Consider the following 57,671-nt stretch of genomic DNA (forward strand, 5'->3'; position numbering starts at 1 on the left):
AACGGTGACAACATTGTTGATGCTGTTCTGACGTCTGATGACGGGTCGATCTGGACACGTCTTGGCGATGGCCAGGGCGGGTTCGGTGCGGCTGAGGCCCAGGGGCGTGACTTTGCATCGAACGTGCTTGAGAAGACGGGTGGAACGCACACGCACTGGGACCGCGGCGCATATTCTCAAGAGAGTTTCACTGGCGCGGGTGCGCTGACCGTTACGGCTACTAATCCGCATAAAACTGTGCAGTTTGGCCTGTCCTCGAACAGTCAGGCGAACAGTGGCACAGACATGGACTATGCTATTCGTCAGACCGGGCTAGAGATTAGTGTTTACGAGAATAATGCCTATGTAGGAACATTTGGAACCTACACAGTTGGCGATGAACTGGTGATCGAACGTCTTGCCGACGGAACGGTTCATTACTATCAAAACGGGTCGGTTTTCTACACAAGTACTGTTCTTTCGGACCCATCGGTTGAACTGCGAGCCGACGTCAGCCTCCCTCATTTCGGTTCACGTGTCGGGGAGGCGGTCCTTGCGATTGGTAACGAGCCAGCAAAGCTCGTCACCTGGGTCAAGGACTCAGGCGTCATTGACGTCAATGCTGACTTGTCAGTGTCTGCGACATACGAAGATCTGAACGGTGACAACATTGTCGATGTCATCCTGGCGGCTCAAGATGGGTCGATCTGGACACGCCTCGGCGATGGCCAGGGCGGGTTCGGCGCGGCTCAGGCCCAGGGGCGTGACCTTGCGACAAATGTGCTTGAAAAGGTTGGGGGCAGCTCTGCTTTGTGGGACCGCGGTGCCTACGCCGAAGATGGGTTTGTTGGGGCAGGTTCCCTCTCAACAACTGCGCATCAAACGAACAAGTCGCTTGTTGTAGGTCTTTCTGCTTCTCCCGGTGATCTTGATCGCAACTCAATTGAGTTCGGAATTTATCTTCGTTCAGACAAGAAGCTGTTTGTATTTGAATCTGGATCAGATAAGGGGACCTTCGGCACCTATGCGATCGGTGACGTTCTGACTGTTGAACGTCTCGCTGATGGTAGCATCCAATATTTGAAAAATGGAATTGTGTTTTACACGAGTGCGGCGTCGTCTGATCCGGCCAGCACGCTTCGTGCCGATGCAAGCCTCTATCACATAGGCACACGTGTCGGAGAAACGGTTCTTCAAGAGGGTAATTCGACCCCAGAGCACGTTGCTTGGGTCCACAACCGAGACATCGTGAAAATCGGGACAGACGGTGCTGTTTCCACAACCTATGAAGATCTGAATGGAGACAACATTGTTGATGCTGTTCTGACGTCAGAGGATGGATCGATCTGGACACGCCTCGGCGATGGTCAGGGCGGGTTCGGTGCGGCTGAGGCCCAGGGGCGTGACTTTGCATCGAACGTGCTTGAGAAGACGGGTGGAACGCACACGCACTGGGATCGTGGCGCATATTCTCAAGAGAGCTTCACTGGCGCGGGTGCGCTGACCGTTACGGCTACTAATCCGCATAAAACTGTGCAGTTTGGCCTGTCCTCGAACAGTCAGGCGAACAGCGGCACAGGCATGGACTATGCTATTCGTCAGACCGGGCTAGAGTTTAGTGTTTACGAGAATAACGCCTATGTTGGAACATTTGGATCCTACACAGTTGACGATGAACTGACGATTGAACGTCAAGCAGACGGAACAGTCCATTACTACCGAAACGGTTTGGTTTTCTACACAAGTACTGTTCTTTCGGACCCATCGGTTGAACTGCGAGCCGATGTCAGCCTCCCTCATTTCGGTTCACGTGTCGGGGAGGCGGCCCTCACGATTGGTATCGAGCCAGCAAAGCTCGTCACCTGGGTCAAGGACTCAGGCGTCATTGACGTCAATGCTGACTTGTCAGTGTCTGCGACATACGAAGATCTGAACGGTGACAACATTGTCGATGTCATCCTGGCGGCTCAAGATGGGTCTATCTGGACACGCCTCGGCGATGGTCAGGGCGGGTTCGGCGCGGCTCAGGCCCAGGGGCGTGACCTTGCGACAAATGTGCTTGAAAAGGTTGGGGGCAGCTCTGCTTTGTGGGACCGCGGTGCCTACGCCGAAGATGGGTTTGTTGGGGCAGGTTCCCTCTCAACAACTGCGCATCAAACGAACAAGTCGCTTGTTGTCGGTCTTTCTGCTTCTCCCGGTGATCTTGATCGCAACTCAATTGAGTTCGGAATTTATCTTCGTTCAGACAAGAAGCTGTTTGTATTTGAATCTGGATCAGATAAGGGGACCTTCGGCACCTATGCTATCGGTGACGTTCTGACTGTTGAACGTCTCGCTGATGGTAGCATCCAATATTTGAAAAATGGAATTGTGTTTTACACGAGTGCGGCGTCGTCAGATCCGGCCAGCACGCTTCTTGCCGATGCAAGCCTCTATCACATAGGCACACGTGTCGGAGAAACGGTTCTTCAAGAGGGTAATTCGCCCCCAGAGCACGTTGCTTGGGTCCACAACCGAGACATCGTGAAAATCGGGACAGACGGTGCTGTTTCCACAACCTATGAAGATCTGAATGGAGACAACATTGTTGATGCTGTTCTGACGTCAGAGGATGGATCGATCTGGACACGCCTCGGCGATGGTCAGGGCGGGTTCGGTGCGGCTGAGGCCCAGGGGCGTGACTTTGCATCGAACGTGCTTGAGAAGACGGGTGGAACGCACACGCATTGGGACCGCGGCGCATATTCTCAAGAGAGCTTCACTGGCGCGGGTGCGCTGACCGTTACGGCGACCGGTCTCAATACACATGTACAGTTTGGTTTGTCGCTGGATAGTCCAAGCAGCAGTGGGACCAACATGGACTATGCAATTCGCCAGGATGTTACCGAACTGCGCGTCTACGAAAAGAATGTCCATGTTGGCACGTTTGGAGGCTTTGCGAACGGAGATGAGCTGACGATCGAGCGCCTTGCCGACGGGACGGTTCAGTATCTTCGCAATGGTGATGTTTTCTATACAAGCACTACTCTCTCCGATCCGACTGCTAGTCTGCGAGCGGATGTGAGCCTGCGCAACACTCGAGAACGCCTTGGTGAAGCGGTTCTGAAGATCGGCGACGAGGCGGAAAAGCTTGTCACTTGGGTCAAGGACACGGGTGTCAGTGATGTCAATGCTGATTTGTCAGTGTCTGCGACATACGTAGACCTGAACGGCGACAATCTGGTCGATGTCATCCTGGCGGCTGAAGACGGGTCCATCTGGACACGGCTCGGTGACGGTCAAGGTGGTTTCGATGAGGCAAACCTGCTTCAACGACCGGAAGGCAATGAGACACTTAGTGTTGTGAAGGGCACTGACAATAACGACGCTCTAAACGGTTCCAGCGCCGCAGAATTTCTGATCGGTGGAAGCGGGGATGACACACTCAATGGTGACGGTGGAAACGATGTTTTGGTCGGAGGTAGCGGTTCTGACACATTCGTCTTCACAAGCTTCGGCGCGGCTGCTGTTGCGGTTACGGATTTTGATACGAGTGGAGCGACCGGTGATTTGCTCCAATTTGAGAGTTCCGTGTTCGCAGACTTCAACGCAGTGCTGCTTGCTGTAACTGACGACGGAAGCGACACCACAATTACGCTCGATGCGGACAGCCTCGTCGTGCTGAAAAGTGTTCTTGTTCCAGATCTTCAAAGTGATGATTTCAGTTTTGTTTAGGAAGCAACAGTGATCTTGCAAACTTCGATAGTGTTTCATGCGGTTTTCGAACATCGGTATTATGGTGTGAGCAGTAGCGAATGAGACCGCAGCATCTGGAGTGGCGCAAAAGTTGGAAATTATGACCAGACCCAGATCTAGACCATAGAAAAAACTACCTCCAAACAATGAGGTGGGCAAGTTTTCAATCTATAGGACTGTGTTTGGGTGAGCAATTCCGGTGCTGAGAGTGGCCGTCGAACAATGATCTATTTCGAGTCGAACGCTCAAAAGTAAAGTTGTTTCTGAGCTCAAAAAATAGGAGCGGAACTCGGCATGTTGCGCCACCGTTCTAACCTAGGCAGAGAGGCGAGCGTTCACTGCACGTCAAAGATGATCAATGTTAGAGCAAATGTGGAATTTGCTACGATCAATATGTTCGATTGCTTTGCACGCCACCACGGACATTCGAAAGTTTGGAATCAGGCCTTGAAAGCGGTTATTCCTGCTCTGCATCCGCTCTTTCTCTCAGAACCTCGTGCGCAAAACGTCTATTAAAAGCGATCTATTTCTCGGGTTTTAGAGCACTAGGTGATGGACTCATAAAATCGCATCCAGATGCGAGCTGACCCGCCATTCGTTCTTGGCGTTGCTCACATCAGCGTTAAAGATCAGGATATCTTCATGAAACTCACTCTGTTCGTCGGCCCCGTCCCAGGTCCCGATAATCGCGTGTTCCGCTTCTTCGGCAGTTTCATCAATCACGGCCAGCGCGGTTTTGATGATGTCGTCCGCTCCGAAGTACCAATCTTCCAAACACCGCATGTGTTTTTTGTCGTTTTTCGACGAAATTAGGCCAGCCATCGCGACGGAAGTATGGATATACAAGTCTTGTGACTTCTGTTCCCACGTCAGGAATTCAGCACTTTTGAATGTTTCCGCATCTGCAGCATGTGGATAAAACATCATAAAAATCAAGAAGATCGTTGAAACACATACCCGGTTTCCGGCTAACATAAGGGAACCGTTATGAAGAGATATTCAATACCAATATCATGTGAAATGAAAAGTCAGAAAATGGCAGAATCCTGCTGTTTTTATAGGATTCGAGTCCGCTCAATACAACTGAGAAAGGTGCTTCCAAATGGGTTGCCTTATGAAACAGCAAGGAGGCACGCCTGATGCTTTCATCACAATTGCAGGACTCAGGCCGCAAGATCGGCCGTGCGCGGGTCTCAACCGATGAGCAAACGCTCTACCAACATCAAGATGCATTGAAGCGAGCCGGGTGGAAAACACAGAACATCTTTTATGACGATGCCACCAGGGCCACCGCGAAGAACCGTGAGGGTCTATCAAAGGCAATGGCAGCGCTTAAGCCCGGTGATGTTTTTGTCGTTGTCGCAATTGACCGCGCATTCCGTTCATCACTTGACGGCCTCAAATTCCTCGAAGGGCTGGATAAAGAAGGAATTACTTTCCATTCTATCTATCAACAGATCGACACCGGAACACCAGAGGGTCGAAAGTGGTTTGCCTATCAACTGGCCGATGCCGAATACGAGCTGGCCGTCATCTCCCGCCGGACAAAAGAAAAGATGGCAGCCGCCAAAGCGCGGGGGCAGCATCTGGGACGGCCCTTCAAGCTCAGCAAACGCAGCATCTACCGCGCCCATATGCTAGTGACGGAAAAGGGACGAGACATTGATATGGTCACCAAGACCTACAGCGTTGCACCCATCACCCTAAAACGCGCATTTGAGCGTTTGGGACTGGAGGCCGCTTAGCCTTATGCCAAAAACTGAAAGCAATGAAATTGATCGCCTTATCGGAATACGCCTCAAAGAACGCCGGATTGAATTGGGAATGACACACAAGCAACTTGGCGCCGCCCTGGGCATGTCCTTCCAGCAAGTCCAGAAATATGAGGCAGGCAAGAATTCGATTGCCGTTGCAACCCTTTTGGAAGCCTGCACGGTTTTAGACGTGCCGGTGACTTACTTCCTTTCAGACAATCCGATTCCTCCCGCTCCCTGTGTGACGACCTTTCCTTTTGCCTACAAATCCGCGGGCGGATTTCATTTCACTACAGCAAACTTTCCAGGCGCCGATAGGTCAGTGCCGACGCTCGTCCTGTTTCAATGGCGGGGGTTGGTTTACCAAAGCCAGTTTTGGTTTACCGGGAAAACCCGGTTCGTTTTAAAACGCGCAAGGTGTTCGTTGGTAAACCAACGACCTTGCCGAACACGCCAACAAAGGCGTCGTTAGGGGAGGGGGCGTGCCGCCCCCGGTTCACCCCCTGCTATTTGGCACTCATCATGCCTTGACACATTGTGCACCATTCACTGCTTGCCGATTTTGGGATGAGTCTTATCCGAATTCCAGCAATCCATACGAATGACAAGAATGGCGCCCAAGTGTCGTCACTCCGATGCTAGCTCCCTCAGCCTCTGATGGAGTTCGGCAATGTCAGATCTCGTCGGCCAATACCGATAGACACTGGGATCAATGCCGACCAGCGCAGAAGCTCGTCGTTATGCATATCCCCTGGTTTGGATTACCCAGCTCGTGGCGCTTCTCCTTTAGTCGGCTAGTTGAGGCTTTTTTCCAAGTATTTCGCCAAGCGTCTACACAAAAATCATCGACACCGAGAGCTGCTTCTACAATTTGCCTTCTGTTCCTTCCGCAACTTCAGCCGTTTGGCCTCAGACACTTCCATGCAACCGTGCTTTTAGAGGCACTTGAAAAACGTTGCATCGGTTTCATCAGATTTGCGGTAAAGCTCCACCCCCCTGAGCCGATACCCAGGAAAACCCGTCCGAGGTCAGTCAAAACGGAGAAGGCCTCAAAACGCTGATACGTTGAGGTAGCAGGTAATCCTTCCTTATTTTGCAAATTTGTAACTTCCAATTAAATCGGCCCAGTCTGAATAACTCCATTCTCTATGTCTTTGGCTAAATTTTTTGGACCTCAAATCGGGTGGCACTACCGACACTCCACCGCACGTATAGTGAACTTCACCAGCTTTCCCTTCAACAAGGTCTCCACAGTGCATTGCGTGCAGCCCGTATTTAGAGGCGAGAGTTCGAATCTCGTTTCCCACCTCAGGATCTACGGCTGTTAATATCTGCCAATCTCCCCACGCGAGCGCGCAGGTTCTGTAATCGACCCCTAATTCGCTCGCCATTTGAATCGCCCAAGCGTTTGCTTCTAAACGCAGAATTTCTACATTTGCGGCACAACCAGCTGTGTTTGCAATCGATCCAATGGCAGACATCAAGCCATCTGAGGCGTCTGTGGCCGTTGTCGTAAGACCTGATCGTTGAAGCGCCATTCCGAACGCAGTCTTTGCCATCGGCTTCAACAGCGCGCTGGTGACGTTTTGGGAATTCGAATTTTCATTAAAGCCGTGCCGAAGACAGAGTATCACAGAAAGCCAAAAGTGGGCTGTTTGTCCAACTGCCCAGATTGCATTTCCGATTTTACCTCCACCGCGCCGCAACGGCTCCCCACTAGGAACCGCGCCAATCATTGTCCCAGTTAACCTTACCCGGTCTGCGTCACGGAGATTGCCGCCGGCAACGCGAACCCCCATCGCATCGGCGCCAGCAGCAACGCCTTCTAACATGCGGTCAAAATCGAAAACTGACATTTGTTCGGGCGCTTCAACAGACAGCAACATCTGCTCTGGTTTTGCTCCCATCGAGGCAATGTCGCTAGCGTTAACTGTGACAGTCATCCAACCAAAATGAAAATAGTCCGGGTCGAAAAGATCAAAAACGACAGGTGTGGGGCCAGGGTCTGTGGTATGCACCAATATTGAAGACTTAGAGGCTCTCCTCAGCAATGCGCAATCATCTGCTCCATAGCGGCTATCTGATACGCTCGGAAATTTTGGGAGGATCAATTCACGGGTGATGCGATCTTCACCAAGGTCAATGAGCTTTTTCAAGTTACAGCTTTCAACTGTTCAATAAACCTCACCGACTCCATCAAACGGCGCGGAAGTTCTTCCAAGTCCTGTTGCAAGCGATCTCTCCACGGGCGACATACTCCAACCGCTGCAACCTCTAACGCGGAGCGCGCGCTCTCTGCAGAACTGAACCCACTAACACAGCGAACCTGTTCATCCAGGAAAACCTGCAAATAGTTCGTGTTGCTTGGCAAGCCGGTCGCAAAGCTCGACACCACCGCGTCCACCAAACCCATCCTAGCGTTCGGGATTGGTAAGCAATGTACATGTGCATGGCTCACACACTTGCGCGCAGACTTACCGCCATCACAATGCTCAAATGCAAGAATCCCTAAGCCATTGCGCTCAAAAAGATTCCTGAAGTAACTTAGCTGTTTTTGCAAATCACACCGCTCTTCGTCGCGCAAATCGCTCAAACGTTCAACGTGACGGATGGGCGTTAGGAGTAAATGGCCGACAACTAACGGCGCGATGTCCACGGCCGCAAGAAAATAATTGGAGCGCCTAATGAGTGTTTCCTCTGAAGGCAAGTCGAGTTGCTCGTTCAGCACAAAGCGGTCATTCGAGCACAGCCAACAACTATATGTCATTCGGAGCTTTCTCAAAATTTGATGAACCCATGCTTTATTTGCCTATTATATTGAATCATTAGGCCTTGCAACGCCCAGAGCATCAGTATTCTATAGAAGCACAACTTTCTTAACGATTAGCAATTTCTCGCAACCGCCGATAAAAATTTGTAAAAGTAGAAGTAGATGCAGATATGGGTACACCAAAGAAAATAGCTGCCTTATTCGGTAATCAGATCTACAACACTGAACAATCCAAGCTAAAATTCGTTCCGCATGATGTCGTCACGATGGCAAATATCCTTGAGCTTAATTCATGGGAACTTGCAAGCATATTGCTAAACTACGATCAGGCGGCGGGGGGTGAGGCTATAGACGAGCTGCAAAACTATATTAGCACTAGCTCGGAAAATTTGGACGTACTTATTTACTACGCAGGCCATGGCAAAGCAGACGGTCAAGGATATTGGACACCCTCTAAACGTAGCGATAGCGACCAGCACTTTGACATCATCAATCACGCAGTGAAATTGGTATGCAAGCCCAGGGTGCAGCGCTTAACGCTCATTTTGGATGCATGCGAAAGTGCTAGGATCAGCGCCGAAAAGGTGACTGCGAAAATTGGATTGGAAGCCGAAAAAAGTTCCGAAGCGGGTGAACTCATAATTCTTGCAGCCAATTGGAATGAGGCACATGAAAGTTCTCACACTAAAGGTGGCTATTTCACTCTCGCTCTTTCAGACTTTTTGAAAACGGCGGACAATTTTCCTTCGAACTGGGCAGTGCTTCGAGATTACCTGCAGCAGTCACCCCCCCTAGAAAAGTGCTCGTTGCTAGCGTTTCCGGCGGAATCCCTCGAAAAACCTATACCATTCTCACCAGCAGGGCAGTTGTGGCCCGGGTCACCCGGTAAGCAATTGCATTTTTTGCTAAAAAATGCGGACCCGTTCATGGCATTTGGTGCGTTGTTTGGAGCAAGCCGTATGGACAAAGCACTTCGTGAAGAGGTCCATATTGCCCCAAAGAAGGTCTTAGCAACAGCCGAAAAGTTCTCGTTGTCCAACAGATTCCTCGAAGCGAACGAAGGAAAGATCGACTGGAGTTACTTGGATAGGATGACACTAGCAGTAGCGTCGCCTTTCCATGCAGTTACCGATCTTAGTGATGACGTTTCCGCAGCTCTGACCGTGGCTCTTGCGAAGTTGCTTTACCTTGATCTGAACGACGAAACGCCCACGGAAGAAGCTAAAGCAGCAGCTGAAAGCATAGATCACCTTAAGGCCCAAAAGATAGCTTCTATGTATGAAGTCACTGTCGAAGAATTCTCACGGCTCAGCAACAGAGTGCGCGTACTGATTGTACACACTAAGCTCAAACGAAAAGACACTAACGAAGTCAAAGCGTTCGCCTTTCGATTCCTAAGGATCGGTGAAAACATTGAAGTCCATAATGGGCCTGCGGCCTCATCGCGATTTGAACGCGCCGCCAAAGAACTAAACGGAATTGAGGTGGCCAAGTTCTTTAGCTGCATAGGAAACTATACGGCAATTGATTCGGAACAGCACAAGCATGCTATTGGAGTTGCCTACGAACTGCTAATTAATGGCACTCGAGCGCAATCTCTTACTCCGTTCCTGACCGAATGCTTTGCTGACCCAGAGCCGGAAAAACTCAAGACGGCCGCGAAAACTATTCAAAAGATTCTCACTGAACTTTTCGGTAAGCTCGGCACTAAGCCTTCATCGTGGAAATTCAGCGACGGAAAAGCGATGCCAGGCAAGCTTGCTAGTTTCGATACTGGATCTGAACTGAGCAACATTCTTGATGCTTTGCAGAATATGGGAAACACTAAGTTTTCCGGCGAATTAAAAACGAATAGCCTTCAGACTGAACTGAGATTTATTGAGCATTTCTTGCGTAACATTGACTTTGAAGCAACGACCGAAGGGGTTAAGACAATATGCGGTATTGTCCACGGTGACATGCACCAAAAAAACATTGTTGTCCAACGCCACAGCGTAGATAGCGACCAAGATCAATCTGACACAAATAATCAAACAAGAAAAGAAACCAAAAATCTAAGCGATGTTGTGTCGCTAATTGATTTCGAGAACTCTAGCAAATCTGACCTCGCGTTTCTAGACATGGCGTCTTTAGAAGTGTCCTTGGTCGTATTTTTTCTTGAGGATTACGTTGGATTTGACAAAATCACGCGAATAATCACTAGGATTGAAAGTGAGTGGCTTTCGGAAGATATCAAGCTTGAGTCTGCGGCCAACGATGGGCCGCGTGTGGTCGATGAAATAATTCTGAACGCTTCGGTGCAACCAGACTTGGGTGCGTATTCTGAGAAGAGAGTTTTTCCAGACTATAACGCTTACGAAGGCGTCGCCCATTCTGTAATTGGCGCGATGAGACTTTTGCTACGGGCAGCAATTTATAAGTTTTACAATAGTAATAGCGGCGACATAGAGCTAACAGATCAAAGATTAAAAGCTCACCTTCGTCAGTATTATGTGCTGCTGTTCCTTAGCACTGTTCGTTTGATTACCGTCGCGAGTGCGCCGAAGGCGGTAGTTATCAACTATGCATTTTGGTTGGCAAATCAGTTACGGACCGACAGTGATCTTGTCTTCGAAATGAAGGAAAGCGAGGAGAAAACAGGCTAGAATGTCAAGATTATTGGGTTTGACAGAGCGAGAGATCTTTTCTCTGATTACAACTGGCGACAAACCATTGCTGGAGCGCAAGTATTTTGACGATGCGGCTGTGATTCCAACACAGAACTCTGGGTCGCTTGTCATCGCGTCAGATTTTATTCGAGGACCACACTTCAACCTTGCCGAAGCTGGCCACCTAAGCTTTTTCGATCTTGCACACTACCTTGTCGCCGCTAACGTATCTGACATCGCTGCTATGGGCGTAAAGCCTTTCGGGCTCCTAGACATATTTAGATATCCGAAAGACACTCCAGCACACATCAAGGAAGAGTTTTTCGCCGGCTTGGCCGACGCTGCCAAACGTTTTGACGTTCGCATCGTCGGTGGGGATACGGGCGGATATGTTAGTTTTGTTATAAGCGCTACATGTTTTGGCTTCGCTCAAGGAGGGCGCATACTGAAAAGAAACGCTGCTGCCCCAGGGCAAATATTGTGCCTAGCTGGTTCGGCGGGTCGATGCAGAGCAGCACAGAAAGCGCTGCTAGGGGTAGGCAGTCGTCCCGTTTCTTCCGATATTGCTGAGCGCTTGCTTGGCAGTTGGCGCCGACCATCTCCACCGATTGATTTCAGCGTATGGTTAGCCACAAACTCGTTGGCGTATGCAGGGCAAGATACGAGTGACGGACTAGGAAATGCCATCGCAGATATCTGTGAACACAGCGGTTTACAGATCCGACTCGAGGATATTGATCACTTGGTGGACGATGATGTTCGACATGTCGCGGAGTGTTTCGAAGTCTCTGCGCTCGAATTGGCGATGTCTGTGTCTCCAGATTTCGGACTCTTGTTTTCTGCGAATGAAGAAGACTTAGACTCAATTCGAGCGAATCCCTTCGAGCAGGCTGTGACCGAACTTGGCAAGTTTCAGAAAGGTGACGGTGCCTACCTGTTAAGCGACGCGCTTGGGACAAGAAAACTTCCACTTGAGTCCTACGATCATTTACATAACCTGAAGAGTTGACGCACATTGCAGGCTAACGATTGCGTGGTCCCTTATCAGAATGTCTCATTGACTTGTTTCATTTGTACTTTTGCTTACCACTTGTTTCAATGAGACTCACTTCAGCGCTTTGTATATCACTCCAGCGATTTGAGGTTGGCTTAGATAACGTTGCACGGAATGTGCGTCTTCTTGACCGTTGTTGAGCTTTGAATAGTTTGTAATTTCGGCGGGTCCAAAGGTCTGGGCGTCGAGTTTTGGATGTAACGCAACGAAGTCCTCGGGGTCTGCACCGTTTGTCCAATTCTTGACTATCTCTGGCTTGATAAACGGAGGCCCGATACGTTTCCGGACAATCTTAATTCCCAACGGAGATCCGAGCGTCACGAATTGAGATATCTTCTCTTCACTGTTAATGGCACGCAATAGTGAATACATGACGACCGTGCCTAGCGAGTGACCGACCACTACTGTATTGTTAAGGTTTGAAAAATCTTGCAAAACCTGATCTTCCACAAGTGCGTTTATTTTTTCATACAGACCTGGCTTGTTCAGATAGGCAGCCGCTTGCTCAAGGAATATCCCCGCAAGACCATGGCCAGCAGACGGAACTAACTTCTCAAGCGCTCGAGTGATTGCTTTGAGCCACTTTTTGTGAACGCCGACTGCCATTCGTCGTGCGAACTTCGGCTCATCGCTGTCATCTAACTCCAGTGAGACAGTGTTGTCATCGATTTCGTAGGTGCTTTGTAATTCTAGGTAGAGTTCGGCGATGCTATCTTCGACATAGTCAGCATCCGGCGCGTCGGCCCCCATCCTAACACCAGCAGATTCGGCTTTCCCCCAAGCGTCAGTCTCTCTTGCAAGTACATCCGCATAGTAGGCGGTCCTTACTTCAACATTGTCCCACAAATCGTTAGCCCTATCGCCTATGCCAGAGTGCAAAGCGTTTTTCCAATCTGTTTCAATCTGCTCGGGCGTAAAGTCTTCGTTGTTTATGCCATGTACAAAAACTAGCCGACGCATTCTATTTTTCCCTCGCAACGTTAGTTGTGAATCGCATAGTCGAAATGATCAGAGATGATATTTATTGCATTCTTGCGAAGTACAACCCCAGCATAACCGAGAGCCATTTCAGAGATTTGATTAATAGCCTTTGGAACACTCGCGCCAGAAAGCTCTTGCATGCGCAGCCATCCTTGCCGATATACTGGGAACAATGTGTTGGCAACTACGCGGTCGCTCGCGTCCATTGCAATTGTTGCGTACCTTGGACGCTCAGGGTCGTCGTATTCTTCGACCGCTGGCAAGTCGACTTGTAACTGCCATCCAAACTCACCCTGCGTCCAAGTTGGCTGCTGGCCCGCCAAAAGCGCTAGGTCGCAACTCAAGAACCCGGCTTTGACCATAAAATGCGCTGTCCGTATGATATTGTCCTGGTCACCTACCATCCGATAAATGTATGCAGCGATATCTGCGCGTTGCGGCTGGATTTCTTTGCCGGATCTTATCATATCGGCGTAACTGAGAGCGTCCGAAATGCGAGGAACTCTACGACTACCGCCAAACATGCCAGTTGTAAGCGAGGTATCCCACTCACTTTCACCTGAGTAGACGAGAATATCGCCTGAGTTTCTCGACAACAACAAACTAATGCTGTTGGGATACATAGGTGCAAGAGTCCAAACCTCCCCTTGGCAGACAATTGGTTGAGGCGTAATCTTTTGCGGCTGAGGTTCAAAACGCCATACACCATACCTTTCTATTAGAGATCCTGAGCCGGCCTGTGTTGGTATAGCTACATTGAGTTCTCCCTCGACTACGACTGATCCTTTCGATTTCTGTTTTGCATCACTTTGCTCAAATAACTTGTATGCATGCTCAAGACTACGGTCAGGCGCAAGATTGGATCTTGCTCTCCGTATAACTCGCCTCGCACGAGCTCGGCGTTTCTTTGAAGACGTTGGTGAACTAGTGCCCTCGTCCGAGGCACTTTTTGTGCCTACAGATGCATCCGTGTTTGATTGCTCTTCGGGATTTTTCTCCTTTTCATCCAGGATATCGTAGTAGTGATTATATATCCGAAGTGCCGGATTCATATCGGGCGTCATATCCTCATTCAACTCTAGGGCGCGTTTCTTTACCTCGTCTTCCAAGTAATCTGCCAGCAATTGATTGTGAATAACGGTGCCTAAACCGCTCACCTCATCGAGAACTTCGCTAACTCGTCCCTCGAGTGCTTCGCAAAGTGCATCTGAGAAAATACAATATGGCTCTCCTCCATCAACTGCATTCGATTGAAACGAATATTCCCCAAGGGTAGTTGATAAGTTCAGTTCGACTTCAAGTTTAGATGTTGGCCCATTCCTGGTTAGAATCGGGTCACCTACAAAGCTGATTGTATGGTTAGAAGAGTTCCGACAAGCATCAGCAACTACAATGAGCTGCCCCCTTTTCATTTCCTTGTTTGTCGAGGCAAGACCATAACGGCTAACGCCCTCAACAAAGCGGGGGAAATCGATGCCCTCTCTTAAGTCGTCGGATGCTCCGGTCAGCAGCCAAAACTGATCCGATCCTGATCGAGCGATACCGTGGCCAGCAAAATAGACAAAAAGTCTATCAATGCCGCGGCTTTCAAGAAATTTCGGTATTTCATGGCGAAGCCGGTCGACAGTGACATCTTGACCATCGGCGTCGTTAATTTCAAGAACTTCGTAGCCCCTACCAGGGGTATCTACTTTCGCCCACTCTACGAGGCGAGCCGCACTAGTGAGCACACCGGGCAGATTCTGGTACGCTCCTCGGTACTTTGAAACAGCAATAACTATCATTGCTTTCTTCATTTTCGACGCAGCTAACATCTTTAAACCGCTCTTGAATCGCCAAGTTTTTCAATCGAAGTGAGTATGGAGCACGCCAATCAATTTAACCTTGAGAAACCGAAAGAATTGCATTCACGACTGTAAGAAAGTCAGCATTTGACCGAAAGTGTGAACATTTTTTCCAGCAAGTTCTTCAAATTGTTTCAGCATGAGTTCAGCGGTCAGTTTTGTGTCCACAAGTGCGTTGTGAAGTTTTTCTTCATCCACATCCAACCCGTAGTGCTTCGCTGACGTTGCAAGGTTGTGGCTATCGATATCGGGATGAAGCTTTCTCATCAATTTAATCGTGTCGATGTAGTAGTCGGTTTGCAGCTCTACACGGTGTCGTTCTTCAGCTTTTCGCATAAACCTCAAATCAAAAGAAGCAATGTTGTGGCCAGCAACAAATTTTTCTCCGATGCGTTTATCGAACTCGACTACTACTTCAGCCATTGAGGGCTGCCCTTTTAGGTCTTTTTCATCAATTTTGGTAATCCGCTTCACAGTATCTGTGAGAGGGAGGTGGTCTTCGCCCGGATGCACAAATTGGTTCCACCCGCCACCTAGTATCCTTCCATTGACAACCTGCACGATAGCCACCTGGATCACTCGGTTCTTTGAGGAATTAAGCCCGGTAGTCTCCAAATCAAACACGGCTATTTCTGCCTCATCTAGACGGGCATCGAAAATTGGATGTAGGGAAGTCGGCATAGTCATTCTCCCAAAAAAATTGGTCTTATCGATTGAGTTTTACGTCGACAAAGACCGGGCAATGATCACTGATTTGTGGATCGCTAAAATCAAACTTTGGTGTTGGAGGAACGGTCACATACGCCCAAAGGGGCTCATTGATGATGACATAGTCGATCGACGTTCGGGCGCTTGGGTTGAACGCTGTACAAGGCAGCTGTTGTCTATGAGGAACTTTAAACATATCAACGGGCTTGCCGTCGTCGAGATCTTTGCGGACAACATCATTTGCACGATCAATTTGTCTATTGAAGTCGCCGAGTAACGCTACTTTCTGCTCGGCCTCAGATTTTCTATCTAACCAATCTTCCAATAGGGGAATTTGCTTGGCAAGCGTCCGACAAGTGCCGCTGGAGTTCAGGTTATTGTCAGAAAAACAGCCTGACTTGAGATGAATTGAGGCCACCCAAATTTCTTCTCCATCAACCTCCAGAAGAACCGCGGTACCCTCGCGAAGCCTATCTTTCTTGCCGCCTAGATTGTTGAGCGCGATACGTTCAGTACCAACGATTTTAGCGGCGTCGCGGCGCACGACAACGGCGGTGTAAATGTCACGCTCTGTGTCGGTGTCTAATTGGTCGGGGTTATCGTTGAGATCGTCATCAAGTCTCTTGGAGAAAACCATATCCCAGTCTGTGCTTGGGAACAGAAGTCTTACACCTGCTGGTGCTCCGATCTCTTGCAGACCAATTACATCGGCATCCAAGTCTTCGATAACCTGGCGTATTGCTTTGTAGTCTTCGCCATAGCGCGTTGTGCCTTGGCTACCGTCCCTATTCGGTCGTAGGTGCTCTCCTTCTACGTGCCAAAAGTTTTCTATGTTCCAGGTCGCAAGCCGCAATTCACCTGTTGCGGACATCGCAGTCGACGTTGTAGGCGCAGCCAACGCAATTGACGAGATCGCCGATGTAGCCGACGGAGTTAAAGCTACGCCGCAATTTGTACCAAATAGCAGTGTTGCCAGTTCCGGTTGATCAACAAAAATATTACGGTTGTCCTGAATCTGCTCAATAGCCTCATTAACACGGCGCTCCTCTGCATCAGGCGGGTCTGCCAGGTGCCAATCGAGCAAAGTGCACAGGTCTCCTAAAGTTGTGCCCTTTCCAGTCAGTTGATCTACGAGCACCAAGTCGGGTTCGGTGCCCGTGCCCTCATAGCGCACATCTATATAAAACATTGCGCGGGCTACATCGCCCTTTATGGCGTCTCTCGGTTCGAAACTGTCATGATCCTTGAACGTGTCCGGTGCTTCGCCTTCAGGAGAGCCACCGTCATCAAAATCCAGGCTTCCGCGGCGACTATTGACTGTAGCATCGGTGTGACGCAGATGATGAAGGTCACTCTTTACGGGTTTTTGTTTCGCACCATGGGATTGCGGCCACAAATGTTCGCGGTTCCAGCCGTTTTGGTTGTCTTGATTTACCCTTCGAGACTTTTTTTGGGAGCGATTGGTATAAAAGAGGATCAGGTTTTCGGGATTTGCTGGGTCTTCGAAAATCTGTTCGAGGGCGTCATAAGCGTGAGTGTAGCTAATCCTCGAATGACCTTGCTTTAGTGTCGCGTGAATGTTTGCTCTCAATTGAGTTTCGTCAAATGTTTGCGCTGCGACGCTGGCAAGAAAGGTAATCACCGATATCAAAGTTATCACCGTAGCCGTGAGAAAATTCATTTCCATGCCTCAAATAAGAGATGAAAAAAATCTGCTACAATCAAGAATGAAAATACGCGTAGAGGTTGTCAAGTTACATGTTACTAAGGGTAACGCTTTCTATGATTGCTTTATTGGGGGGCAAATCTTGATCCTTCGAGCAACCTGATAACCAACTGGAATTTTATGATCAACTTAACGATTCCCAACGACTTAAAAATTTGGTTGCCGCGCTTAAAATTGTCGCGCTATGATTGATTATTAAATCTAAGCATCGAGGTGCAAATGAAACTTGATGAAATTGAAAAGCAATGCGAAGAAGTAAGTAAATGGTGGCGAATTTACTATCATTTACTTATTTCGACCCATATTGTGCTAGGCGTTGTTGGTGTCGCGATCGGCGCTGTAATCGCTGCCGACATTAGCGTTTTTTCTCTGGAAACAAAGTACCTTGGCGTAGTTTCCTCTGTCATAGTTGGAATTGTTTCTTTCGTTCAACCTGGGCGTATGGCGAGTGTTTTCTACAGTGCTTTCTGGCGCCTAAAGGTTGCTATATTGCAGTCGAAATTATCGAACGATAATGCTGAACTTCTGTTGATTGCGTTGTCAGAAGGTTATGAGCGAATATCGGCAGTTCAGCCAGAGGAATTGAGAAAGCAAAAACAAAAAGAGGGCTAGTGAATTTTTTTTTGATAGAACTAAGAACTTAATAATAGGAGAAATTACTTAGACGATAGGTTCGATAAATTTAGTGAGACTGATTTGAGCGTTAATTTACAAAAAATATTGTTTTGCTCAGTTGTGGTGCCATCGGACTCCGTCGGACAATCCAACAACTATGGTAGACAGAGACTAAACAAGTAACCCTTGTAGCTGTAGCGTCTCTTGGCCCAACCAAATATATTGGAGCGGAAAGATGAATCAATATCAACAGCACCCGTTGGATCTATTTGACCCTCATCGTAAGGGCTATAAAGCTGTAAATGGATGGGCAATGGCTTGGGCTTCGAATTTAGCTTACAAATCTGAAGCGCAGATCAGGGGCGCGTTCGATGGTTTCTCTCAAATAGATGATTGTAAGATTAAGTACTTTGAGGATAAGCGCAGTGGCGCGGAGGCCTACGCTATATCTACTCGAACCTTTGTACTAATTGCCATACGCGGTACAAATGACCTAACGGATATTCGATACGACACCAGGGCTTGGTTGCAAAAATTCGAAGGTGGTGGGAGTGTCCACCATGGATTTCTTGAGCAACTAGACGCTATTTGGGAGAAGTTAGCGTGTTTCGTTCACAGAGAAACCGATCGAGTAGCAAACAAAAAACTTTGGATTACTGGCCACAGTCTCGGCGGTGCTATTGCCGTATTGGCCGCCACGCGATTCCTGGATGACAAAAGTTGCAGCTTCAATGACCAGTTTGAATTTGGTCACCTATATACGTTTGGGCAACCACGTGTTGGAAACAAGGAATTTGTAAACTATGCGAAACCACTGCTGAAGGGAAAGTACCATCGGGGAACCAAGGCGAATGACATGGTGGCTAACGCGTTGCCACCCAATATTGTTTATAAGCATTTCGGGGCGGAATGGTATGTAAAGCGCTCTGGCAAAATCAATCCATCAGTGCGCTTAACTACAAAATCTTGGGATAGACGTGCTGGTCAACTGGCTTTCGTTATCAACTTACTGCCAAACTTGATGTTTAAGAGGGTATTTGCATTGTTTTACGACCATAGGCTAGACAAATACGAGCGACATTTCTTTGACAGTTACCAAAATGCTCTGAAAAGGCAAGGCCGAAGAACGCATGCAAAAGATTAGGGGCTCGGTGACACACGCAAGTGCACCTTATAGATGATGTCCTGGCCACGATAACGCTGCACATCCGTTTGTATGCTATCATTGAAGACGGCATCAGGGTAACTGCCTGGAAAGCAGCCGTAGTTCTTGTTTAGAATTTAAGTTTAATACCTGCAGTAAATAGTTCACGCTCCTTGCCCGTACGGTAATCTTCGCCGTTCTCGTATCCTAGGCTCAGAGCAGTATTTCCCTTATCGTCAATGTTGTAGTTGAGACTTGATGAAAACATCCAAGCCTCTTGGCCGGTGTTCAAATCGCGATGGTAGGGAAAAGTTAGCTTTGCGAATAGTTTTCGTTCTAGTTTTTCCGGATAAAGCCAAATTGTTGCGTCAAGAGCGCCGCCGACCCACCAATATCCAGAGTTATCTTCCAAGTTGGTTTTTCCTGCGCGGTCGACTTGTTGAAATAAAGTGTCGGCTTGAGCCAACCAAGTGAAACCAATGGGTAGGTTCGGAACCGACTTGTAACTTCCTAGCGCAATCGGAGTGATGTAAGGCTGCCAACTTGCTTCAGCGCCGTAGATTCGTCCCTCAAACTCGAAATCGGTTTGAAAGCTTGGACTAAAGTTGAAAACTTGGATACCTTTCGTGAAACCGCCAAAAACCTCAACTTGGTTGTCGAGGCCGAAGATTAGTTTGTCTCGTTCAGCGTCGGGGCTGCCAGTGCTTTCAAGATAGTCAAAGTCTGCCCAAACGGCAGATGCCAATCCCGAAACAAAAAGATCGTTCGCAGCTTGTCCCCTTGGACGCTCAACCCTTGTGTTGCGATATAGTACGAAAGACGCAACTCCCTTTGCTTGGAATTGGTTATCGTTTGCAGTTTCGTTACGAACAATACTGAATTCCGCTCCGTCTGCCGCAGAAGTTGCTATGGATTTATTGTAAACAGAAATGTTCAAACGGTTGTTTCGTAGAAAGAACCTTTGATCCGATCGCTTTTCGTCTTGTGACGTCTCGTCGGGATCTGCCAAATCGGTAACTTGTCGTGATGGGCCGAAATTTAAGTCAGATAGTACTTCGTCTACTTCTGTCTCGGAATAGGTTCTACCCAACTTAACGTCTCTGTCCTTCTCAATATTTGCAACTTCATTTGGATCCAATCGTCCATTTACGGGATCGGAGTCATACTTACGCAGAACACGGTTCTGCAGATGCAGTATGTAGACTGACTGCTCGTCTCCCACATCAATTCTACCGTTTTCATTGAAATCGTATTTTCTGAGTTGTTCAATGGGCAGTCCGAAAGCAGTGTTTTCAAATCCACCGATCGCCAAAATGAAAACAGATCCGTATAGACCAAGGGCTCTCCCAAAAGATATAAATTTATCAGGGAGTAAGCGTGTAACCATTGTTGCGATACCACTGCTTGATCGCATCGTTGTATTCTCCGACTGTGCTTGTGTGGCGTACATCATCGGGATGCATCGATACCCCGTCGTCTGCGAATGGTTGTGCCTCGTGAACCTCGTAAAGGAATGCCGCCCTGGCTGGGCCACCTCCTGGTAGATATAAATCGAGAGAGTCGGACACCCGAACTAATATCCAATCACCGGTATTGTTAAAACGCTTTTGAGCTAGAAGTCTCTTTAGCGATATCAATATTATTTGTCGGCTTTGTTGGGTCATGTCTAAATTCTTGACGCTGAGTTAATTTATTCAATTGAAATTTAACGATTTAGTCAACTGGAATTAGGTGTATTTTTTACATATCCAACAAGATAGATACTCTCAAGTTATCCATAATGACAGCATAAAAAAGGTTTTCATCCAAAGTTACAATATCTTAGGATGAGGAAGTTTTGTTTGCAACTAAACGAAATTTACCCGTTCGACAAAAGAAAGCGGTTCAATCTGGATCCGTAACGTAGGGCGTCAATAAATTCGAAATGCCGAACTGAGATTTGCTCCAACTCCGCCCACCTTCGATTGGGGCAAACGAATTTGCGCTCCATCGAATGCGTTAGTTGGCTAGAAACGACCTACAGCACAACTGACCAGTCCGAGCTTGAATGCGATGCTATTGCATTATTGCGATTGAGCCAGACTATGGCGCTCTCCTCTTGGCCACGTTCTTCCCAATCTGATAGCAGTGCAACGCGCAAGGGAAGTGACGGATTGTGATACCTTCGATTACGGTCTCTCGTGTCAGCGTCTTAGTCGTCGCACCAATCGGCGACTTGGTGTCGGCGTTCCTTTTCGCAAGCTCGATCAGTCCGAGCAGTTCTCCTGATTGGTTGCCGGCATACCGATCCGACCACTTGATCTCATATGCCCAGGCCGGCTTGAGCCTGGCAGGATCGACGCGCACCAAGTCGACTTCGAGATGTTGGCGTCCTTTTTTCCATCTCGCATAGAAAATGTCTTTCATGCGGTCCGAATGGAACCATTGACTGAAGATCGCCGTCTCAGCCATGGCACCCATCGGCTCGTCGCCATCACTGACCGGCGCGAACAGAGCAGAGCGCATTGAAGGGTTTGTGAGATAAACCTTGAAATTCCGCATACGCTTAAATGTTTTGCCAGTCTCATCGACACGTTTGACTCGGACGATCAAAAAAGCTGCTTCAAGGTAGTCGAGATATCTGGTGATCGTGTTCTTTGCGACACCAGAGCTTTGCGCTAGGCCGTCCAGGCTGATCTCCTGGCCGGTGTAATAAGCAATTGTCGTGAAGAGACGATTGAGTTCCTGGATGTCCTGGATGCCATAAAGGCTCGGCAAATCGCGAAAAAGCACCTTGTCGATAATGTCCCGTCCAAGATAGCGCTGAACATCCTCTTGTATGCTCTCATTTAAGACGGCCTCAGGGTAACCGCCGAAATTCAGATAGTTGATGAACTCCTCGTTTAACCGCCCGATATCACTGGTGCGGTAACGGATGCTTGCGCCGCCTTCCGCAACGCTGATCAATTGGCTCTCAAGACCCCTGAACGCCAGAAATTCTGCGAACGTCAGCGGTGGCAAAAAGAAATCAGTAAATCGTCCAGCCCCCGATTCCTGACTTTTGAGTTTCAGGGCGGCCGCGGCTGAACCGGATGCGATAAAACGCGTATTGGGGTGTTTGTCCGTCAGAACTTTGAGATGGACCTCCCAGTCTTTAAGATACTGGATTTCATCGAAAACAACGATCCTGCGCTCGTTTGGACCGTGATCTGATTGCTCTTCAAAATATGTAATCAATCGATCGAGTGGAATGCCGCTATAAAGAGGCGTGTCTATCGATACAAAGAGGATCCTGTTCCCAGGGAAACCATCGTTTATGGCATCATCGATCAACTGGCGCAGAATGACCGTCTTACCGACGCGGCGTGGCCCCATGAGAATGGTCGAACGCCTTACATTCCACTCAAATGCCAGCTTGGCGAACGGTGCAAAATAGGCACGTTTAAGAGCATATCTATCCTTCGGAACAGAGTATGTTTCATTCCACTAGGGATTGTCACGATTTAGACTTTTTAGAATATCTTCTTTGGAAATTTCCAACATGTTTAATTAGTGTCAGAGTGCTGATATTAAGTCAACATCAGATACAATATATTGTTAATATTAGATAATTTGAATTCTGATAGTGCTAAAAACACAAAAAAACACCGCCTCTGTCTCGCTAAACTGACACTAAGCACATCGCGTGTCGGTGCAATCTCTAGACGAAGAGTTGGAGTTTTCATTTTCATGCTGTTAGGCATCCGGGCGGGTGCTATTGCGCTAGGCTTGTTCCACACCAAGCTTCACCGAACCACTCTCAAGGGGCTGATTCGGCCAATGCTGGTAACGCCCCCTGATGCTAGGTGAATGGAGGCAGCGAGGACGCTGCCACTTCATTTTTGGCGCACAGGCAACCTGTGCTTTGAACCCTAATTCCAGCTTATTTCAAAACCTGAAAATTGAAGAAGGGCTTCGAAACATAAGCGCTGCCAGCGCCAGCAAAGCTGGCGGGCAGAGCTAACATTCCGGTCCCTTTTGAATTTTCAGAACTTGAACGATCGCCCGTCAAGGTCGGCGCCGATTAATCGGCGCCGGCATGTTTGTCGTCGGTTCTGGGGCGCTCGCCGCTTGGCAAGGGTTCGAGCGACAGGGGGAAGAGGTTTCTCCGTTTTCGAAACCCAGACCAACGGAGGAAACGATGATCCAACTCCACGCACAACCATATGATACCAGCGCTAAAGGCTTTTATTTCAGCAGAGCCAGTAAATACGCCACGAGCGCGCTTAATAACCGCAACAGCTGCGGTGACATTGTCGAAGAATACGAAATCCAGTTCATCGATGGGGAAGACATAGACTGCGCTCTCGCAAAAGCTTGGGGGCTAAACCAAGCCAACTTCGGCGCGTTTTTGGAGGCCGCCGAAGACTGGGAGGACGACGATAGAACCCGCTACGTCATCGCCGTCGGTGAATGCGGCTATTCGCATGAACAGGTCGCAGATGATTCCACCCGAGTCGATCGGACATTCTACCAACTCTCCAACATGAAGGAACTGGCGGAGCAATTCGTCGATGAGGGGTTCTACAGCGAGATCCCCGAGAAACTCCAATTCTACATCGACTACGAGGCAATCGGCCGAGACCTCTCGGTTGACTATTCCGAAGTCACCATAGCCGGAACCCATTTCATTGTTCATTGCGCCTGATTGCATCTCAGAGGCCAGCCAGCCCCGTCCTTGCTGGCTTCAAAGGTGCAATTCCGCATCATTTTTTGAAAAGGAGAAATCCAATGAGACTTGAACATATTGAATTCGATAATCTGAGTGTGTCAGCGCTGAACGTGCGCAAAAACGGCGAGAAAAACGGGGATGATCTCATCCCGAGCCTGAAATCAATCGGGGTGATCCAGCCCCTGCTGGTGCGCCCCGCAAGAGACGGGGAGGGCGGTAGCCCGACAGGGAATCCCAGAAAAGGCGAGGGGTTCGAAGTGATCGCGGGTCAACGCCGCCTGTCTGCCTTGCGGCAAATTGCCAAGGATGATGCTGTCGATCCTATCCCCTGTCTTGTCATGAGCGAAGACGATGATGCAAAGGCGATAGAAGCCTCACTCGCTGAAAACATCGCCCGTCTTCCAATGGATGCCATCGACCAGTTCGAGGCTTTTCAAGCCCTGATCAAGCAAGGTCAATCGGTTGAAGACATCGCGGAGCAATTTGGGGTCACGACACGCCTTGTGCAGTAAAGGCTGGGTATTGCCAATCTCTATCAGCCGATCCGAAACGCGTTTCGCGGCGAGGAATTCAATGCCTCCACACTTCAAATCCTGACAATGGCGACGATGCGCCAGCAAAAGGAATGGTACAAGCTGCACAAATCGGAGGATGACTATTCACCTCAAGGATATCAGCTGAAAAACTGACTCTTTGGCGGGGAACAAATTCGGGTCTCCAACGCCGTCTTCGATCTTGAGGGCTTTGAAGGTACAATCATCAGCGACCTCTTTGGCGAGGAGGCTTATTTCTCCGATCCCGACCTGTTCTGGCAACACCAGAACACGGCAATCGCCGCGCTTGTTGCGCAATACAAGGACGATGGTTGGTCAGATGTAATCCTGCTTGAACGAGGAGAGTACTGGAATGCTTGGGACTATGTAGACACAACCAAGGAGGATGACGGCAAGGTCTTAATTCACGTCTCGCATGATGGTGAAGTCACGCCTCATGAAGGGCAGCTATCTCTCTCCGAGGTCAGAAGGCGAGAAAAGGCGGGAGCCGATGAAGCGCAGCAGGTGGAGCGACCAGACCTCACAAAGCCCATGCAGAATTATCTGGATTTGCATCGCCACGCGGTCGTCAGAGACGAACTCTTCAATCGTCAGGAGATCGCACTACAGCTTGCCGTTGCACAAATGATTGCAAGCTCGGAGCTTTGGACGGTCTATTCCGATCCGCAAAAGGCGGCGACCGAAGCAATCGCAGCGAGCCTGAAAAGCAATGCAGCTGAAGACAGAATTTCAGGTAAACGCAAAGCCGTATTGGAACTGCTCGGCCTGAACGACAACAGCGATTGTCTGATTTCTGCAAAGGGTGAATGGGGCAAGTCCCATGACGTTCATACCATCTTTGCCAAGCTGCGGAAACTTACGGTCGCGGACGTCCTGACCGTCCTGACATACGTTGTCGCCGAAACGCTGCCTTGTGGTTCAGAGATAGTTGAGGGACTTGGCACACTGCTCAATGTCGATATGGCTGAAAACTGGAAACCTGACGAGACCTTCCTTGATCTGTTAAAGGACGAAGAAGCGATTAATGCCCTGCTGAAGGAGATCGCCGGCAAGGCGGTCGCGGACGGTAATCTCACCGCAACTACGAAAGCCCAGAAAAAGATCATCCGGGACACATTGAACGGATCAAACGGGCGTGAGAAAAACTCAAGCTGGCAGCCGCGCTATATGGAGTTCCCGATGAGAGCTTATACAAAGCGGGGCGGCATTGATGCGATCACTCGGCACAAGGCCATAAAGAAGCACTATGCGGCCTGACAAAAAACCGCCTCGCCGAGTTTCGGCGGGGCAGCTTTCTCAACGAACATGCCATTCGATTGCCGATGCGCTAGTAAGGGCGAAGATCACAGTTGATCGCCTCTACGTAAGTCTTGACGCTGAAAACAACCCAGAGCAGTATATCGAGTAGCAACCCTGTGTATTGCAATTTTTCATAGCGAGGGGCGGAGGCGACGATGGGGATCAAGGTTACCTGCTGGAACGTCAAGGAATTCGGAAAAATAGCGAAAACGCAGGCTGCCATGAAGCGCAGAGTCAAGGGTGTCGCGGAACATATCAAACTTAGAGAGCCAGACATATTTGGGGTGTTGGAAGTCGATCATATCGACATACTTCAATTCATCGAGGACGAGTTCCCTGAATACGATTTCGGCTTTACCGAAGGTCTGGATGAAAAAAACAAAGCATCGAAAGAAATTCTGGTCGGATGGCGCCGCTCGGAAGACTTGGATCAGGTCACCTTCTCGCAAAAGCGGCAGTTTAATCTCTACAATCCTTACCTGCGACCCGGGGCGCTGCTATCATTCCGAATAAAGAATTCTTGGCACAATATTCTTTTTCTTCATACCGATAGCGGCACTGAAGCCAGAGACTTTGGCAACAGATATGAAATGTTCGACAAAGTGTGGAGTCTCAGGAAAGCTCTCGACAAAAAAGTTGGCAATCGTCGCGAGCGCCTGATTGTAGTCGGCGATCTGAACACGATGGGTCTTCAATACCCGACAAGCCGAAAAGCCGACCTGATTATTGACGGGTCAAAAGAGATTTCCGCGTTGGAACAATTTGCGGAAAAGAATGCAATGCGCCTGGTGATCAAAAGTCACGACACGACTTGGCGGAAACTCGGCAAGAACTGGGAGTCGAATCTCGACCATGTCATGGCCAGCAATGTTGTGGATTTCAAGAAGCTAGGCAAACGAGGGAATGATGGTAAAGACTTTGAGGTTTTTGTCGATGGCTGGGTCGACAAAGATGAGGCCGACCGCGAAGCCTTTATCGAAAAACTCTCAGATCACTGCTCACTCAGCTTCGAAATAGAGACATAAAAATCATCCACCAATTTGTCATGGCGCGTTTTCATTTCGTGACAGTGCCCATGGCGACTTGTATTACCTAGACTTAGCCACCTGCAGGTGCTGAAACTCAAACGAAGTCGCCCTTCATTGCGGGATGCGCAGATTTCGATTGAGGATTGCAAGGTCGGCTTTCCGACAATCGATCCAAAATGCGCCTGACTTAAGCACCCCCTATGCCCTGCGAAAAATGGACTACTTAGGTACTACACAAGTCGTGAGATACCCAACATGTTCTGAAATTATCATTGATTAAAGAATTGTGTGTTTGCGCAGCTAGACCAGTCCATACCGCGCATCGGCTTCACGTGAGGCACCTGCCTCACAGACCGTACGGGACGAACAGCGCGTACTGACTTGACAGGTTTCACTTGGCGCATTGGGCGCATCGGTCCACCTAACGCGTTGGCAGAGAACAGGGCAGGTTTGTTAGACCTGTCGTAAAGCCAGCCATTGTAAATCCAGCCAAGCAAGCGACCTGAGAACGAATACACCTTATCATCCGCGAAATAACCAACTGGTTCACCGCTCCATAGGTAAATGTTTTCGCCGTCAGGCGAGTAGCAGGTGGCTTGTCCGTTACTGTCAAAGAATTCCATTCATTGTTCCTAATCGCTTCTTTCGAGTGCATATAGAGATAGTTCGCGCTTTGTTCAACGAAATGGAGTCGCAAGCAATTTACTAACTTCAAGGAAATTCATTGCATGCGAGATTTGGTCTCACGACATAAGCAGTAGTGAGTTGCATTGCAGTATTCAGCGGATGGTGCTTTCAGCCGTCACCCGCTGCGGCTGGACCGAACGACGGCTCTGCGCGCCCATTTCGAACACAACTATCCGATTTAGCATTCTGAAAGTTGACTTGCGTTGCAGCTTGACAATGCGTCTTAGAAGTGCGCTGGCGCAAGTATTTGTGGCCTGCACAAGCGCGTCGAATTTGAACCGAATTGCCGAAGTTCTCGCCATTCCAGAACACTTGACGTGAAAATTGATTTAGTGGTCAAAGCTAACCACGATTTTTTTGTATTCCCAAGTTGTGCCTTACGTCTTGGCCTTAGCAGGCAATCAGAGAACTTCGCGTATCTTCAAACCTTGATGTCCTAGTTTCGCTCTCAGCGTGAAAAATCGTCGTGGAAAACTCTTGCCACAACTTTCTGGCGAGTTGGGTTTCTAAGCAATGGAAAGCTACGGTAATAATATACGGAAACGAAGCGGAATTCGAGAAAGGTGGAAATGTCGGAAACGCTGTTTTTGGAAAGTGCACTAAAGCAGGGTTACGCTTTTGTTCGATCTAAATCTCGCGAGAGAGATGGCGATGCGCTTAACTTCGCTTGGTCAGAGTTTTGCCAATCTCTTTTGCATCCGGAGGATAATTCAGACCCAATTAATTTTACGTATTTTGATAATCTAACAACAATCGAGAAAATATACAGGGTTTCTCTTATTTATGCGTTGGCCCAATCGAAGGCGCGACGCAAAGAATACGCAATGTACTTCACACCGCCTCCTTTGAGTGAGTACGTACTAAACCGTGCGGAATATTTCGGTTGTGACTTCGCTAATCATCTCTTTATCGACCCTGCTGCTGGAGGTGCTTCATTTCTCGGCCCTATTGCGAGTCGCATGAGTGCCCGAGGAGCGACGTCCGCGCGGATCGCAAGCGCCTTGCGTGGAGTGGAAATCGATCCAGCTCTTGCTGACTTCGCGCGCGCGGCAGCTCGCTGCGTAATTAACATACCGGTCGATCATATGGTGATCTGTGGCGATGGTCTCGAATATGGTGCACCAGAGAGTTTCGACGCAGTCATCGGAAATCCACCCTATAGGGTTTTGTCACCCTCACAGCGCAAACGAATGCCCGCTTGGGCGCAACCAATACTTGGCAATTATGCAAACCTCTATTCACTTTTCCTTCTTAGAGGCCTTCACCTACTAAGAGACGGTGGTCTATTAGCGCTTTTAGTGCCGACGAGTTTTGTTACGGGCAACTACTTTCGTTCGCTCCGGAGATACATTTCTGAAAATGCGACCGTCCTTGCGATTGATATGATCGAGCAAAGAAAAGAGTTTTTTCGTGATGTTTCACAGGATGTTTGTTTGTTTGTTTGCAGGAAAACGGGTTCCAGTATTGAAACATATACTGCTCAAGCCCGGTCTGTAGACCGAGACATTCGCTGGCGTAGCGAATCGGGTTATCGCATCAACAGAGCGAATGATGCGCCTTGGGTTCGAACTTCTCAAAAACAATCCGACGTCAATTATCATACGTTGGCAGCTCTTGGTTATTCAGTTCGTTGCGGTCCGATTGTTCACAATCGCGACACAGCCCTGTCAGAGGGAACAAGGCGGCGCCGAAGGAATGCCGTTCCTTTAGTTTGGGGCCACGTCATACGTCCGTATGCTGCGGTGGAGCCCGCGTCGAGAAATCGACAACCGGGCGATGGCAAAATAACTTTTGTTTCAACTAATCGACACACACCACCTGTGACCAAACCATCTATCGTTTTGCAAAGAACAAATAGTGGGGACCAGGAGAATCGAATTCGAGCCGGCTATGTCGATGAAACCTGGATAAGCAAATATGGTGGATTCTATGGCGAGAACCATGTTGTCGTCATCTCTCCTGATCCGACCAAAAAGCAGCGATGCTCACTAAAGATATTGCTAAAACTCATTTCAACAAAGGCTGTGGACCGTCGTCTGCGCCCAATGTTGTCTTCCAATAGCATAAACGTAACCGCCTTGCGCGAACTGCGGTTACCGAATCTCTCGGTGCACAAACTCAGGTCTTTGGAGTATTGCGACGATATTCAACTCGAAGCTGCGATTGAAGAGGCTTATGATTGATGTCGAAGCGCGGACGAAATCGGCTTTGGACGCAGGAGACGCAGCCTGATCAGCGCTCTCTTAGAGAAGAGGAAAAAAAGACGCTTGCGGCGAGAATGCGGGAAACCGCTAGGGCGAAGCGAACCGATACTTCAAAAAAATGTTTGTCCCGTAAATCGCGATTTGATCCGCAAAAAATCGTACTATTGCGCAGCGGGAACTTAGAAGACGCACCATTAGCCATAGGAATGGCGAACGCGGTAAAAGCTTTCCGTCAAGTCTTACTGGATCGGCAGTCTACGGTGATTCTCAATTGGCCAAACGGAATCCCCGGAGTATCCGCTCTGCACAGTTTAGCGTTTCTCTGCGAATTGGCCGAGGGGCCGGATGAGTTTAAAGGCTTCACCACAGTTTTTTATCCGGCAAGTGCGCGCACGGGTGCCAACCAAAGGGCATTGCTAGTCAAAAGAGATTGGCTCGTTTCCATTAACGGTCCTTGGTTGAATGCGCATTACTCAAACCTGTCCAGTACTTCGAAGGGGCCTGAAAAGACACAAGCTCGCTTTCACAACATGCTTGCGCGTGCGAAAGATTTGGGGCCGGAAGCGCTATCGAGTTTCCCACGGGCTAGAGCGATCGTCGAGCGCACTGGCGACCGGGGCCATCCAACTTTGTTCGAACTAATTGCGCGTCGTAGGGTCGACGCTCGCGGAGAGGTTTCTCCACCAGAAGCAAGCTTCTTCGATAGATCCAGGCGTCTGTCTGAACTACTAACGTCGAAGAAAAGCGCCGCCGACAACCAACGAGTCGAAGCTGTCGACCCTGAGACAACGCCGTGGTTGTTGTCGACAATTCACGGCGCAAGCCCGCAAACAAGTTGGGGGGCTTGCACACTACCAAGCAAGCGAAAACCAGATGTTATTTTGTTAGATCTTCAATACCGAGCGCGCGCAAGACTTGGAGAAAACTGGCGACAAGAAATTTCAGGAGTGATTTCCAAACTTCGGCATGGCGATCAAGAGCTACCGCTTGCTCTTGTGACCGACGATCCTTTTGTTGCGACCTTTTTGAAGTGGGAGCTGTGCCGAAAGCAAAAAGGACGTGAGAAGAAACGCGCTCTGCCCGTGGCCTTTGTTCGCCAACAAACTTCAGAGATATTGTCTTCTACCGCCGCGGAAGAAAGACAACACGCAAGCGCAAGTACTGAGATCACGGCCGAGATTTTCGCAAGTGATGTTGCGATCTTTGCAACAAAAGCGATGGAGTTAAGAAGGAAAGTATCTGGAATTTCTGGTGGTGCCATAGCGCGATCCATCGCAGGATGTCTCTCTCGCCTTCGTTCAATCGCCAACGCACCACTTTCACAATCAGGCGTTAGTGATGTGCTGTACGACACCGATGAGCCTTACTTATCCAGCCGACTTTTGAAAGAATTCGACATTTTGTCGGCGGTCGCTGAGCTGAGAGGTTACGCTACGAAATCTGGCGGATTCGAAAACGATATCTTGTCACTCGCATCAGAAGCGATTGAGCTGGCAAAGTCGCTATCGTCGGAGGCCGCGGCCACAACTGGCAAACTCTACCGTTCAAAGTTGCAGACGTTACCCAGACGCGGAACGAGAACACTTGTTGCGACTGCGGGTGTTTCTACGACCCAACTTCTAGAGCGTTGGATAGAAGCCGACGAAAGCTTATCCGAAGTGGCGGATCGGCTCGGTGAGAAATTTGACATTGCCCCAGCACGAGATGCGATTAGAAAAATCGAATTAGCAGCAGCCTCCACGAAGCCATACGGTCACGTTCTTTTGCTGTCGACGTCGCCGCGCGACGCACTTGCAATCCTAGCGCACCCAGCGTGCCCGCCGAGGATTCAGATTGTCAGCGACGCATCTACCGCTAAGTTTTTAGCAGATTACGGAAAATCGCTCCTACAGTATTGGCCTGAAAATGACACGGGCCGCCATCTCATTCGCAAAACCTTAACGCACATCGATGCCAGCCTTGAACGTCGAATAGCCGACCTACCTGAATTTGCGTTTGGAGAACCGTCTAACTCTGGAACACCAATTCTCGATTTAACCGCGCAATCAGCTGGGTCGAGGTCTTCAAAGTTTGCTATTCACACCGTCGATGGCGACATTATACAAGCAAATTCTCAGACCGCGTTTGTTACCCGAGTTCCGGCTGATCTCGAAAAATTTGAATCCGTTCGTGCGAACAAAATTTCACAAGGCCGCGAAATACTTGTTCCTGGACCAGCGTTTCTAGAAGCTGTGGAATCATCCTATGAGTTTCGCGCGGCCGCAGCCCCTCTCTTAGCGGACTACCACAATGCGATTACGCAGCGGGTCAATGCACATGGTCAGAGCCCCTTTTTAGTAGCGACAGACATTCTTGCGCGCATGGATTGTGATCCAGCGCCGACCATAAAAAGCGTGCGACGTTGGCTAAATGTCGCGTCTCAGCAAGACGTGCCCATCGAACTTCGTACGCCTCAAGCACCTCGCACTTTTGATCATTTTTCTGCTTTTTCGCAAGCCCTCGGAATCGACGAGACAATCACCGAAATCTACTGGTCACTTGCAGTTGTCGCGACGCGGGGTGGGCGAATTCGATCGGGTCTTCAGCTGCGAAAGTTATACACGGCGGCTCTCATAGATCCTGACGCCCTTATCAGACAAAACAGTGCGGCACGCCCGCTTATCGACAAAATCCAGGACTTGTCAGCGGAGTATGTCAGCGAAGTGCTATTTATTGAGCGCCTTCGATCGGAGGACACATGAAACCTGTACCTTTAAGACACGCAGACATTGAGAACCTTGAAGAGTTGAAAGAAGGAGTTTGCGATAGCCTAATCAATCTCACTTTTCAGCGCGTTAGCGGATTTGGTCCGAGCGGTGCCGTGGTGTTTGGCCGCAAACCCAGTCAACACTTCGTTTCAGGCTTTCTGCTTCCCGGATTTGATCCAACATATGAAAAAGATGAGACCAGTGATATTCGCATCAATACTTTGGGTATTGACTTCGCGATTGAAGATGAAATCGGTACTGAGTTCGAGGTGACGGGCAACTTCAGCGTCTACATTCGAGGATTGCCAACATGGGATGAGCTCTGCTCTGACCGCTATGATCTGTTTCCGGTTTTTCAGCCGACGTCCGAATTAAGGACGCAACTCAAAACCGCAGTCAAACAAAGACTTGAGAACTGGAAATTAAAACATGGTCAAGGGTCGAGCTGGGCTGACTATCAGACGGCCAAGCAGGAAGCTTATTCTACGGCGTGCAAAAAAATGGGACTTCCAGCGCCAAATATAGACCTCGATGAGGTTGCACTTCAACAACTCGTCGAGGATTCGGAAGACAACGTGCGGACTGAAGACGAAGCAGAGGTTCCGCTTGAAGAGGCTCTATACACAAGACCAAACGCTCAAATCCCAGATGCGCTCGCGGAGCCAATGCAATCGCCGGAGGTATGGATAAGAATTCCTGTCACTCTGGGACCGTGGACTGTCGATGTGACGAATGAACTAACTTCCCAGGCGCATGAACTCACAAACTCAATTGAGAGCCGGATCATAGATGCTGTGAAGTTGTGGCTGTCCTCCGATGAGGGGGATCAGCGCGCATATCGAGAAAGAAACATAAAACCTTCGGATTGTCAGTCAAAGGAAACTTGGGAATCGTATCTGGCAAAATGCAGAAAAACGGCTCCTAGCGTAGACCAACTCCTCCCCAATCCGTTCGATTTGAAGTTGATTTTGCAATCTAGTCCGGACCGGAGAGCAAAAAAATCGAAGCTTGTCAGAGTCGCTTTCGAACACCACGGGAGGCGTCCCGCAAATACACGCCAATCCTTTGTGGAGCCAGCCTGTTTTCAGGTTTCGATATCAGCAAAAATTTTGACCTCAGCGCTACGAAAGCTTCCGCTCGACCGCGTTAAACCAAGCTACCGATATCGTCACTACATGTCACAAGCTGGAATGGGAGTGAATTGCGGTGTCGAGCAGATCACAGACGATACAAAAACTGAACTGCGTTCAACCTGGGCTCCGCGCTATGTTTTACCGCGCCAAGTGCCCCGTTCTGGTTCAAAGGTTCGACGGGACTATAAAACGTTGAGTGATCCAAACTTTCCAGTCAGCGATCTCTCGATGCTATCAAACGAGTACGATGCATGGATTGATGGCTTAAGCGCTCGGATCGATCCAGCCCGCGGTGTTTCCGACACCAATGAAGCGCTCATCGAACAGCAGAACTTTGAAGAGGACTGCGAGGCCTACCGTATCGAAAGTCAGGACATCACTCGTGGTGTTGACTTACTTGCCCGCTCGCAATCAGCGTTCAAAGCCAATCCGAACGCACCCGCCGGCGCACCATTTCGCGCCTGGGTTATGATGAACGAAACATTCAAAGACGCAGGCGGTGACAAGTTCGTTGAATGGCGATTGTTCCAACTAGCGTTCATTTTGGCCCAGATCGCTGGCTTTGCATCCCGTTTGCCTTCTTATGCCGATGACTTTGACGTCGAGCGTGATGAAGAGACGGCGTCTCTACTATACTTTGCGACCGGGGGCGGTAAATCAGAAGCTTTTTTTGGGACGCTTGTATACCTCCTTTTTCTCGACCGATTAAGGGGAAAGACATTCGGCGTCAGCGCCCTCGTGCGCTATCCGCTAAGGCTGCTGACGGTTCAGCAAGCTCGACGACTATTTCGCTTGCTGGTTCGAGCAGAACTGATCCGGAAGTCTCAAAAACTAGAAGGAGCGCCGTTTCAGCTTGGGTTTTGGGTGGGGAAAAGTAACACACCAAATGGACTCGGCGATCCGAGGCTCGCAGACATTCCGTTCGATGACGCGCCGCGTCCGGTAGCCAACAGTGCCGAAGAACGCAAGTATCTCTCTATACGCAGGGCGCTGAATAAAGTGCCGTCCTGTCCATTTTGCGATCAGGCAACGGAGTTACGCCGACGTCGATGTGAAAGTGCCAATGGCAATCACAGGCTCGCGCTTGTCTGCCTCAACGATAGTTGCCGGTGGAACGTAGAACACCCCAACACCACACCAGAACCCCTACCGTTCTTGCTCGTGGACGAAGATATTTATGCGCGAGCACCGGCGGTAATTCTTGGTACAATCGATAAGCTTGCATTGATTGGCCAACACGACAGCACAATTTCCAAGATATTCGGAATGTTCGGGCTCGCGCGTTCGGCATTTGACGGATTAGAACGGATCGGTGTTCCGAGGGACTACAACCAGAACACCGCGCCGACTGGCCAAGTCGCCTTAAGTCCCCTTGTTAGAGGCGGAGAAGAGCTGTTTTTCGATCCACTCCCGTCTCTCATTATTCAAGATGAAGCTCATCTGCTAGAAGAGAGCTTGGGGGCGTTCGCAGGACTATTTGAAACGGCTTTGGAGCAGGTATTTCGTCAAAACACAGAGTTGTTCGGGGACCGGGTTGTCCGCGGAAAAGCAGATCACAAAGGCCAGCGGGCAATCCGCATGCCAAAGATAATCGCTGCGACAGCGACGGTGTCGGATCCGGCCAGACAAACGGAAGTTCTCTACCAACGTCAGTGTCAACAGTTTCCTCGACCGGGACCGGATCTTTATGAATCCTTTTATTCCCAGCCCAAACGTTCGACAAACGCAGTGCGGCAGGCACTGCAAGACACATCCGACAATGTCGAAGAGGCCGCGCTTTGGTCGCGCGTCTATGTTTCATTTATGACGAATGGCGGAACTCATACCATTACTACGGTTACTATTTTGGCCGCGCTGCATTCAGTAATCACCTCATTGCTGTCGGATCTCTGGTATGAAGGGGACACGGCAGGCCAGGCAAAAGCGGTTGATCGGATGATTTTGGCACTTTCGCCGTCCAATCAAGACAACGTGTCTGTGCTTCGAACCAGCGCATTGGCGAATGCTCGCGACAATAAGCGATTTGATGCACTTGCGAGTCTCGTCGACCTTCATAGAGTGGTACTAACATATGTAACCAACAAAAAAGGCGGCGATGTTGTACTGGACGCGCTGCAAGAAATTTCTGAGGAAACGCACAGGTATGATGGATTACCACGTGACGAGTTGAAACTCGATCTGATCTCCGGCGGTGTCGACATGGAAGGCATCGAAAGGATCATGCGCGAGGCGGATTTAGATCGGACGGAGAATGGCGAGTTCGTTCCGCTAGCGGACGGTCTAAGGAACATCGTCGCCACATCAGCGATCTCTCATGGTGTTGATGTTGATCGTTTCAACTCCATGGTGTTCGCGGGAATACCAAGCAACATCGCTGAATACATCCAAGCCTCGTCGCGAGTCGGTCGGACGCATGTTGGTTTTAGTCTATTGGTGCCTACACCACAGTCTCGACGAGATCGCTATGTTGTTGAAGTCCACAGCCCATTCCATCGCTTCCTTGAACGGATGATTTCACCGCCGGCGATCGATCGCTGGGCTACGCAAGCCATAAGAAGGGTGATGCCAAGTTTGTTTCAAGCTTGGCTCGTTGGTGTCGTAGAACCACGGCTTTTTGAACACCTTTCTGATAAATCGAAAGCGCCACAGATGAATCGGATGCACGATATAAGACGCTACTTAGAACCCATAAAGTTCCAACAACGCTTTCGGTCCAGCTTTACTGAGTTCGTGTTAGCAGCAACTGGCGTGGAAGGTCGGGGTCACCGAAGAATAGGCGAACCATGCAATAGAGTATACTACCGAAACCTCATTCTAGATGAATCCCGTGAAATGTTCGACCTTTTTGTTGGTCCGGAGGCGGAACTAACCGTCAGTAGACTCGACAAGTTTTGGGATGCCAGCACCGATGTCAGTAAGCCAATGATGTCATTGCGAGATGTCGAGGAAAGCGGACAAATTTTTCCGGCCACAGCCCCAACGGGAAGTAAAGGATCAGATAACTACCAAGATCGTGTCGAGCGATCTTTGCAGTTTTTGCGAAAGCAAAGGGCAAGTGGTTCAGAACTAGATGACGAGACAGGAGGCTAGTATCATGTCCAAGACCGTGATGCAGCGTTCTCAAATGCAAATGGCGACAACCTACGCGCCTGATAAGCATTTTACATTTGAGGGGGGGACAGGTGCTTGCCGATCTGTTCCAGTCGCGCGATTGGACGTTCATGTTCTGCCAGCCGAGCGGAACCAGATTCGCGAGGGCGTTCTTGAGTTTGTACAAAACTGGCATCGACGCGCGACTATGCGGCAGAATCCTCCGGTGGTACCAGAACAGGCGTTAGATGATAAAGTCTTCCTAGACCGAGAAAAACGACCGTCGTTTGAACAATCCAAGTTCGAATATTGTGCTCCAGACAGAATGGCCTATGTTCCAGACCCTTTGATGCTGGTGTGCCGCAAATGTGGTGTCGTGCATGAAGCAACACTGGCCGAGCTCGCCTATGACGAGGGGACATTCAAAAATGTTCGTCCTTGCCAAGCGAGTGAGAATGGAAAACACGAGTGGCGTCAGATCGATGTAGTATTCGCCCATTGGTCGGGACGCGTCGATCCATTGTCCCCCTATCGCAAAGACATCAATACTCGAAACGGTAGCATCACACAGCAATTTCCGGGGCGATGCGATGCGGCGCAGACCTGTGAATTCAAACTCCACAAAGGGCGATCAGGAAAATTTCGAGATTGGTACTTTTATTGTCACTGTGGCGAACGACGAGAGCTGCGTCAAAAGGATGAAAACACTCTGAAATGGCTCCTAGACCGTTATGCGCAAGAACCCGGTGAAACGCTTCGGGAAATTAACATGCTCCCCGTATCCTATCGTGCAAACAGTCTTTATTACGTACAATCTGAACAGATGATTTCTTACGACACAACGCGCCATATTGATTTGATGGCTGAAGATAGGATCGAGGAACTTCTAGAAACACTTCTAACTCTTTATGGCTACCCATCAAGCTCTCAAGACGACGAAGCGATCGTTCAGACCCTTCAGGCGACCAACCAGCCGGGTTCTTTCGAACTTGCCCTGAGTATTCAAGAGGCACTGAACATGATCAAGACTCTTGAGGCAAATGGCAAGTCGAACGCGAGTGATTTTCTCAAGCCAAAGCTGGAGCAATTCCGTCAAGAGGCCCAAACCAAGGGCTGGATCGACACACGCCCCGAAGCACCCGTCGCTTTGCGCAGGCAAGCGATAAATCGGGCGAATTTTGCCCGAAAATTCGATCCGATCAGGCTCGGCCTCGAACATCAGGCACTTCGCGAAGAACAAATAGATGCTCCCGTCTCAAACGATGCGATTCGCCCTGTGGTCGATCTTGAGGCACCTGACGTAGACTTGCAGCCACCGGGCGATAGTGACACCCGGAGGGTCTATCTGGACACTATCGTTGCTCGCAAAGCAAAATTAGGAATTATCGACCTTAAACTGATCCGAAATCTAAAAATGTTACAGTATTCATTCGGATACAGCCGGGTTTCGCCGTCGCCGACGACAGAACAAAAAGGTCTGACAATGCCGGTCCGCCTGTGCGCGTTCCCGCGCGTCGACAAAGGCAAAAGACCAATCTACGTTCTCCGGCAAAGTAACGAAGCGCTCTATGTAAGACTCGATGAGGCGCGAGTCACACGTTGGTTGAGCAACAATGGACTGACGAGCGCGGTAGAAAATTTGGAAGATGGCTCTCTGGGTGGGCGGCTAATTGAGCTTCACGAGGATTTCGGCCGCTTTGCGGAGGCATATTCGGAAACGTCCGGAAGTCGTGAACGCAATGCGCCGGTTTTTGTCTATGGCTTGCTTCACACATTGTCGCACCAACTCATTCACGCCTGCTCGCGGTTTAGTGGGTTGGATCTTGGCTCTTTTGGAGAGCGGATTTTTCCCGCCGACCTTTCCTTTGTCATCTATCGCAACGGGATGACCCCGGACTTGGGAAACCTCGCCGCGATGTGGCGCAATCACGCTCAAGATGTCCTTATGTCGCTCGACGATCCGCGCTCTATGCGCTGCGGATCTGGCACTCTTTGCGATCAGAGGGGCGGCGCTTGTCCAGCTTGCATCATGATCCCTGAGGTAAGCTGTATGGCGGCGAACAACATCCTTTCTCGGGCATTTCTTGCCGGTGGAGAAGCGATGTCCTGGGATACCAACCGAGCCCCGCTTGTTGGTTATTTCTCGTGAGCGTCGAATTCTAATGACTCCGCAGAACATCCGAAATGCTGCAACGTCGTGCCTACCATATGCGGTTTCGGCGGTATATCTGTTGGATGTCATAATCCGTTATGCTGGTCGGCAAGTTGTTCTGGAGAATCTCGCCGAACGCGCTGTTGAAACCAACAAGTCAAAAGTAGAATTGCTCGCTTTGAAGCGCATTTTCGAGGCTCATGGTGTCATCTCCATAAAGGGGCAAGCGCGGGAAGTTCTATGGTCGATGGAAGCACTCTCCAGTTTGAGATGGGCGGTCGAAGGAGCCAGCCTTGGCCTTACTGCCGTGCAATCAGCTGATGAGCCCGTTTCCGTCATCACGCTCCCCAACACTGGATATAACATAGTCGATAGCCTTCGGCGAAGAGGTGTTGAACGAGCGACGCTAGGTCGAACAATTGATGCATTCTTAAGTGTCGCTCGTGCTGCACAAAATGAATTCTTTGTCGCCACACCCTTTATCGATGCCACAGGTATCGATACTTTGAACAAAATCGTTGAAGTCGTTCCACGTAGTTCAAATTGCCATCTTATTGTTCGCACACGTGATTCTATTTTGAAAGCGGAGGCGCACGGCGCAGGACGCTTACTATCGCGCAGGTTCTCAATATTTACTTACTTCAGAGAGCTGGTAGAGAATAAACAAGAAACATTCCACGGAAAGTACTTTGTTGGCGACGATATCAAGGCCTATGTTGGCTCGGCGAATTTACTCTATTCATCACTCGAAAACACAGTCGAAACTGGAGTGCTTTTGTCCGGAAAAGATGCAAAACCGTGGTCGGTTTTTGCCCACGCAATGCTTGAATCTTCGACAATGGTTAGGCGAGCAACGTGTATTGGTAACGGGCGCGATCAACCTAGTAAGAGTTGAGAAGGTCAGCGCAATCTAGAAGGTGCCCACTTAGCTCCTTTCGTGATGCTCAGGAAGAGCTGCACGGAGTCAGAGACAGAAGAGTTCATCCGCTAAGCGCATTCACGAACGAGGTATTTCTCGGAACTAATTTGCTTTGTAGCGCAATAATTTTTGGTATGTGCTTACTGTCATGATTTTCAATAATTGTTCTGGGACGCTGGGCAGCAGCATCAGTCCAGTTAATAAAGGGGCTGATCCCGGCCGAAAGCGAAATCAACGCAGCATTGACTGTCGGTCCGTATAAGCCACCTTGCATTCAAAACCTGACAGACCGTTACCGGCCCCAGAGCGGCCGTTCAGTTCATCGTTCCAACGTCAATCCTGACCGTGTTCGAGTACGTCGCCGAGGTCGCTCAGTATCTCTCCGTCGTGGTTCGGCGCGCGACAAGTCGGGCGGCTTCATGAGCTCAGCCATATCACCTCGCAATTCCCGGAGCGTCTCAAAATTCTTGAGCCGCTCGGAGCGGGCTTTTTTCTGCAACTCCTTATGGGCTTTGATCTGAGCATCACGAAGCGCACCCATTTCATCGCGACTGCGGCGTCTGCTCTGTGTCGTTTCCATGTGATTTTTGGCAATCGTTCGCCTTTTCTTGCCTGTTAGCCAGTCCCAAAAGCCGGCTAGACCAGTGCGTAAACTCGTTTGTTGTCTTTCCTGTTCGATCAGAGCACGACGAATTTGTTTTCTTCCAGTCGTGACACCTCACGGGCCTGCAAAGCCAAAAGTCGTTTTTTCTGAATGTTTAAATAGGAGCGATTTGAGGTTATCGCGCAACGTTGCTCAGCACGAAGTTCTACCAGTTTCTCGCGAATAATTTGCGCTGCGAAAATCTGCGCCGCGTCAATGTCAGGAAGTTGATCGGGGAAGCCGAGTTTTGCACAGACATCTCGGGGTTTGACACCAACGTAGATCCGGATCGCATAAGGTTCAACGCGGAAATCGACAGCTACGTGACCACGTTTGCCCTTGGCGAGAATGTATCCGCGTTCTCTGAGCGCATTTGCAAAGGCGGCGGTAGAATTGGAGCTCGCCCAGGCGTCGCGGAAGTCACTTTGGAGTTGGCGGATATTCTTTCCGGACCGTTTGCATTGTTGCGACTGCTTCAGTGTGAAATTTCGCGGGTCACGGTGTTTCGAGTTGATGAGGCCCGGCGGCATGTTGATCTTATGTTGAATGTGCAGCTCACGGGAAACTTCCCGCAAGCGAAGCTTTGAAAATGGCAACGGGATCGCCTTCATCTTTTCAACGTCAATTCGGCACCAGACAGCATAAGCATGTTGCCGTAGCACGCCATCATCGCCCCGCTTCCAGTGACGGACAATTGCGCGCGGCTGACCATTCAGCTCGAGCTCATTTTCGACACGCTCCGCCGCGTTTTTATAATCCTCGTCGGTGATATCTGCTCGCGCTGGTGGATTGATGCTGAGAGAGAACAAGTGCTGTTTGCAGCGTGTCCCCTTGCTTATTGCATAAGATTCGGCGAAAGCGTCCTTTGGATTGTCAGACGCAAAACCACGCATTTCTATGATCTCAACACGTTCATTCTCAGGTTTCATGAGATGTGCCGCCAGAGCACGGCCACCACCTCGCGCATTTCCGTGAAGGATCATTTGTTGCGCCTTTCACGAAGACCTAGGTGACGCCGTCATAAACGAGTAGCCAAATCAGGTCTAATTTGATTCAAGCTCCGAAAGGCGTTTCGAATGGCCCGATTTGATATGAGCGATATTGAGTGGTCTGTCATCCAACCGCTGCTTCCGACCAAGGTACGTGGCATTGTGCGTGTGGATGACCGACGAGTCATTAACGGTATTTTGTGGCGCTGGCGCACTGGAGCGCCTTGGGCGGATATCCCGGAGCGGCATGGGTCTCACAAGACCTGCTACAATCGCTTTGTGCGCTGGCGTCAGTCCGGCGTCTGGGACAGGCTTTTGAACGCTGTTTCAAAGGCTTATGATGGCGATATCCAGATGATCGATAGTTCCTCGATCCGCGTTCACCAGCATGGTGCCAACGGGGATAAAAAAGGGGATCTGGTGGCATGGGACGTTCCATGGGAGGGTTGACCAGCAAGATCCATGCGCTCGTGGATGCCTGCGGCTTGCCGATCAAACTGAGCTTGAGCGAAGGCCAAGCCTACGACGGTCAACAGGCAATGCACCTTTTGTCCGATCTTCCCTCCACGGCAATCGTACTGGCGGACCGCGCCTATGACGCCGATGCCATTCGCGATCTGATCGCGGACCAGGATGCTTTCGCAAACATCCCGCCCATGCCCAATCGCCGCCGCAGATCTGCCTTTTCCAAATATCTCTACAAACTCAGGAACATGGTCGAAAGGTTCTTCAATAAACTCAAGCATTTCAGAGCTGTAGCAACGAGATACGAGAAAAATCCACTCAACTACATGGCAGGAGTGAAGCTTGCCTCAGCTCGCATTTGGATGCGATTTAATGAGTCCATCACCTAGGGCAGAAATAAGGTCTTTGCGCATCGAACCGACGTCGGCGCAAGCTTGTCGCAATTGAGCGATGGTGTCTTTATCGGCAACAATCCGTCCCTCGTTTGCAAGCTCGTGCAGAGTGCAAAGATATGTTCGAATCTCGGACTGACCGAGAGCCCGAAGAAGCTGCGCTAGCAACTAGTAGTCTTTGGTGGAAATCCGGTTGTTTGGTTTGAGACCGACACTGTGGCCGCGAAGAACACAACCCTTGATATAGGGACCGAGTGCTTGACCATCTGCGTGTTGCTCAAGCTCGGCCCGTTGTTCATCTGAAAAGCGGATTGAAACGGGGGATGATCTTTTCTTGGACCCGTGCTCGTTCATGGCCGCAGCGTTGAACTTAGGCTCAATGTGATCGGGCAGTGAGGAGCGTTTGTTCATGGCCGCGGCTCCTCAATCGTAAGGCTTCTAGCCTGAAATAGCGCTGCAAATTTTTCGCATTTACCTGTAGCCGCGGATAAGAAGCGCTGGTTGCAGGCTCCTTCAACCAGATACCCCGGCTTCACCGTAGCTCCACGATTACCGTGGAAGGTTGATGTAGGTGCAGTTGGGGGTGCTGATCGGCGTGAGGGTTGGCGTTCCCGGCCGCGCACGCCCGTCATTCTTTGGAGTGGCGGGCTTTTTCAATGGAGTGATCAGATGACAGATCCGAAGCCAAAGCCTGAAGATGATCAAGACAGTGGCGGTTGGGGCTGAAACAAAAGGGTGCCGACTTTCGTCAACACCCCCCTGTTTAGATCAGAATGCTGAGAATGATCGCGATACCAATCAGGCAGCGCGCCACATCAACATCGATCTTTAAAGTGACCGAGGTCTTCATGGTGAAATCCTCCGGTCCGTGGCCACGGAACCAAAAGGTTTCGTGATCGCGCCGATCAAACGGATAACCCGCCGTCTATCGGTTCATCGGGGCACCATCGATGTAACGTTACCATCTCCGGTACACCCCACGTGGCATCCAGGTGGCTGGGCCCGTGTCCTTCGACGACCCATGTCGCAAAGGGGGGTTACCAGTCCCGGCCGTGGGCTGTCGGGTAGCCGACTGGGTTACTCACGTGCCACCGTGAGGCCAGGCGGGGCCGACAAATATTAATATGGTTATTGTTGCGGTGTTTGTCGACTGTTCTACGATAGTCCAGTGGAAAACCTGAGAATAACTGTTGGTGTCAATGATATCGCTAATTGCTGAGCACGGATCGAACGTCCTTTCACTGTCCATGATCATCCTTGTGATCTTGGGTGCTTACAAATGGCGATGGACTTGGATCTGGGGGCTGTTCAGTCAGGTGTTGTGGTCAATCTGGATCTACGCCAGCGGCGAAACCGGCTTCATCTGGATGAACGTCCTCATGTATGTGGCCTATTCATGGGCGCACTATCAATGGGAGCGTGACAGAAAGAAGCCGGCAGCTTGATTGGTGGTTAGAACTTGAACAGAACGCAGCCCTGACCAGCAGCACCAATCTTAACGAGATCATCAGTCTGAAGGTTCTTGCCGTCAATAATAATCTGCGCGCGTTTGGAGGATGCAGATGCAGCGATCCGCATCAATTCGGGTACCAGATAAACGGTGCCCGTGAGGTCAAGGCCACCACCGCTTGCTGCAATCCTGCACAAATCATCAACGTGTCTCATAAGTCACTCCTGTAATTCGCGTCAGTCGGCCCTCTTTCCATAGATGGGTGTTTATCACCGGCTTTGAATAGGCGGGGAGCGCAGGAAGTTTTTTTAGCAGGAATAAAAGATCGGCCTTCGCGGCAGAAAGGCACGGATGTCTGAGAAGCGCTTCCCGATCCTAAACCCGCACAATCGGATCAAGTCTATTCCGTGGGACATAATCGAAGCACATCGCGAACAGGCGCAAAAGAACCATCGACAATCACTTGAGCGCTTGGCGGAACGTGGTGGCCTGACTTGGGATGAGTTGGTCTGCGTCCTTGCAGATCGCCCGTGGTTCGGGACCATCAAAATCGAGAAATAGAGGTTACCGACTATGAGGACCGCAGCGATTTACCTTGTCGGCTTCACTGCTTGTTGCTTCGCGAGCTACGGCTTTGCGCTGGCCGGCAAACTGCAATCTGTCTGGTTCTGGCTTGATGTACTTGGAGTGATCAACTAATCAGATTTCCCCCGCGATCAGGCGGGGCCACGGTGTTGGAGCACCGTGAACCGTGAGATCAGATTTCACATGACCGACATTGGCCGATGACGGCCCATTCCTTTTCTCGGCAGGCGAAGGCAAGCTATTGTAACAGCCTCTTTTTTAAATAATTGTCCCCTAGGCAAAAAGAAAAAAAACTGAAACCAGTTTGCAATTCAACCAAAGCAAATAGGTACTTCGGTCAAGGCTACTCTAATTACAATCAATTTTTGATGGGTTTTTAGAAGGGTGAGACATGCGAGAAAAACAAAAACCATTTTAATACATATACTTACAAAAGAAAGTGGCGGTGAGGGTGGGATTCGAACCCACGGTACGCTCTCACGCACGGCGGTTTTCAAGACCGCTGCCTTAAACCACTCGGCCACCTCACCAAAGCAGCCGTTTGGCGCGTTGGCGCGGCTGCTGTCTCACCCGTTTCGTTTGTCTTGACCAGAAAGTCAAGGGCCGGAATCAGCCTGTCGGCGGAAACTGGAGAATTCGTGTGGAAGGCGGGGGCGTGGAGGCCTTTGGCATGTTCCGGTCCCGGGCGCTTACAGGGTGGTAGGGCAGGGTGGGCGCAGCGGCACCGGAACATAACCAAAGTGTGAGGGGCCGCCGGTCCGGTGTCGTGGGCAGGGTTTTGAACCGGCGGCCAAAGCTGGAGGTGGGGTCCAGCATTGCTGTGACAGGGCGGTCATCAGCAATGAGCTCACACTAGGCGGAACTGACAGGGTCCGATGTGACCTACATCACAACCTGATCCTTTGACGATTTTTTGCTGTGTGTGCCCTGTGTGCAACAGGTTATTTTATGTTTGAAATAACGCATTTTTACATTTTGTTTCAGTCGATTAAGAGTTTGGCGCCGAATGCACGGCAAGAACTCGGGTCAAATTCTGTGAGTGTGTTGAAAAGATGCATCAAACTGGCCTCGACGGCCGATTTACTTTGAAGTAAGAAACTTGCGCTTTAACAGGCGCTATGTGTGGGACGCACCGCGGGGGCAGTGTGTCTGTGGGAACCCGGACGATCGGTCGGGTTGTCGCCTGAGAACCGGCATGGATGAAAACAAGTGCCGGAAATTCGCGCGAGCTGCGGGGCCGCCGACGCGTAGGTGAGTAGGACGGCAGAATGGTAGGGACAGGCGTTGCGACTTGCCAACGGGCAGGGACGTCTTCGGGGAAAACGGCCGGTGAGACTGCTGAGGTGACAACCTCCTTCACGACCGGCTGGTCACAAATTCGCACGGGGCTTTTGACCATTGCCGCCGTGTCCTTCGTTGCTGCCTGCAGCGCTGCACCCGAAAAACCCAAAGCCAAATTCAGCCCTGAGAAATACGGCGTTCCGGCCAGCCCGAAAATGGTTGCCGCAGGCAAACCCGTTCCAAAGGGCGGCGGCCGCTATGTCGTCGGCAAGAAATACAAGATTGCCGGCAAGTGGTACTATCCGGAACACGATCCGAACTACAAGAAAACAGGTCTGGCCTCCTGGTACGGACCGACCTTCCACGGCCGCAAGACCGCAAATGGCGAAATCTTCGACCGCAATGCCCTGACCGCAGCGCATACGACCATGCCGCTGCCCTCCTATGCCAGAGTGACCAACACCGCGAACGGCCGTTCTATGATCGTCCGTGTCAATGACCGCGGTCCCTTCCACGGCAACCGGATCATTGACTTGTCAGAGCGCGTCGCCACGATACTGGACACCAAGTCGAAAGGTGTCGGCAAGGTGAAGGTGGAGTATGTCGGCCGCGCACCGCTTCACGGCCAGGATGAAGAATATCTGATGGCCTCCTACAGCGGACCTGGATCCGTGGTCCCGGGCGGAACACGTCCCGGAACGCTTCTTGCCCAGGCGGCACCGCCGCCCAACATTGTCTTCGGCAAGGTGCCGGCGCCTGCAGCGCGGCCCTATCTCGTAGCGTCGAACACCGTTGCGGCTTACAAACCTTCCGGGGCCACCCGTGTTGCCGTTGCATTTGATCCGGCAATCGCTTTTGAAGCTGGCAATCCGACGATCAAAGTGGCCTCGAACAATCGGTTCGAGCAACTGCCCGCAGCGCATTCCTCCGGCTATGCGCCTGCAGGCAATACGCAGGCCATTCCCTATCCGGGCAAACCCACGGGATTTGTGGGAGGCAGTGCCGTTTCTTCGTTTGCAGCGAACCGCCGCATAACAGAAGCGCATGACGCCTTGTCCACAGTTGCAACGTCCGGGCTTTCCATGCGACAGCTGGCTGCTAGTATTCCTTCGGGCAAGTAAAACCAGATCAACAACCGATTTGCCCGTGTGACTTCGACCGGAAGCGACAGGGTGCTCGGACCGATGAGTTTTTTTCGACCTGAATTCTGGAGCCTTAAGGCCAGGACGTTTGCCGCGGCAGTCGCAACTGTTGTGGCGGCAGCAGGATTGACCTGCGTTCAGGCGGCAGAATCAATCGTCACCAAGGCGCCGAAGGCCTACCTTCTGGAACCCACATCCGGCACGGTGCTCTATTCAAAGGCACCGGACGAACCTTTCGCGCCCGGTTCGCTTGCCAAGGTGATGACCGCTGCCACCGTTTTTCATCTTCTGAAAGAGGGCGAAGCCCAACTTGATCAGCTCTGTAATGTCAGCGAACACGCCTGGCGGACCGGCGGTGCACCTTCGCGCAAGGCCACCATGTTTGCGGCAATCAAATCGGACATTGCGATCGAAGACCTGCTCAAGGGATTGCTGGTCCACAACGCCAATGATGCGGCCATCGTTCTCGCCGAATGTATCGACGGCTCGGAAGACGCTTTTGCAGAGCGCATGACGGAATTCGCACTGTCGATCGGCATGACCAACAGTAGTTTTACCAATCCGACCGGATATGAAGACAAGCCGAGCAAAACCACCGTCCACGATCAAGCGAAACTGGCAGAGTACATTCTGGAAAACCACGACGACCACTACGCGCTGTTTTCCCTGCCGGAATTTACCTGGAACAAGATCTTTCAGCGAAACAAGAACCCGCTTCTGGGCGAAATCCGAAACCTGGATGGCCTTGGCGGCGGCAATGACCCTGAAGACGGCTATTCCGGCCTTGCATCAGTGGACCGGAACGGGCGCCGGATCATTGCCGCCGTCGCCGGTCTCAATTCCGACAAGCACCGCCTGCAGTCGTTGAAAGAGGTGATCGGCGGCGCGTGGGAATTCTACACGATCCAGACGATCTTCCCGGCTGGTGAAGTGGTCGCGGAAGCGAGGGTCTTCGGCGGCACCGAAGGCACTGTTCCCCTTGTCGCCAATTCTGATGTCGACGTTCTGCTCGCCCGGGGCGGCAGCCTGGAATACAGGATCAGGGTTGTTTACGACGGCCCCTTCAAAGCACCTGTTGAAATGGGTACGCCTGCCGGCGAATTGCGCGTCATCGGCAAAGAAGGAATTGTCTATCGTGCACCGCTGGTGACCGGAGGCGCTGTGCCGGAGGGCACAATGATGAACCGCGCCATGGACGGTCTTCAGGAATTGCTTTTCGGCTGGATCGGGTGACGATTGCTGGCGGCATAAACATTTGAACTGATCCCTGTTAAAAGCCTAACGATCAACGGCAACAAGATTCTAGAGCGGAGCCAAGACCACCTTGCCGGGACATTTCATCACTTTTGAAGGCGGGGAAGGGGCCGGTAAATCGACTCAAATCACCCTTCTCAAGCGCTTTCTGGAAAGCTGCGGCAAGACTGTTGTCGTCACGCGTGAACCCGGCGGGTCACCGGGCGCTGAAAAGATCCGGTCTCTTTTGCTTTCTGGCGGTGCCAAAGACCTCGGGCCACGTGGCGAGGCGATGCTGTTTGCGGCAGCCCGTGCGGATCACGTCGATTCGACGATCCAGCCGGCCTTGAAGCGGGGCGCCTGGGTCCTGTGCGACCGTTATGCGGATTCGACCCGCGTTTATCAGGGAGAAGCGGGCGTCGACGAGGACTACTTGAAACTGCTTGAAACTGCGGCTGTTGCCGGCGTGCGGCCAGACATGACGATCCTGATCGATGTTCCGCCCGACATCGGGCTGAAACGGGTCGCAAAACGATCCGAGAGCGACGACAGTGGCGGACCGGACCGGTTTGAAGGCGAGGCGCTTGCCGTCCACGAGCGGCGCCGGAACCTCTTTCTGAAACTGGCTGAGGAAGAAGCCTACCGGTTCAAGGTTGTGGACGGCGCCAAGGATCAGGCGTTTGTCGAAAAAGCCATTCGTGATGCGGTTCGTGATGCCTTTTCAAGAGATCTTGCGCCGAAAGGGCGACGCGCTGCGAACAAAGTCATATCAAGTCCGGAGAAAACTGTCTGATGGCCCGCAGAAACGAACCGGTCGACATTCCGGAGGTCGATGCGCTGCCAGGCTATCCGCTCCCCCATGAACGTGATCGGCTGGTCGGTCACAGAGCGACCGAAACGGCGTTGCTGGAGGCGTATCGTTCCGAGCGTTTGCATCATGCCTGGATCCTGGGCGGTCCCAAAGGTATCGGCAAGGCAACGCTGGCCTTTCGTTTCGCGCAGTTCGTCATTGCACATCCCGACAGGTTTGGACCGGAAGTCGCAACCGCACAGGATTTGAGCGTTGCCGAAGATCATCCCGTCAAACGTCAGGTCAAAGCCGGAGGACATCCAAACATTCTGCACTTGCGCCGGCCCTGGGACGAAAAGTTGAAAAGGTTCAAGACGGATCTCCCGGTCGATGAGGTTCGGCGCACGGTTTCGTTTTTCGGTACGACAGCATCTGCAAAGGCCTGGCGCATTTGTATTGTCGATGCAGCCGACGACATGAACCAGAACTCGGCCAACGCGCTTTTGAAAATACTGGAAGAACCGCCCGAACGTTGCCTGTTTCTGGTCCTGAGCCATGCACCGGGCCGGTTGTTGCCAACGATCAGATCCAGGTGCCGTCGGCTCGACATGGCGCCACTGGCAGCAGCTGAAATCGCCGAGGGATTGAATGAGCTCGCGGGCGGTTCGGCTTCCTCGCAAGACGATCTTGCCGAAATCGCACAGACGGCGGACGGTAGCTTGCGATCCGCAATCACGCTGTTATCAGGTGACGGGCTTCAAATCGCCAAGGGTTTGAAACAACTGGCGGATAGTAGTGCCAATTTGGATCTTGCAGCGGTACATGCGCTTGCTGATCTGATTTCGGCTCGCGGCCAGACGGACAATTGGGAGAGTTTCCAACACGTTCTGGAAAACTGGTTGCATGAACGCATGCGCCAGGAGCTGAAAAGCGGCGTCCGTGATGCCTACCGTCGTGTGGAACATTGGGAAACCGTTAGAAAAGCGATCAATGACGCTGATGCGCTCAACCTGGACCGGAAACAAGTGGTGCTTGATTTTTTCTTTGCGTTGCGCGCCGCCTGACGCTCGAAACGTTTGGGAATCTTGGAAAATACGGATATCTAGACCCCGAATGATAGCTGGGACTGAAACCGATTTCTGATTAGGACCTTGAATGCTTGTCGACAGCCATTGCCATCTCGATTTTCCTGATTTCGACGGTGAGCGGCCCGAACTGATTGCGCGAGCGCACGAAGCAGGCGTTGATCTGATGGTGACGATCTGCACCCATATCCGGAAGTTCGACCGGATCCGGGCGATCGCGGAAGAATACCCGGAAGTTTACTGTTCAGTCGGCACGCACCCGCACAATGCTGGCACAGAACGTGGAATTCCGGTCGACGAAATCGTGCGCCTTGCAGCCCATCCAAAGGTCGTCGCCATCGGAGAAGCCGGGCTGGACTATTACTACGACAAGGCACCTCGTGATGCGCAGGCTGAAGGCCTTCGCATTCATATCGAGGCTGCGCGTCAGACAGGACTGCCACTTGTCATTCACGCACGCGACGCGGATGACGACATGGCAGACATTTTGCGCGATGAAATGGGGAAGGGGGCGTTCCCGGCCCTCCTGCACTGCTTCTCTTCAGGTCGTGAGCTTGCCCTCACCGGTATCGAACTCGGTCTTTATGTGTCGTTTTCCGGAATACTGACCTTCAAGCGATCAGAGGAACTGCGCGACATTGCACGGGAACTCCCAGCCGACCGGCTGCTTGTTGAAACCGATGCGCCCTATCTCGCCCCTCAGCCTCGGCGCGGCAAACGCAACGAACCGGCCTATACGGCCATGACGGCTGCTGTTCTTGCCGAAACCCGCGGCGTTTCTCAAACAGAAATCGCCCGGCAGACAACAGAGAACTTTTTCCGCCTGTTCGGCAAAGTTCCGAAACCTGCGCATTTGACTGAGGCCGCAGTCTGATGACGGTTGAACTGACCATTCTCGGGTGCGGATCGTCCAGCGGCGTTCCGCGCATTGGCAACGACTGGGGCGAATGTGATCCGAACGAGCCGAAAAACAGACGGCTTCGGTGTTCCGCACTCGTTGAAAAACGTGGCGAATATGGCTGCACAACAGTCTTGATCGACACAGGACCCGATCTGAGGCAGCAAATGCTTGCCGAAAATGTCGTCCATCTTGATGCCGTTTTCTACACGCACGCACATGCTGATCATCTTCATGGCATCGATGACTTGCGCACATTCTGGTTGCTCGACCGCGCCAAAGTGCCGGTCTACATGGACGATCCGACGTTTCAACGAGCCAACTCGGCGTTCAAATACTGTTTTGAAAAACCGGAAGGGTCCAATTATCCGCCAATCCTGGAACATCATGCAATTGTGACGGGAGTACCAGTGGAGATCGTCGGCGACGGCGGATCTCTGGTTGTTGAACCGATTACGGTGGTTCATGGCGAGATTGATGCACTCGGGTTTCGCATTGGCGATGCGGCTTATATTCCGGACGTGTCCGACATTCCGGATAGCAGCTTTAACAGGCTGAAAAATCTGGATTTATTGGTTCTGGATTGCCTGCGCAGAAACCCGCATCCAAGTCATTTTTGCCTGGAAGAGTCGCTGCGCTGGACGCATCGGATCGCGCCGCGCAAGGCCATTTTCACCAATCTCCATTGCGACCTGGACTACGGCCGGTTACGCGATGAATTACCAGAGCACATAGAGCCTGCCTTCGACGGTTTGCGGGTTGATCTGACGGCATTGTCCGACCTCAACACGACTGCGGAAAATGCCGTCTAGAGCTTCGCCGAAACTGCCCAGCTTGGAGCGATTGAGCAAGGCAGCCGTTCACTATCTGGAACGCTACAGTTCGTCAAAGGCCAATCTGCAGAGAGTGCTGGAACGCAAGGTCATGAATGCATGCCGGCACCACGACCGCGATCCTGAGGAGTTTTCGAGCCTGATCGAAACGGTCGTTGAAAAATGCCTGCAGTCCGGGCTGTTAAACGACCAGGTCTATGCGGAAACAAAAACAGCCAGCCTGAGACGCCGTGGCGGGTCCAGGCGAAAAATCGAGGCTCAATTGTCCGCCAAGGGAGTCGATCGCGAGACGATCCGAAACGCGGTCGCTGCAGATGACGACGATGAAGCGGAACTTGATGCTGCGCGAATTTTTGCACGCAGGCGGCGGCTCGGTCCGTATCGAAACGAGAAAGACAGACAAGGCCGTCGAGACAAGGATCTGGCCGCAATGTGCCGGGCCGGGTTTTCTTTTGAGATTGCGAGGCGGATTATTGACGTCTCGTTGGATGATTGAATGCGTGCCGATGGCAAGCGTGTAAACATCAAGCGCGGCTAGCCGACTTGCAAATGAGCGCGGCGATGCGACTAAGCGTCTGATTTTCAGCGCAATATCACCTACAAATAAATGTTCCATAATATTGATTATGCGAATTGTTGAGACGTGGAACGACGATGGACTAACTCCACAAGCACGCACGCCCTATAACTGCGATCCGACTGTGAACCGTCCCTTTTCGCTGCGTGTCATCTGAAATTGTTTCATCAGGTGCGCCTCGACACTCCTCTCAAAGCTATCTGCTGTATTGTTGCTGTTGTCGGTTTGGAGGGTCTGCACATCGTGAAGCTTGCGCATATCAACATTGTTGCCAGAAACGCAGACAGGCTTGCGACGTTCTACGTCGACGTTCTTGGATGTGAGATCCTGCGCAAACCAAAATTGCTAACCGGCGCAAAAGTCTCTCAAGGAAACGGTCTTCAAGGCTCCGACATCTATTCCATCTGGCTCAAATTTCCCGGCTGCACCGAGCCGTTTCTTGAAATTCACGAACACAGCCTGAAACTTGACCGGCATCCGCCATGTGTGAATGAACCCGGCTTTGGACACCTTTCTTTTCAGGTTATCGACATCCATGAAATGCTGGCCGCGATTGTCGGCTCGGGTGGCAAGAAACTGGGCGAAATAACCAATTTCGGAACGGAAGAACGTCCGTTTTTGATTGTCTATACGCGCGATCTGGAAGGTAATATTATTGAGCTGGAACAGCCATCAATGTGATGAACAACACCGTAAACAAGCGGAATTGAGGCTACGGTCTGGGCGTTGAATGTGGCTGCCCAAGCGCTGCAGTCTTTGACCAAATTGCGGAAAGTAGCTTGAAAAAGTCAGTATATAACGTTGTATTTATTGAATAAAACGAGATTGTAGAAAATTCCGGGAAGACGATTATGAGTGCCACAGCGAATGCATCTGACTGGGAAGTCGCCGGATATATGGACGCCGGGCTTGGAGCTGGTATCGCCGGCGGTTACTGGACGTTCGTGTTTCGCAGCACGGTCGCAGACTATTGCGCCCTTTTTGGCTTTGCTGGGTTTGGCCTCGGATTTGGTGGAAGTGGTGGCAGCATCTCCATGCCAGAATTCAGACCCGGAGAAGCCAGACTCTCATTCACGCGCATCGACTGCAGCCGGATATTCAGCGGTAACGATCTGGATGGTGCCTTCGGTCGCCTGACGGCCGCGGGCGCTGGTGCAGGCAGCGGTATTGGACTGTGTTCGATAACAGCGCTGAATATGAACGGCCCCCTTTTCAACAGCCAGGACGTCAACGGTTGGAGCTTCACTGCAGGAGCGTCCGCCATGACCACCATGGGCAACTGGGCGCGTATTACCGAGCTTTCGATGTCAGCCACTTGAGGGTAGCCTCAACCGCCTGTCATGTTTCTAGAGCATCAGTCGAGGTCGATCTGAGCGGCGTTTGCTCCTAACCAAGCCAGTCTTGGAGCTGACGTGAGCACCCTGCTCGCACGTATCGTCTATCTGTCGCCTCGATTTGCCGCCGAAATAGCGTTCTACTCAGAACACGCTATGGTCACCCCGTTCGACGCGGTCCTCGCCTTTCAGAACCCGTTCGTAGTACTCAAACAGCGTGTCTTCACCGGTCTCCGGCGTGGCCGCCGCATCATACTCGCCGCTCACCGGATCAAGCGCGAGCATGGATTCAGTCGCATAGTATCTGCCTATTCTTGCCAACTCGACCTTTGCCGACAGCGAAGGAACAATTCGGCCGACGATGCCCATGGACCAGATGATCGTATCGAGGAAAGTGACGGGCACGTGCTTGAAACGTGGCCGGCGCTCAAGAAGCGAAAACAGGTAGTCGCCCTGCTCTTTTGGCGTGATCGCCGGACCTGGTCCTCCAATCGGCAGCACCTTGTTGTGGCGCGCCGTGTCGTTTATGCAGCCGGCAAGATAGGAACCGAGATCACGATCGCTAATCGGTTTGCAGGACGTTAGTCGTCCGTCACCGAAAACCAGGAAGGCTTTGCCGCGTTGAAGGCGGCTGATCTGACCGGAGAGCGACTTGAAAAAAGCAGTCGGCCTCACGATGGTGTAGGTCATTCCCGAATTCGCAAGCGCCTTTTCCGCTGCAAGTTTAGCCCTCTGGAATTCCAGCCGGGGCTTTTGCACACAGATCGCTGATAGCAGAACGAAGTGCTCAACGCCTTTATCTTTTGCGATCTGCATCGCATCAAGATTGGCGTGATGATCAACCGCCCAGGCATCCTTCGGCTCACCGGTGCGTGACGCCAGACAGGAGACAACTACATCGAAGCGTTCGTCATTGAAGCCGTTTTCGCGCAAGGACGTAATATCTGTGACGTTGCCAAATCGAAGCGTTGCCCCTTCTAACAGGTCGCGTGTCTGCCCCTCGCCCAGCCCGCCACCGGGCCCGGCGCGCTGACGGACGAAACAGGTGACGTCATGCCCTGCACGGACAAGCGCTGAAGCTGTCGCACGTCCGATCGTACCTGTTGCTCCCAACAGGAGAACGCGTTTGCGTAACCCATTGGCGGGTTTACCGGTGCCCGTAATCAATGTGCACAAACCCAGTTCGAGTTCCTGTGCATAAATGCTATCCGTTTTTTTGGGGCTCCGACAACGGAAAGCATATCTACAAGCGTGCTGTTTTCAGGAAAAACGGAAGAAAGAACCGAGTGCATCTGGCTAGCTTTGAGCAAGATACCCGCTTGCTAGATTTGCGTATGACTTGTCGCCTTGGTGCCTGGGTCCATGCCCTAGTCATCAAGTTTCCCGCCCCGGCCCCGTAATTTCTTGAGCTGGCCTCGTTGCTTCTTGGCATCAAGACGTCGCTTCTTCGAACCCAGTGTCGGTTTCGTCGCCTTACGCGGTTTGGGCTTTTCCGTTGCCTTTCGAATGAGATCCAGAAGTCGCTCCAGCGCGTCCTGCCGATTGCGCTCACGCGTGCGATACCGGTCCGCCTGCAGGACGATTTCGCCATGCTGGGTCAGCCGGCTTCCCGCGATCCGTGCTGCGCGCGACTTGACGTCCTCCGGAAGCGTTTCGTTTTCACTCAGATTGAAGCGCAGTTGAACGGCCGTCGAGACCTTATTGACATTTTGTCCACCTGGCCCGGACGCACGGATAAAGTCTTCCGTGATGTCATCCTTGGAAATGAAGTATCGACTGGTGACCTCGATGCGCGAAGTTGACTGCGGGTCTGCCGGATCGTCGGCCATGATCAAGTGGCGTCTTTTGGAGGTGCCAGACCGATACCGCTCAAAATCAGCGACGTGATCGCGTTTTCGGTCTCCGTAACGAACTCCGGATCATTCAGGTCCTTCCCCGTCAACGCCTTGATCTGCACCGAAAAGTCCGCGTAGTGCTGCGTTGTCGCCCAGATCGAGAAGATCAGGTGGATGGGTTCGATCCGACGCATTTTTCCAGCGTCGATCCAGCTCTGGATGACCTCGCACTTTTCCTCGACAAGGCGCTTCAATTCACCTTCCAGGATGGGCAGAATTTGCGGCGCACCTTGCATGACCTCATTGGCGAACAGCCGCGAAGCTTCCGGAAATCGCGCCGACATTTCGATCTTTCGCCGGACATAGGCCGCAAGTTCGAACTCCGGTTCGCCGTCGGCCTCCAGGGTTTTGAGCGGTGTCAGCCAGATCTCGAGAATATGGGCAAGGGTCGCGTTGTAGATCGCTTCTTTTGAGGAGAAATAATAGAGCAGGTTAGACTTCGACATCCCCGCCTCTGCCGCGATCCTTTCGACCGTTGCCCCGGAAAACCCTTTTCTTGAAAACTCGTTGAGTGCGGCATCTAGAATAAGTGATCGGTTTCGTTCCTGAATCCGGCTCAGTCCGCCGTTTCTGGGTGTCTCTGTTTCCTGCCCGCCAAGCCCTGTCATAAAATACTTCCGTCTAAAGCAATATCTGCGCCCTGCCGGGCATCACCGTCACTGTGACAAATGCCCCGCGGCAGAACGGTTATCTGGTGGCCTAAACATCCCCGGCAAGGATTGACCATAAATTGGTCAGGTCGACCGGAATTGTATCTTGACCATTTGGTCAAATCCCTCCTAGGGTAAATTGACCAAGTGGTCAGAAGGCTAGTCGAACAATTTCTTCGCCGCAACGGGGAAGTCTTGAGTGTTCAGGTTGTTCTGATCATCATAAGCAGAACCGGCACAAGCCGGACACGGCCGAATGGCCATCCAGAGTGAAAATCGGCGCTTCAACAAGAGGTGAAACACCCATCAGAAGTGCCGGGAACAGCGTGGGGAGAGGACCATAGCTGCCGTTTCTGCCGAATTTCGGCATGCATCCGGCTTTGCGTTCCCTTTCTTTACGAGCTTGCCAACAGTCGGCCATGGATGAAGGGCCGAAAGGAGGATGCATGTCAGCACCGGGCCAGGCAGCCACCAACAATCTCGAAGCATTCTGGATGCCGTTTACGGCGAATCGGCAGTTCAAGCAGGCACCCCGCATGTTCGTTGCCGCCAAGGACATGCATTACACCACGGCAGATGGCCGTCAGGTGCTGGATGGGACGGCAGGTCTTTGGTGCTGCAATGCCGGCCACTCGCGCCCGAAGGTCGTTGAAGCGGTGCAAAGGCAGATCGCCGAGCTCGACTATGCGCCTGCCTTCCAGATGGGTCATCCAAAAGCCTTCGAACTGGCGGCGCGGCTGGCGGCAATGATGCCCTCGCCTCTGGACCATGTTTTCTTCACCAACTCCGGATCCGAAAGCGTCGATACGGCTTTGAAGATCGCGCTCGCTTATCAGCGTGCCATCGGTCAAGGCACGCGCACCCGCCTGATTGGGCGTGAGCGTGGCTATCACGGTGTCGGCTTCGGCGGGATTTCCGTTGGCGGCATCGTTGCAAACCGGAAAACCTTCGGCACGTTGCTGGCCGGGGTCGACCATATGCGCCATACCCATGATCCGGAACGCAATGCGTTTACGCGCGGCATGCCGGAAAGCGGGGCTGAATACGCCGAGGAGCTTATCCGCATCATTCAGCTCCATGACCCTTCGACCATTGCTGCAGTCATCGTGGAACCGGTAGCTGGCTCCACCGGTGTCCTTATCCCGCCAAAGGGGTATCTGGAACGTTTGCGTGAGATCTGCACCCAGCATGGAATTCTGCTGATTTTCGACGAGGTCATCACCGGCTTCGGTCGTCTCGGCTCGCCCTTTGCCACCGACTTTTTCGGTGTTACCCCGGATCTGGTGACGACCGCCAAGGGTCTGACTTCCGGTGTTATTCCGATGGGCGCCGTATTCTGCACATCCGATATCTACGAGACCTTCATGACTGGCCCGGAACATATGATCGAACTGTTCCATGGCTATACGTATTCCGCCCATCCGGTCGCCTGTGCGGCGGCGCTCGCAACGCTTGACACCTATGACGAGGAAGGACTTCTCACGCGTGCGGCCGATCTTGCCCAACACTGGGAGGACGGTCTTCACGCTTTGCGGGATTGTCCGAACGTCATCGACATCCGCAACCTGGGCCTGATCGGCGCGGTCGAGCTGGAGCCGATTGCCGGAGAACCGACCAAACGGGCTTTCTCCGCTTTCCTGAAGGCCTATGACGACGGCATACTGATCCGCACAACGGGTGACATCATCGCCCTCTCCCCGCCGTTGATCATCACGAAGGAGCAGATTGACGAATTATTCGGGAAGCTCCGTACTGTCTTGAATACGATACACTGAGCATCGAAACGCCGAAAGCAGAACGCCATGGAAAGAGACAAGGCAACCTCAGAGAGACTGATCGACGACGACCGTGTCCGTGTCACACGTTTTGATTTTGAACCTGGCGCGGAAACCGGCTGGCACCGGCACGAAATGGACTACGTCATTACGGCGCTGACAGACTGCAAGATGCTGCTTGAAGAACCGGGGG

45 protein-coding genes and 1 tRNA gene (1 of these 46 running past the window's edge) are annotated in these 57,671 nt (G+C 51.2%); 29 read left to right on the forward strand and 17 right to left on the reverse strand.

Annotation, left to right across the window (positions count from 1 at the left end; translation table 11 throughout):
• The first annotated feature begins 123 nt into the window (after nt 1-123).
• Nucleotides 124-3,693, forward strand: a complete 3,570-nt coding sequence (locus RBB47_RS22150; RefSeq protein ID WP_305988073.1) for a calcium-binding protein — start codon at nt 124-126, stop codon at nt 3,691-3,693.
• A gap of 579 nt (nt 3,694-4,272) precedes the next feature.
• Here the strand turns inward: RBB47_RS22150 and RBB47_RS22155 are convergent.
• Nucleotides 4,273-4,638: a hypothetical protein gene (locus tag RBB47_RS22155; RefSeq protein ID WP_305988074.1), complete on the reverse strand. Its 366-nt coding sequence runs from the start codon at nt 4,636-4,638 to the stop codon at nt 4,273-4,275.
• A gap of 215 nt (nt 4,639-4,853) precedes the next feature.
• On the opposite strand from RBB47_RS22155, the gene RBB47_RS22160 reads away from it, so the two are divergent.
• Both RBB47_RS22160 and RBB47_RS22165 read left to right on the forward strand, forming a co-directional pair.
• Nucleotides 4,854-5,459: a recombinase family protein gene (locus tag RBB47_RS22160; RefSeq protein ID WP_305988075.1), complete on the forward strand. Its 606-nt coding sequence runs from the start codon at nt 4,854-4,856 to the stop codon at nt 5,457-5,459.
• A 4-nt stretch (nt 5,460-5,463) separates the two neighbouring features.
• A complete protein-coding gene (locus RBB47_RS22165; RefSeq protein WP_305988076.1) occupies nt 5,464-5,940 on the forward strand; it encodes a helix-turn-helix domain-containing protein in 477 nt (158 codons plus the stop codon).
• Nucleotides 5,941-6,556: 616 nt separating this feature from the next.
• Here the strand turns inward: RBB47_RS22165 and RBB47_RS22170 are convergent.
• Complete coding sequence (locus RBB47_RS22170) at nt 6,557-7,624, reverse strand: thiamine-monophosphate kinase (RefSeq protein WP_305988077.1); 1,068 nt, start codon at nt 7,622-7,624, stop codon at nt 6,557-6,559.
• Nucleotides 7,621-8,196 (reverse strand): HIT family protein, encoded by a 576-nt coding sequence (locus RBB47_RS22175; RefSeq protein WP_305988078.1) that lies wholly within the window; start codon nt 8,194-8,196, stop codon nt 7,621-7,623. The genes RBB47_RS22170 and RBB47_RS22175 overlap by 4 nt, the downstream gene beginning before the upstream one ends.
• Nucleotides 8,197-8,408: 212 nt before the next feature.
• Here RBB47_RS22175 and RBB47_RS22180 point away from each other — a divergent pair, with 212 nt between their 5' ends.
• Nucleotides 8,409-10,883: a caspase family protein gene (locus tag RBB47_RS22180; protein WP_305988079.1), complete on the forward strand. Its 2,475-nt coding sequence runs from the start codon at nt 8,409-8,411 to the stop codon at nt 10,881-10,883.
• 1 nt (nt 10,884) lies between these two features.
• Nucleotides 10,885-11,895, forward strand: a complete 1,011-nt coding sequence (locus RBB47_RS22185) for a thiamine-monophosphate kinase (protein WP_305988080.1) — start codon at nt 10,885-10,887, stop codon at nt 11,893-11,895.
• Between the two features lie 96 nt (nt 11,896-11,991).
• On the opposite strand, the gene RBB47_RS22190 is transcribed toward RBB47_RS22185, so the two are convergent.
• The 4 genes from RBB47_RS22190 to RBB47_RS22205 form a co-directional block, all read right to left on the reverse strand.
• The gene (locus RBB47_RS22190) at nt 11,992-12,900 is read right to left on the reverse strand and encodes a hypothetical protein (protein ID WP_305988081.1); all 909 of its coding nucleotides are present in this window, start codon (nt 12,898-12,900) and stop codon (nt 11,992-11,994) included.
• 20 nt (nt 12,901-12,920) lie between these two features.
• Nucleotides 12,921-14,705 carry a caspase family protein gene (locus RBB47_RS22195; RefSeq protein WP_305988082.1) on the reverse strand — a complete coding sequence of 595 codons (1,785 nt, stop codon included), beginning with the start codon at nt 14,703-14,705 and terminating at the stop codon, nt 12,921-12,923.
• A 123-nt stretch (nt 14,706-14,828) separates the two neighbouring features.
• Entirely contained in the window at nt 14,829-15,446 is a 618-nt protein-coding gene (locus RBB47_RS22200; protein ID WP_305988083.1) for a PolC-type DNA polymerase III, read from the reverse strand.
• Nucleotides 15,447-15,471: 25 nt separating this feature from the next.
• Complete coding sequence (locus RBB47_RS22205) at nt 15,472-17,154, reverse strand: endonuclease (protein ID WP_305988084.1); 1,683 nt, start codon at nt 17,152-17,154, stop codon at nt 15,472-15,474.
• A gap of 264 nt (nt 17,155-17,418) precedes the next feature.
• On the opposite strand from RBB47_RS22205, the gene RBB47_RS22210 reads away from it, so the two are divergent.
• Both RBB47_RS22210 and RBB47_RS22215 read left to right on the forward strand, forming a co-directional pair.
• Entirely contained in the window at nt 17,419-17,811 is a 393-nt protein-coding gene (locus RBB47_RS22210; protein ID WP_305988085.1) for a hypothetical protein, read from the forward strand.
• 238 nt (nt 17,812-18,049) lie between these two features.
• Nucleotides 18,050-18,958: a lipase family protein gene (locus RBB47_RS22215; RefSeq protein ID WP_305988086.1), complete on the forward strand. Its 909-nt coding sequence runs from the start codon at nt 18,050-18,052 to the stop codon at nt 18,956-18,958.
• A 130-nt stretch (nt 18,959-19,088) separates the two neighbouring features.
• Here RBB47_RS22215 and RBB47_RS22220 read toward each other — a convergent pair whose 3' ends face one another.
• A complete protein-coding gene (locus RBB47_RS22220) occupies nt 19,089-20,372 on the reverse strand; it encodes a hypothetical protein (RefSeq protein WP_305988087.1) in 1,284 nt (427 codons plus the stop codon).
• A gap of 668 nt (nt 20,373-21,040) precedes the next feature.
• A complete protein-coding gene (locus RBB47_RS22225; RefSeq protein WP_371932839.1) occupies nt 21,041-22,351 on the reverse strand; it encodes an ATP-binding protein in 1,311 nt (436 codons plus the stop codon).
• A 766-nt stretch (nt 22,352-23,117) separates the two neighbouring features.
• On the opposite strand from RBB47_RS22225, the gene RBB47_RS22230 reads away from it, so the two are divergent.
• The 4 genes from RBB47_RS22230 to RBB47_RS22245 all read left to right on the forward strand — a co-directional run bounded on the left by RBB47_RS22230 (nt 23,118) and on the right by RBB47_RS22245 (nt 26,526).
• A complete protein-coding gene (locus RBB47_RS22230) occupies nt 23,118-23,624 on the forward strand; it encodes an antirestriction protein ArdA (protein WP_305988088.1) in 507 nt (168 codons plus the stop codon).
• 83 nt (nt 23,625-23,707) lie between these two features.
• Nucleotides 23,708-24,160, forward strand: a complete 453-nt coding sequence (locus RBB47_RS22235; RefSeq protein ID WP_305988089.1) for a ParB N-terminal domain-containing protein — start codon at nt 23,708-23,710, stop codon at nt 24,158-24,160.
• A gap of 546 nt (nt 24,161-24,706) precedes the next feature.
• Entirely contained in the window at nt 24,707-25,459 is a 753-nt protein-coding gene (locus RBB47_RS22240) for a hypothetical protein (protein ID WP_305988090.1), read from the forward strand.
• Between the two features lie 197 nt (nt 25,460-25,656).
• The gene (locus RBB47_RS22245; protein WP_305988091.1) at nt 25,657-26,526 is read left to right on the forward strand and encodes an endonuclease/exonuclease/phosphatase family protein; all 870 of its coding nucleotides are present in this window, start codon (nt 25,657-25,659) and stop codon (nt 26,524-26,526) included.
• 272 nt (nt 26,527-26,798) lie between these two features.
• Here the strand turns inward: RBB47_RS22245 and RBB47_RS31025 are convergent, their stop codons facing one another.
• On the reverse strand, nt 26,799-27,152 hold the full coding sequence (locus tag RBB47_RS31025) for a 4-fold beta flower protein (protein WP_371932831.1): 354 nt from the start codon (nt 27,150-27,152) through the stop codon (nt 26,799-26,801).
• Between the two features lie 633 nt (nt 27,153-27,785).
• Between RBB47_RS31025 and RBB47_RS22250 the strand changes: the two genes are divergently transcribed.
• The 5 genes from RBB47_RS22250 to RBB47_RS22270 all read left to right on the forward strand — a co-directional run bounded on the left by RBB47_RS22250 (nt 27,786) and on the right by RBB47_RS22270 (nt 39,437).
• Entirely contained in the window at nt 27,786-29,399 is a 1,614-nt protein-coding gene (locus RBB47_RS22250; RefSeq protein ID WP_305988092.1) for an Eco57I restriction-modification methylase domain-containing protein, read from the forward strand.
• On the forward strand, nt 29,399-32,161 hold the full coding sequence (locus tag RBB47_RS22255; protein WP_305988093.1) for a hypothetical protein: 2,763 nt from the start codon (nt 29,399-29,401) through the stop codon (nt 32,159-32,161). The genes RBB47_RS22250 and RBB47_RS22255 overlap by 1 nt, the downstream gene beginning before the upstream one ends.
• Complete coding sequence (locus RBB47_RS22260; RefSeq protein ID WP_305988094.1) at nt 32,158-36,390, forward strand: DEAD/DEAH box helicase family protein; 4,233 nt, start codon at nt 32,158-32,160, stop codon at nt 36,388-36,390. The genes RBB47_RS22255 and RBB47_RS22260 overlap by 4 nt, the downstream gene beginning before the upstream one ends.
• Before the next feature lie 4 nt (nt 36,391-36,394).
• Nucleotides 36,395-38,539 (forward strand): hypothetical protein, encoded by a 2,145-nt coding sequence (locus tag RBB47_RS22265; RefSeq protein ID WP_305988095.1) that lies wholly within the window; start codon nt 36,395-36,397, stop codon nt 38,537-38,539.
• A gap of 82 nt (nt 38,540-38,621) precedes the next feature.
• Entirely contained in the window at nt 38,622-39,437 is an 816-nt protein-coding gene (locus RBB47_RS22270; protein ID WP_305988096.1) for a phospholipase D-like domain-containing protein, read from the forward strand.
• 702 nt (nt 39,438-40,139) lie between these two features.
• Here RBB47_RS22270 and RBB47_RS22275 read toward each other — a convergent pair.
• Nucleotides 40,140-41,087 (reverse strand): relaxase/mobilization nuclease domain-containing protein, encoded by a 948-nt coding sequence (locus RBB47_RS22275; protein WP_305988097.1) that lies wholly within the window; start codon nt 41,085-41,087, stop codon nt 40,140-40,142.
• 93 nt (nt 41,088-41,180) lie between these two features.
• Between RBB47_RS22275 and RBB47_RS22280 the strand changes: the two genes are divergently transcribed.
• A protein-coding gene (locus RBB47_RS22280) for an IS5 family transposase (protein WP_371932832.1) occupies nt 41,181-41,947 on the forward strand; the annotation gives its coding sequence in 2 pieces (ribosomal slippage) (nt 41,181-41,508 and nt 41,508-41,947; 768 coding nt in all).
• 171 nt (nt 41,948-42,118) lie between these two features.
• Here RBB47_RS22280 and RBB47_RS22285 read toward each other — a convergent pair.
• A complete protein-coding gene (locus RBB47_RS22285; protein WP_305988099.1) occupies nt 42,119-42,361 on the reverse strand; it encodes a hypothetical protein in 243 nt (80 codons plus the stop codon).
• A 788-nt stretch (nt 42,362-43,149) separates the two neighbouring features.
• Between RBB47_RS22285 and RBB47_RS22290 the strand changes: the two genes are divergently transcribed.
• Nucleotides 43,150-43,395 (forward strand): hypothetical protein, encoded by a 246-nt coding sequence (locus tag RBB47_RS22290; protein WP_305988100.1) that lies wholly within the window; start codon nt 43,150-43,152, stop codon nt 43,393-43,395.
• A 7-nt stretch (nt 43,396-43,402) separates the two neighbouring features.
• Here the strand turns inward: RBB47_RS22290 and RBB47_RS22295 are convergent, their stop codons facing one another.
• Nucleotides 43,403-43,615, reverse strand: coding sequence for a hypothetical protein (locus tag RBB47_RS22295; protein ID WP_305988101.1), 213 nt, complete (start codon nt 43,613-43,615; stop codon nt 43,403-43,405).
• 810 nt (nt 43,616-44,425) lie between these two features.
• Nucleotides 44,426-44,515: transfer RNA gene (locus tag RBB47_RS22300), tRNA-Ser, on the reverse strand.
• A gap of 738 nt (nt 44,516-45,253) precedes the next feature.
• Here RBB47_RS22300 and RBB47_RS22305 point away from each other — a divergent pair.
• From RBB47_RS22305 to RBB47_RS22345, 9 genes are all read left to right on the forward strand, one after another.
• Entirely contained in the window at nt 45,254-46,387 is a 1,134-nt protein-coding gene (locus RBB47_RS22305; protein ID WP_305988102.1) for a septal ring lytic transglycosylase RlpA family protein, read from the forward strand.
• Between the two features lie 63 nt (nt 46,388-46,450).
• Complete coding sequence (locus RBB47_RS22310) at nt 46,451-47,641, forward strand: D-alanyl-D-alanine carboxypeptidase family protein (RefSeq protein WP_305988103.1); 1,191 nt, start codon at nt 46,451-46,453, stop codon at nt 47,639-47,641.
• A gap of 91 nt (nt 47,642-47,732) precedes the next feature.
• Entirely contained in the window at nt 47,733-48,434 is a 702-nt protein-coding gene (tmk, locus tag RBB47_RS22315; RefSeq protein ID WP_305988104.1) for a dTMP kinase, read from the forward strand.
• Nucleotides 48,434-49,495, forward strand: a complete 1,062-nt coding sequence (locus tag RBB47_RS22320; RefSeq protein ID WP_305988105.1) for a DNA polymerase III subunit delta' — start codon at nt 48,434-48,436, stop codon at nt 49,493-49,495. The genes tmk and RBB47_RS22320 overlap by 1 nt, the downstream gene beginning before the upstream one ends.
• Before the next feature lie 91 nt (nt 49,496-49,586).
• Nucleotides 49,587-50,390 (forward strand): TatD family hydrolase, encoded by an 804-nt coding sequence (locus RBB47_RS22325; RefSeq protein ID WP_305988106.1) that lies wholly within the window; start codon nt 49,587-49,589, stop codon nt 50,388-50,390.
• Complete coding sequence (locus tag RBB47_RS22330; RefSeq protein ID WP_305988107.1) at nt 50,390-51,226, forward strand: MBL fold metallo-hydrolase; 837 nt, start codon at nt 50,390-50,392, stop codon at nt 51,224-51,226. The genes RBB47_RS22325 and RBB47_RS22330 overlap by 1 nt, the downstream gene beginning before the upstream one ends.
• Before the next feature lie 31 nt (nt 51,227-51,257).
• Nucleotides 51,258-51,743 (forward strand): regulatory protein RecX, encoded by a 486-nt coding sequence (locus RBB47_RS22335; RefSeq protein WP_305988108.1) that lies wholly within the window; start codon nt 51,258-51,260, stop codon nt 51,741-51,743.
• A gap of 324 nt (nt 51,744-52,067) precedes the next feature.
• Nucleotides 52,068-52,505: a VOC family protein gene (locus tag RBB47_RS22340; RefSeq protein WP_305988109.1), complete on the forward strand. Its 438-nt coding sequence runs from the start codon at nt 52,068-52,070 to the stop codon at nt 52,503-52,505.
• A 170-nt stretch (nt 52,506-52,675) separates the two neighbouring features.
• Nucleotides 52,676-53,143, forward strand: coding sequence for a hypothetical protein (locus tag RBB47_RS22345; RefSeq protein WP_305988110.1), 468 nt, complete (start codon nt 52,676-52,678; stop codon nt 53,141-53,143).
• Between the two features lie 159 nt (nt 53,144-53,302).
• On the opposite strand, the gene RBB47_RS22350 is transcribed toward RBB47_RS22345, so the two are convergent.
• The 3 genes from RBB47_RS22350 to RBB47_RS22360 form a co-directional block, all read right to left on the reverse strand.
• A complete protein-coding gene (locus RBB47_RS22350; RefSeq protein ID WP_305988171.1) occupies nt 53,303-54,274 on the reverse strand; it encodes an NAD(P)H-binding protein in 972 nt (323 codons plus the stop codon).
• 251 nt (nt 54,275-54,525) lie between these two features.
• Nucleotides 54,526-54,987, reverse strand: coding sequence for an alternative ribosome rescue aminoacyl-tRNA hydrolase ArfB (gene arfB / locus RBB47_RS22355; RefSeq protein ID WP_305988111.1), 462 nt, complete (start codon nt 54,985-54,987; stop codon nt 54,526-54,528).
• A 2-nt stretch (nt 54,988-54,989) separates the two neighbouring features.
• Complete coding sequence (locus RBB47_RS22360) at nt 54,990-55,661, reverse strand: TetR family transcriptional regulator C-terminal domain-containing protein (RefSeq protein WP_305988112.1); 672 nt, start codon at nt 55,659-55,661, stop codon at nt 54,990-54,992.
• A gap of 488 nt (nt 55,662-56,149) precedes the next feature.
• On the opposite strand from RBB47_RS22360, the gene RBB47_RS22365 reads away from it, so the two are divergent.
• Both RBB47_RS22365 and RBB47_RS22370 read left to right on the forward strand, forming a co-directional pair.
• A complete protein-coding gene (locus RBB47_RS22365; RefSeq protein WP_305988113.1) occupies nt 56,150-57,478 on the forward strand; it encodes an aspartate aminotransferase family protein in 1,329 nt (442 codons plus the stop codon).
• Between the two features lie 27 nt (nt 57,479-57,505).
• Nucleotides 57,506-57,671, forward strand: the 5' portion of a protein-coding gene (locus tag RBB47_RS22370) for a cupin domain-containing protein (protein ID WP_305988114.1). Its footprint extends 122 nt past the window's final position; the window shows 166 of its 288 coding nt (coding positions 1-166); it begins with the start codon at nt 57,506-57,508; its stop codon lies beyond the right edge, outside the window.

The sequence above is a fragment of the Roseibium sp. MMSF_3544 genome, from assembly GCF_030732845.1.
GTDB lineage: Bacteria > Pseudomonadota > Alphaproteobacteria > Rhizobiales > Stappiaceae > Roseibium.

What these genes read in the sequence shown, in the direction of transcription:
- RBB47_RS22365 (WP_305988113.1), top strand. Translation starts at nt 56,150, where the DNA reads ATGTCAGCACCGGGCCAGGCAGCCACCAACAATCTCGAAGCATTCTGG.
- RBB47_RS22285 (WP_305988099.1), bottom strand. Translation starts at nt 42,361, where the DNA reads ATGAACAAACGCTCCTCACTGCCCGATCACATTGAGCCTAAGTTCAAC.
- RBB47_RS22245 (WP_305988091.1), top strand. Translation starts at nt 25,657, where the DNA reads ATGGGGATCAAGGTTACCTGCTGGAACGTCAAGGAATTCGGAAAAATA.
- RBB47_RS22235 (WP_305988089.1), top strand. Translation starts at nt 23,708, where the DNA reads ATGAGACTTGAACATATTGAATTCGATAATCTGAGTGTGTCAGCGCTG.
- RBB47_RS22160 (WP_305988075.1), top strand. Translation starts at nt 4,854, where the DNA reads ATGCTTTCATCACAATTGCAGGACTCAGGCCGCAAGATCGGCCGTGCG.
- arfB (WP_305988111.1), bottom strand. Translation starts at nt 54,987, where the DNA reads ATGGCCGACGATCCGGCAGACCCGCAGTCAACTTCGCGCATCGAGGTC.
- RBB47_RS22310 (WP_305988103.1), top strand. Translation starts at nt 46,451, where the DNA reads ATGAGTTTTTTTCGACCTGAATTCTGGAGCCTTAAGGCCAGGACGTTT.
- RBB47_RS22275 (WP_305988097.1), bottom strand. Translation starts at nt 41,087, where the DNA reads ATGATCCTTCACGGAAATGCGCGAGGTGGTGGCCGTGCTCTGGCGGCA.
- RBB47_RS22255 (WP_305988093.1), top strand. Translation starts at nt 29,399, where the DNA reads ATGTCGAAGCGCGGACGAAATCGGCTTTGGACGCAGGAGACGCAGCCT.
- RBB47_RS22325 (WP_305988106.1), top strand. Translation starts at nt 49,587, where the DNA reads ATGCTTGTCGACAGCCATTGCCATCTCGATTTTCCTGATTTCGACGGT.
- RBB47_RS31025 (WP_371932831.1), bottom strand. Translation starts at nt 27,152, where the DNA reads ATGGAATTCTTTGACAGTAACGGACAAGCCACCTGCTACTCGCCTGAC.
- RBB47_RS22210 (WP_305988085.1), top strand. Translation starts at nt 17,419, where the DNA reads ATGAAACTTGATGAAATTGAAAAGCAATGCGAAGAAGTAAGTAAATGG.
- RBB47_RS22345 (WP_305988110.1), top strand. Translation starts at nt 52,676, where the DNA reads ATGAGTGCCACAGCGAATGCATCTGACTGGGAAGTCGCCGGATATATG.
- RBB47_RS22155 (WP_305988074.1), bottom strand. Translation starts at nt 4,638, where the DNA reads ATGTTTTATCCACATGCTGCAGATGCGGAAACATTCAAAAGTGCTGAA.
- RBB47_RS22220 (WP_305988087.1), bottom strand. Translation starts at nt 20,372, where the DNA reads ATGCGATCAAGCAGTGGTATCGCAACAATGGTTACACGCTTACTCCCT.
- RBB47_RS22230 (WP_305988088.1), top strand. Translation starts at nt 23,118, where the DNA reads ATGATCCAACTCCACGCACAACCATATGATACCAGCGCTAAAGGCTTT.
- RBB47_RS22200 (WP_305988083.1), bottom strand. Translation starts at nt 15,446, where the DNA reads ATGCCGACTTCCCTACATCCAATTTTCGATGCCCGTCTAGATGAGGCA.
- RBB47_RS22330 (WP_305988107.1), top strand. Translation starts at nt 50,390, where the DNA reads ATGACGGTTGAACTGACCATTCTCGGGTGCGGATCGTCCAGCGGCGTT.
- RBB47_RS22320 (WP_305988105.1), top strand. Translation starts at nt 48,434, where the DNA reads ATGGCCCGCAGAAACGAACCGGTCGACATTCCGGAGGTCGATGCGCTG.
- RBB47_RS22165 (WP_305988076.1), top strand. Translation starts at nt 5,464, where the DNA reads ATGCCAAAAACTGAAAGCAATGAAATTGATCGCCTTATCGGAATACGC.
- RBB47_RS22190 (WP_305988081.1), bottom strand. Translation starts at nt 12,900, where the DNA reads ATGCGTCGGCTAGTTTTTGTACATGGCATAAACAACGAAGACTTTACG.
- RBB47_RS22360 (WP_305988112.1), bottom strand. Translation starts at nt 55,661, where the DNA reads ATGACAGGGCTTGGCGGGCAGGAAACAGAGACACCCAGAAACGGCGGA.
- RBB47_RS22290 (WP_305988100.1), top strand. Translation starts at nt 43,150, where the DNA reads ATGATATCGCTAATTGCTGAGCACGGATCGAACGTCCTTTCACTGTCC.
- RBB47_RS22265 (WP_305988095.1), top strand. Translation starts at nt 36,395, where the DNA reads ATGTCCAAGACCGTGATGCAGCGTTCTCAAATGCAAATGGCGACAACC.
- RBB47_RS22215 (WP_305988086.1), top strand. Translation starts at nt 18,050, where the DNA reads ATGAATCAATATCAACAGCACCCGTTGGATCTATTTGACCCTCATCGT.
- RBB47_RS22305 (WP_305988102.1), top strand. Translation starts at nt 45,254, where the DNA reads ATGGTAGGGACAGGCGTTGCGACTTGCCAACGGGCAGGGACGTCTTCG.
- RBB47_RS22185 (WP_305988080.1), top strand. Translation starts at nt 10,885, where the DNA reads ATGTCAAGATTATTGGGTTTGACAGAGCGAGAGATCTTTTCTCTGATT.
- RBB47_RS22295 (WP_305988101.1), bottom strand. Translation starts at nt 43,615, where the DNA reads ATGAGACACGTTGATGATTTGTGCAGGATTGCAGCAAGCGGTGGTGGC.
- RBB47_RS22180 (WP_305988079.1), top strand. Translation starts at nt 8,409, where the DNA reads ATGGGTACACCAAAGAAAATAGCTGCCTTATTCGGTAATCAGATCTAC.
- RBB47_RS22250 (WP_305988092.1), top strand. Translation starts at nt 27,786, where the DNA reads ATGTCGGAAACGCTGTTTTTGGAAAGTGCACTAAAGCAGGGTTACGCT.
- RBB47_RS22195 (WP_305988082.1), bottom strand. Translation starts at nt 14,705, where the DNA reads ATGATAGTTATTGCTGTTTCAAAGTACCGAGGAGCGTACCAGAATCTG.
- RBB47_RS22205 (WP_305988084.1), bottom strand. Translation starts at nt 17,154, where the DNA reads ATGAATTTTCTCACGGCTACGGTGATAACTTTGATATCGGTGATTACC.
- RBB47_RS22260 (WP_305988094.1), top strand. Translation starts at nt 32,158, where the DNA reads ATGAAACCTGTACCTTTAAGACACGCAGACATTGAGAACCTTGAAGAG.